The 55,495-nt window shown below is 62.0% G+C and carries 56 protein-coding genes and 3 tRNA genes (1 of these 59 running past the window's edge); 34 read left to right on the forward strand and 25 right to left on the reverse strand.

Annotated features, from left to right (window positions below; genetic code table 11):
- Positions 1-130 precede the first annotated feature (130 nt).
- Both M653_RS1000000136485 and M653_RS1000000136490 read right to left on the reverse strand, forming a co-directional pair.
- Positions 131-271 carry a DUF1127 domain-containing protein gene (locus M653_RS1000000136485; RefSeq protein WP_084637117.1) on the reverse strand — a complete coding sequence of 47 codons (141 nt, stop codon included), beginning with the start codon at positions 269-271 and terminating at the stop codon, positions 131-133.
- 48 nt (positions 272-319) lie between these two features.
- Positions 320-460 (reverse strand): DUF1127 domain-containing protein, encoded by a 141-nt coding sequence (locus M653_RS1000000136490; protein ID WP_084637119.1) that lies wholly within the window; start codon positions 458-460, stop codon positions 320-322.
- 233 nt (positions 461-693) lie between these two features.
- Between M653_RS1000000136490 and M653_RS0131350 the strand changes: the two genes are divergently transcribed.
- Positions 694-1,812 (forward strand): DUF2157 domain-containing protein, encoded by a 1,119-nt coding sequence (locus tag M653_RS0131350; protein ID WP_027146814.1) that lies wholly within the window; start codon positions 694-696, stop codon positions 1,810-1,812.
- Positions 1,809-2,393 carry a GDYXXLXY domain-containing protein gene (locus M653_RS0131355; RefSeq protein ID WP_027146815.1) on the forward strand — a complete coding sequence of 195 codons (585 nt, stop codon included), beginning with the start codon at positions 1,809-1,811 and terminating at the stop codon, positions 2,391-2,393. Before M653_RS0131350 ends, M653_RS0131355 begins: the two co-directional genes overlap by 4 nt.
- A 25-nt stretch (positions 2,394-2,418) precedes the next feature.
- On the opposite strand, the gene M653_RS0131360 is transcribed toward M653_RS0131355, so the two are convergent.
- A complete protein-coding gene (locus tag M653_RS0131360; protein WP_198028860.1) occupies positions 2,419-3,117 on the reverse strand; it encodes a class I SAM-dependent methyltransferase in 699 nt (232 codons plus the stop codon).
- Between the two features lie 148 nt (positions 3,118-3,265).
- A tRNA-Leu gene (locus M653_RS0131365) sits at positions 3,266-3,350 on the reverse strand.
- Positions 3,351-3,709: 359 nt separating this feature from the next.
- Here M653_RS0131365 and tig point away from each other — a divergent pair.
- Together tig and M653_RS0131375 are read left to right on the forward strand one after the other, a co-directional pair.
- Positions 3,710-5,185 carry a trigger factor gene (gene tig, locus M653_RS0131370; protein WP_027146817.1) on the forward strand — a complete coding sequence of 492 codons (1,476 nt, stop codon included), beginning with the start codon at positions 3,710-3,712 and terminating at the stop codon, positions 5,183-5,185.
- Positions 5,186-5,360: 175 nt separating this feature from the next.
- Positions 5,361-5,861, forward strand: a complete 501-nt coding sequence (locus M653_RS0131375; protein WP_245262420.1) for a hypothetical protein — start codon at positions 5,361-5,363, stop codon at positions 5,859-5,861.
- 155 nt (positions 5,862-6,016) lie between these two features.
- Here M653_RS0131375 and radC read toward each other — a convergent pair whose 3' ends face one another.
- Both radC and map read right to left on the reverse strand, forming a co-directional pair.
- Complete coding sequence (radC, locus tag M653_RS0131380; RefSeq protein WP_027146819.1) at positions 6,017-6,775, reverse strand: DNA repair protein RadC; 759 nt, start codon at positions 6,773-6,775, stop codon at positions 6,017-6,019.
- A 362-nt stretch (positions 6,776-7,137) separates the two neighbouring features.
- Positions 7,138-7,965 carry a type I methionyl aminopeptidase gene (gene map, locus M653_RS0131385; RefSeq protein ID WP_027146820.1) on the reverse strand — a complete coding sequence of 276 codons (828 nt, stop codon included), beginning with the start codon at positions 7,963-7,965 and terminating at the stop codon, positions 7,138-7,140.
- A 364-nt stretch (positions 7,966-8,329) separates the two neighbouring features.
- Between map and M653_RS0131395 the strand changes: the two genes are divergently transcribed.
- The 6 genes from M653_RS0131395 to M653_RS0131420 all read left to right on the forward strand — a co-directional run bounded on the left by M653_RS0131395 (position 8,330) and on the right by M653_RS0131420 (position 11,625).
- Entirely contained in the window at positions 8,330-8,626 is a 297-nt protein-coding gene (locus M653_RS0131395) for a DUF982 domain-containing protein (RefSeq protein ID WP_027146821.1), read from the forward strand.
- Between the two features lie 164 nt (positions 8,627-8,790).
- Positions 8,791-9,054 carry a DUF6074 family protein gene (locus M653_RS0131400; RefSeq protein WP_027146822.1) on the forward strand — a complete coding sequence of 88 codons (264 nt, stop codon included), beginning with the start codon at positions 8,791-8,793 and terminating at the stop codon, positions 9,052-9,054.
- A 196-nt stretch (positions 9,055-9,250) separates the two neighbouring features.
- Complete coding sequence (locus M653_RS0131405) at positions 9,251-10,489, forward strand: pilus assembly protein TadG-related protein (protein WP_027146823.1); 1,239 nt, start codon at positions 9,251-9,253, stop codon at positions 10,487-10,489.
- A complete protein-coding gene (locus M653_RS0131410; RefSeq protein WP_027146824.1) occupies positions 10,486-10,935 on the forward strand; it encodes a TadE/TadG family type IV pilus assembly protein in 450 nt (149 codons plus the stop codon). The genes M653_RS0131405 and M653_RS0131410 overlap by 4 nt, the downstream gene beginning before the upstream one ends.
- Positions 10,925-11,329, forward strand: a complete 405-nt coding sequence (locus M653_RS0131415) for a TadE/TadG family type IV pilus assembly protein (protein WP_027146825.1) — start codon at positions 10,925-10,927, stop codon at positions 11,327-11,329. The genes M653_RS0131410 and M653_RS0131415 overlap by 11 nt, the downstream gene beginning before the upstream one ends.
- Before the next feature lie 220 nt (positions 11,330-11,549).
- Positions 11,550-11,625, forward strand: a tRNA-Cys gene (locus M653_RS0131420).
- A gap of 102 nt (positions 11,626-11,727) precedes the next feature.
- On the opposite strand, the gene M653_RS0131425 is transcribed toward M653_RS0131420, so the two are convergent.
- The 4 genes from M653_RS0131425 to phaC form a co-directional block, all read right to left on the reverse strand.
- The gene (locus tag M653_RS0131425) at positions 11,728-12,867 is read right to left on the reverse strand and encodes a hypothetical protein (RefSeq protein ID WP_027146826.1); all 1,140 of its coding nucleotides are present in this window, start codon (positions 12,865-12,867) and stop codon (positions 11,728-11,730) included.
- 217 nt (positions 12,868-13,084) lie between these two features.
- Positions 13,085-13,159: transfer RNA gene (locus tag M653_RS0131430), tRNA-Glu, on the reverse strand.
- A 303-nt stretch (positions 13,160-13,462) separates the two neighbouring features.
- The gene (locus M653_RS0131440; protein ID WP_032936627.1) at positions 13,463-14,710 is read right to left on the reverse strand and encodes a YcbK family protein; all 1,248 of its coding nucleotides are present in this window, start codon (positions 14,708-14,710) and stop codon (positions 13,463-13,465) included.
- 215 nt (positions 14,711-14,925) lie between these two features.
- Positions 14,926-16,761 carry a class I poly(R)-hydroxyalkanoic acid synthase gene (gene phaC / locus M653_RS0131445; RefSeq protein WP_027146829.1) on the reverse strand — a complete coding sequence of 612 codons (1,836 nt, stop codon included), beginning with the start codon at positions 16,759-16,761 and terminating at the stop codon, positions 14,926-14,928.
- A 98-nt stretch (positions 16,762-16,859) separates the two neighbouring features.
- Here phaC and M653_RS01000000134210 point away from each other — a divergent pair, with 98 nt between their 5' ends.
- The 8 genes from M653_RS01000000134210 to recJ all read left to right on the forward strand — a co-directional run bounded on the left by M653_RS01000000134210 (position 16,860) and on the right by recJ (position 23,966).
- Positions 16,860-17,252: a hypothetical protein gene (locus M653_RS01000000134210; RefSeq protein ID WP_027146830.1), complete on the forward strand. Its 393-nt coding sequence runs from the start codon at positions 16,860-16,862 to the stop codon at positions 17,250-17,252.
- A 44-nt stretch (positions 17,253-17,296) separates the two neighbouring features.
- Positions 17,297-18,514, forward strand: coding sequence for an LL-diaminopimelate aminotransferase (locus tag M653_RS0131455; protein WP_015317568.1), 1,218 nt, complete (start codon positions 17,297-17,299; stop codon positions 18,512-18,514).
- Positions 18,515-18,551: 37 nt separating this feature from the next.
- Entirely contained in the window at positions 18,552-19,865 is a 1,314-nt protein-coding gene (locus M653_RS0131460; RefSeq protein WP_027146831.1) for a homoserine dehydrogenase, read from the forward strand.
- Positions 19,866-19,991: 126 nt separating this feature from the next.
- Positions 19,992-20,351: a hypothetical protein gene (locus M653_RS0131465; RefSeq protein ID WP_027146832.1), complete on the forward strand. Its 360-nt coding sequence runs from the start codon at positions 19,992-19,994 to the stop codon at positions 20,349-20,351.
- A 75-nt stretch (positions 20,352-20,426) separates the two neighbouring features.
- Positions 20,427-20,594, forward strand: a complete 168-nt coding sequence (locus tag M653_RS1000000136500; protein ID WP_084637105.1) for a Thivi_2564 family membrane protein — start codon at positions 20,427-20,429, stop codon at positions 20,592-20,594.
- 202 nt (positions 20,595-20,796) lie between these two features.
- A complete protein-coding gene (gene glpX, locus M653_RS0131475) occupies positions 20,797-21,780 on the forward strand; it encodes a class II fructose-bisphosphatase (protein WP_027146833.1) in 984 nt (327 codons plus the stop codon).
- Positions 21,781-21,852: 72 nt separating this feature from the next.
- A complete protein-coding gene (locus tag M653_RS0131480) occupies positions 21,853-22,077 on the forward strand; it encodes a DUF6434 domain-containing protein (protein ID WP_027146834.1) in 225 nt (74 codons plus the stop codon).
- 107 nt (positions 22,078-22,184) lie between these two features.
- The gene (gene recJ / locus M653_RS0131485) at positions 22,185-23,966 is read left to right on the forward strand and encodes a single-stranded-DNA-specific exonuclease RecJ (RefSeq protein WP_027146835.1); all 1,782 of its coding nucleotides are present in this window, start codon (positions 22,185-22,187) and stop codon (positions 23,964-23,966) included.
- A gap of 242 nt (positions 23,967-24,208) precedes the next feature.
- Here the strand turns inward: recJ and M653_RS0131490 are convergent, their stop codons facing one another.
- The 4 genes from M653_RS0131490 to folE all read right to left on the reverse strand — a co-directional run bounded on the left by M653_RS0131490 (position 24,209) and on the right by folE (position 27,210).
- Positions 24,209-24,877, reverse strand: a complete 669-nt coding sequence (locus M653_RS0131490) for a hypothetical protein (RefSeq protein WP_156938333.1) — start codon at positions 24,875-24,877, stop codon at positions 24,209-24,211.
- A gap of 139 nt (positions 24,878-25,016) precedes the next feature.
- Positions 25,017-25,988 carry a patatin family protein gene (locus M653_RS0131495; protein ID WP_027146837.1) on the reverse strand — a complete coding sequence of 324 codons (972 nt, stop codon included), beginning with the start codon at positions 25,986-25,988 and terminating at the stop codon, positions 25,017-25,019.
- An 83-nt stretch (positions 25,989-26,071) separates the two neighbouring features.
- Entirely contained in the window at positions 26,072-26,533 is a 462-nt protein-coding gene (gene hisI, locus M653_RS0131500) for a phosphoribosyl-AMP cyclohydrolase (RefSeq protein WP_027146838.1), read from the reverse strand.
- Positions 26,534-26,574: 41 nt separating this feature from the next.
- Positions 26,575-27,210, reverse strand: a complete 636-nt coding sequence (gene folE, locus M653_RS0131505; protein WP_027146839.1) for a GTP cyclohydrolase I FolE — start codon at positions 27,208-27,210, stop codon at positions 26,575-26,577.
- 240 nt (positions 27,211-27,450) lie between these two features.
- On the opposite strand from folE, the gene M653_RS0131510 reads away from it, so the two are divergent.
- Together M653_RS0131510 and M653_RS1000000138190 are read left to right on the forward strand one after the other, a co-directional pair.
- Entirely contained in the window at positions 27,451-27,897 is a 447-nt protein-coding gene (locus M653_RS0131510) for an iron-sulfur cluster assembly scaffold protein (RefSeq protein WP_015317578.1), read from the forward strand.
- 66 nt (positions 27,898-27,963) lie between these two features.
- Positions 27,964-28,098 carry a hypothetical protein gene (locus tag M653_RS1000000138190; protein ID WP_280940129.1) on the forward strand — a complete coding sequence of 45 codons (135 nt, stop codon included), beginning with the start codon at positions 27,964-27,966 and terminating at the stop codon, positions 28,096-28,098.
- 50 nt (positions 28,099-28,148) lie between these two features.
- Here M653_RS1000000138190 and panC read toward each other — a convergent pair whose 3' ends face one another.
- Positions 28,149-29,000: a pantoate--beta-alanine ligase gene (panC, locus tag M653_RS0131520; RefSeq protein WP_027146840.1), complete on the reverse strand. Its 852-nt coding sequence runs from the start codon at positions 28,998-29,000 to the stop codon at positions 28,149-28,151.
- Positions 28,997-29,839, reverse strand: a complete 843-nt coding sequence (gene panB, locus M653_RS0131525) for a 3-methyl-2-oxobutanoate hydroxymethyltransferase (RefSeq protein ID WP_027146841.1) — start codon at positions 29,837-29,839, stop codon at positions 28,997-28,999. The genes panC and panB overlap by 4 nt, the downstream gene beginning before the upstream one ends.
- Before the next feature lie 228 nt (positions 29,840-30,067).
- Here panB and M653_RS0131530 point away from each other — a divergent pair, with 228 nt between their 5' ends.
- The 3 genes from M653_RS0131530 to M653_RS0131540 all read left to right on the forward strand — a co-directional run bounded on the left by M653_RS0131530 (position 30,068) and on the right by M653_RS0131540 (position 31,662).
- A complete protein-coding gene (locus M653_RS0131530; protein ID WP_027146842.1) occupies positions 30,068-30,466 on the forward strand; it encodes an NADH:ubiquinone oxidoreductase subunit NDUFA12 in 399 nt (132 codons plus the stop codon).
- 131 nt (positions 30,467-30,597) lie between these two features.
- Complete coding sequence (locus tag M653_RS0131535) at positions 30,598-31,215, forward strand: DUF2155 domain-containing protein (protein ID WP_027146843.1); 618 nt, start codon at positions 30,598-30,600, stop codon at positions 31,213-31,215.
- Between the two features lie 63 nt (positions 31,216-31,278).
- A complete protein-coding gene (locus tag M653_RS0131540; RefSeq protein ID WP_027146844.1) occupies positions 31,279-31,662 on the forward strand; it encodes a hypothetical protein in 384 nt (127 codons plus the stop codon).
- A 10-nt stretch (positions 31,663-31,672) separates the two neighbouring features.
- Here M653_RS0131540 and aat read toward each other — a convergent pair whose 3' ends face one another.
- The 6 genes from aat to M653_RS0131570 all read right to left on the reverse strand — a co-directional run bounded on the left by aat (position 31,673) and on the right by M653_RS0131570 (position 37,035).
- Entirely contained in the window at positions 31,673-32,290 is a 618-nt protein-coding gene (gene aat, locus M653_RS0131545; RefSeq protein WP_027146845.1) for a leucyl/phenylalanyl-tRNA--protein transferase, read from the reverse strand.
- Between the two features lie 25 nt (positions 32,291-32,315).
- On the reverse strand, positions 32,316-33,659 hold the full coding sequence (gene accC, locus M653_RS0131550) for an acetyl-CoA carboxylase biotin carboxylase subunit (protein WP_015318039.1): 1,344 nt from the start codon (positions 33,657-33,659) through the stop codon (positions 32,316-32,318).
- 10 nt (positions 33,660-33,669) lie between these two features.
- Positions 33,670-34,131: an acetyl-CoA carboxylase biotin carboxyl carrier protein gene (gene accB / locus M653_RS0131555; RefSeq protein ID WP_027146846.1), complete on the reverse strand. Its 462-nt coding sequence runs from the start codon at positions 34,129-34,131 to the stop codon at positions 33,670-33,672.
- Between the two features lie 26 nt (positions 34,132-34,157).
- Entirely contained in the window at positions 34,158-34,592 is a 435-nt protein-coding gene (gene aroQ, locus M653_RS0131560; RefSeq protein WP_027146847.1) for a type II 3-dehydroquinate dehydratase, read from the reverse strand.
- A gap of 145 nt (positions 34,593-34,737) precedes the next feature.
- The gene (locus tag M653_RS0131565; RefSeq protein ID WP_027146848.1) at positions 34,738-35,577 is read right to left on the reverse strand and encodes a DsbA family protein; all 840 of its coding nucleotides are present in this window, start codon (positions 35,575-35,577) and stop codon (positions 34,738-34,740) included.
- Between the two features lie 63 nt (positions 35,578-35,640).
- Positions 35,641-37,035: a M48 family metalloprotease gene (locus M653_RS0131570; protein ID WP_027146849.1), complete on the reverse strand. Its 1,395-nt coding sequence runs from the start codon at positions 37,033-37,035 to the stop codon at positions 35,641-35,643.
- Between the two features lie 145 nt (positions 37,036-37,180).
- Here M653_RS0131570 and M653_RS0131575 point away from each other — a divergent pair, with 145 nt between their 5' ends.
- Positions 37,181-38,329 (forward strand): aminotransferase class I/II-fold pyridoxal phosphate-dependent enzyme, encoded by a 1,149-nt coding sequence (locus M653_RS0131575; protein WP_027146850.1) that lies wholly within the window; start codon positions 37,181-37,183, stop codon positions 38,327-38,329.
- Positions 38,330-38,333: 4 nt separating this feature from the next.
- Positions 38,334-39,260 (forward strand): glutaminase, encoded by a 927-nt coding sequence (locus M653_RS0131580; protein ID WP_027146851.1) that lies wholly within the window; start codon positions 38,334-38,336, stop codon positions 39,258-39,260.
- 96 nt (positions 39,261-39,356) lie between these two features.
- Here the strand turns inward: M653_RS0131580 and M653_RS0131585 are convergent, their stop codons facing one another.
- Complete coding sequence (locus tag M653_RS0131585) at positions 39,357-42,314, reverse strand: ribonuclease E/G (protein WP_027146852.1); 2,958 nt, start codon at positions 42,312-42,314, stop codon at positions 39,357-39,359.
- 653 nt (positions 42,315-42,967) lie between these two features.
- On the opposite strand from M653_RS0131585, the gene M653_RS0131595 reads away from it, so the two are divergent.
- The 7 genes from M653_RS0131595 (at position 42,968) to M653_RS0131635 (ending at position 51,255) form a co-directional block, all read left to right on the forward strand.
- Entirely contained in the window at positions 42,968-44,230 is a 1,263-nt protein-coding gene (locus M653_RS0131595; RefSeq protein WP_027146853.1) for an N-acetylmuramoyl-L-alanine amidase, read from the forward strand.
- Positions 44,231-44,443: 213 nt separating this feature from the next.
- Positions 44,444-46,888: a penicillin-binding protein 1A gene (locus tag M653_RS0131600; RefSeq protein WP_027146854.1), complete on the forward strand. Its 2,445-nt coding sequence runs from the start codon at positions 44,444-44,446 to the stop codon at positions 46,886-46,888.
- A gap of 124 nt (positions 46,889-47,012) precedes the next feature.
- Positions 47,013-48,144 (forward strand): peptide chain release factor 2 gene (gene prfB, locus M653_RS0131610; protein WP_140508819.1). Its coding sequence is split into 2 segments (ribosomal slippage): positions 47,013-47,078 and positions 47,080-48,144, totalling 1,131 coding nucleotides; the frame shifts between segments, so codons are not numbered across the junction.
- Positions 48,145-48,744: 600 nt separating this feature from the next.
- A complete protein-coding gene (locus M653_RS0131620; protein ID WP_027146856.1) occupies positions 48,745-49,122 on the forward strand; it encodes a hypothetical protein in 378 nt (125 codons plus the stop codon).
- 105 nt (positions 49,123-49,227) lie between these two features.
- Positions 49,228-49,596: a GFA family protein gene (locus tag M653_RS0131625; protein ID WP_027146857.1), complete on the forward strand. Its 369-nt coding sequence runs from the start codon at positions 49,228-49,230 to the stop codon at positions 49,594-49,596.
- Between the two features lie 152 nt (positions 49,597-49,748).
- On the forward strand, positions 49,749-50,399 hold the full coding sequence (locus M653_RS0131630; RefSeq protein WP_015318025.1) for an OmpA family protein: 651 nt from the start codon (positions 49,749-49,751) through the stop codon (positions 50,397-50,399).
- A gap of 250 nt (positions 50,400-50,649) precedes the next feature.
- Entirely contained in the window at positions 50,650-51,255 is a 606-nt protein-coding gene (locus tag M653_RS0131635) for a hypothetical protein (protein WP_027146858.1), read from the forward strand.
- A gap of 51 nt (positions 51,256-51,306) precedes the next feature.
- Here the strand turns inward: M653_RS0131635 and M653_RS0131640 are convergent, their stop codons facing one another.
- Both M653_RS0131640 and M653_RS01000000134215 read right to left on the reverse strand, forming a co-directional pair.
- Entirely contained in the window at positions 51,307-52,440 is a 1,134-nt protein-coding gene (locus M653_RS0131640; protein WP_051442895.1) for a DegT/DnrJ/EryC1/StrS family aminotransferase, read from the reverse strand.
- Complete coding sequence (locus M653_RS01000000134215; protein WP_245262416.1) at positions 52,437-54,110, reverse strand: radical SAM protein; 1,674 nt, start codon at positions 54,108-54,110, stop codon at positions 52,437-52,439. Before M653_RS01000000134215 ends, M653_RS0131640 begins: the two co-directional genes overlap by 4 nt.
- A gap of 108 nt (positions 54,111-54,218) precedes the next feature.
- On the opposite strand from M653_RS01000000134215, the gene M653_RS0131650 reads away from it, so the two are divergent.
- Positions 54,219-54,851 (forward strand): class I SAM-dependent methyltransferase, encoded by a 633-nt coding sequence (locus tag M653_RS0131650; RefSeq protein ID WP_027146861.1) that lies wholly within the window; start codon positions 54,219-54,221, stop codon positions 54,849-54,851.
- A 53-nt stretch (positions 54,852-54,904) separates the two neighbouring features.
- Positions 54,905-55,495, forward strand: the 5' portion of a protein-coding gene (locus M653_RS01000000134220; RefSeq protein ID WP_051442896.1) for an acetyltransferase. 78 nt of this gene lie beyond the right edge of the window; 591 of the gene's 669 nt are visible here — the first part of the coding sequence; the start codon lies at positions 54,905-54,907; its stop codon lies beyond the right edge, outside the window.

The raw sequence follows: 55,495 nt of genomic DNA on the forward strand, positions 1-55,495 counted from the left end.
GGGAAACAACGCCCGCCGCGGGAGGAGGTGCGGCGGGCGCCGTTTTGGTGGTCAACCCTTGGGAGGAGGATAAGGGCTGACCGTCTTCGCTTGGGTCGGGGAGGAGGTCGACCCCAGCGAAATTCCTTGGTTAGACCGCCTTGCGGGCGACGATCTTGATTTCGTCGCGGACGATACCGAGATCATGCAGCTGGCGGTTCGAAAGGCGACCCAGCTCGGTAACTGTCTCGCGATAAACGCGCCAGTTACGATAGTTGCGGATCAGGTTCATTGTCATGCTCTTCTCAAAACTGGCTCGGACCATTCGCGGTCCGAAGAATTAGACCGCCTTGCGAGCGACGTAAGGAATGTCGCTGCGGCTGATACCGAGATCGGTCAGTTCACGGGTGCTCAGGCGGCTCAGCTCGGAAACGGTGTCCCGGTAGCGGCGCCAGTTGCGGTAGTTGCGGATCAGGTTCATGGTAGTTCTCGTTTCGTCTTTCTCGCGGATCATTCCGTTTGTGTACGAACCATAAATAGGGGGACCCATATCGATTTAAAAGCGCTATGACTGCATGGCAGCAATGCAAATTGTGCAATGCAACATTAACGCGGCTTCACGGACCTGACACAAAGAAGCCGGAATCAGAAAGTGCCGTGGCGTCAAGGGTTTGGCTGCGTCGGCTAAAAAGACGACCGGGAGGGAGTGAGGACATGGCGGGGTACTCGACACGGGTCAGGGCCGACATCGAGCGATGGCGGCAGGCTGGACTGATCGACGCCTCGACGGCTGATGTGCTGAGGCGCGACGTCGACATCAACGCACGCCAGTCGCTCAGCTTCGGCTCGATACTGGCGATGATGGCAGCCCTGCTCTTTGGAGCGGCCGTCCTTATCTTCGTCGCCGCCAATTGGGAAACGATCCCGCGGCTGGCGCGGGTGGCCGCGCTTTTTGCCATCATCCTTGGCGGCTATGTCGGCGGCGCGGTGCTGAAGACGCGCGACCATGCGGCAATCGGCGAAGCCCTGTGGATCGTGGCAGCGGCCGCGTTCGGCGGCTCGATCGCGCTGATTGGCCAGATGTACCATTTGTCCGGCGACGAGGCTTCGGCGCTGGTCACCTGGGGCGCCGGCACGGCGCTGGCGGCGATCGCGCTGCGGTCGAACCCGCTGACCGTCGCGGCGGTCGGTATCGCCGACGCCTGGCTGTTCCTGAAAGGGTTCGACTATTACAGCCGTAGCGACTTTCCGCATGCCTTCGTCGTCATGGCGGTGGTGCTGTTTGCCGTCTCGTTCTGGACCCGCAGCCAGCCGGCGCGGCACCTAATCATCCTGTCGCTGCTCTTCTATCTCGTATTGCTGGCGATGGACCATGCGACGCTGCCGGTGGCGATCCCGCTGGTCATTGTCTCTGTGGTGCTTTTCGCTGTTGCCGTCTTTGCGCCGGAACCGGTCGACAGGATCGTGCGGCTTGGCGGCCGCTTGCCGCTGCACGCGTTGCTTGGCTTCCTCGCCGGCCTGGCCATCATCCAGTTCGAACTGGCCGACGAAAGTACCTACAATAGCGGTTTCGCCATCGCGTCGGTCGTCGCACTGGCCGGCATCGTCGCGGCAATCGTGCTGGCAGGGCACGAGAGCCGGGGACTGCGTTGGCTCGTCTATCTCGGCTTCGCCTTCGAACTCGCCATCATCTATGTCGTGACCTTGCAGTCGATGCTCGATACGGCCGGCTTCTTCCTGGCCGCCGCGGTGCTGCTCGGCGTGCTTGCGATCGTCATCATCCGCGTCGAAAAACGCATGAAGGATCCAGCCACCGGGGGAGCCACGGCATGATGACCGGAAAGAGGCTTGTCATCTCGGCACTGGTCCTGACGCTCGTCCAGATCGGATTCCTGAGCTGGATCATCGCCGGACGGGCGGCGATCCTGCGCAATGGCAAGGAGGTGCTGCTGAAGATCGAGCCCGTCGATCCGCGCGACCTCTTGCGCGGCGACTATATCATCCTCGGCTATGACATTTCGCGCATACCGGTGAAAATGATCGCCAACATTCCCGAGGGCAAATTCTCGAGCGACGACACACCGATCGTGGTCCGGCTGAAGAAGGGCGCCGATGGGTACTGGACACCGAGCATCGCCTGGTTCGGCAAGGCGCCGGGCCCGGCCAGCGCAGAGGAGGCCGACATTTCGGGCCATGTCGCCGCGGGTTGGGACCTTCGCGGCGAAGGCATGACGATCGCGGCGGATTACGGCATCGAACGGTTCTACCTGCCCGAAGGCGAAGGGCTGGCGATTCAGGGCGACATGCGGGTGCGCCCGTTCGGGATCAAGCTGGCGCTCGCTGCCGATGGCACGGCGCAGATCAAGGCGCTGGTGGATGGCGACAAGACGCTGTTCGAGGAGCCGCTTTATTGATGTCCATCGCGCCCATAATGTGATTTCAGAGAAGTTTTCGGCGAAGCAGTCGAAAGTCGACAATGCGGAGGAGTCTGATTTTGTCGGTCACGAATCTGTCGAATGCCGCGTCGAAATCATTCCCGATCGCTCGCCATTCGTCTCTCAATGCGCGAACGCGCCGTGCGCGCAGCCAGTTCTTTACCTTGGCGACGGCCCCCTTGGGTTTCAGGATGACGCCACAGCCGTAGTCGGCATCCACAGTGAAATAGTCGAGATCCGGATTGCCCAGAACGAAATCAATAAATGCCTTGTAGGTCACGCCGCACCACTCACCGAGGAAAAAGGAGGGATTGGCAGCGGTCCGGTTTGGGGGCAGGCAGTCATGCACCACCACGGCACCCCCGGGCGAGACCATGCGGAAGGCTTCCCGGATATCGCGCGCCGAGCACTCGTATGTGTGGTGCGGATCAACGAACACAATGTCGAATGTCTGCCCCTTTAGGCGCACGTCATTGAGACATGCCGCAATATCCTCGTCTGTGGAGGTGAAATCCACGGGGAGGCCATCGACTGGCGGCTCAGTTGCCCGATACACTAGGCGCATGCAGGGCTGAAAACCCAATTGTGATGCTTCTATATACCTGAAGCCCGTAGTGCTCGTGTTGATCTCCAGGTAACTTGTGAGCCCGAAGCGCACCGAGAGCAGCCCACAGATGTGGGCCTTGTTCCAGTATTCAAGCATGATCATTGTCCCGCCATTCCCGACAATGAGTTGACCTCATTATCGGCAATCTCTCAAGCGATCGATCGGTAGCACTTTTCACGGGCTTTCGGCCGCGGACGATGGCAACAGATCCGGGATGAGGCGGAGCCAAACGCTCATGTGGGGTTGGTGCGGATGAAGGGACTCGAACCCCCACGCCTTTCGGCACTGGAACCTAAATCCAGGGCGTCTACCAGTTCCGCCACATCCGCATGACCCGGCAATCCCATGTAGCCATCATTCTGTCAATGTCGGAGACAAGATGTCGGGTCAGGGCCGAAATGTTGGTTATTCGCCTAAACGCGAAGACTGTTGAAAATTAGGCTCGCCTGTGACAAAAGGCGTGTCAAATGTGACGGGACGCGACGATCCGCTTCTACAAGATGTGATAAGAAGTAGGAAAAACAAGAACTTATTCACATTTTGGAACGCAGTTTGGGAGAGTTTGAGCCGCATTTCCGGTCAAATCGCCAGGTTCCGTACCAAAGCCATTCCCGGCAAGAATTACCGGCAGGCTGTAAACGGCAGGGAGCCGTTTGGCAGCCTCATTGGTGAAAACAAAGGTTTTACGATGCAGGTCACCGAAACACTCAATTCCGGTCTCAAGCGCGAGATCAAGATCACCGTGCCGGCCGGTGACATGGAAGCCAAGCTGATGGCGCGGCTGTCGGACGCCCGCGACAAGGTTCGCATCAACGGCTTCCGTCCGGGCAAGGTGCCGGTGCAGCACCTGCGCAAGGTTTATGGCAAGTCGTTCATGGCCGAGGTGGTCAACGAGATCCTCAACGACTCGACCCGTTCGATCATCACCGGACGCGGCGAAAAGGCAGCCATGCAGCCCGAGGTCATCATGACCGAGGACGAGAAGGAAGCCGAGAAGATCCTGGCCGGCGGCGCCGACTTCGAATTCCGCCTCAACTATGAGGTCATTCCGGCGATCGAGATCAAGGATTTCTCCGACATCAAGGTAACGCGCCAGGTGTTCGACGTTCCGGATTCGGAGATCGACGACCAGGTCAAGCGCGTCGCTGAATCGGCCCGCAGCTACGAGCCGAAGACCGGTAAGGCCGCCGAGGGCGACCGCGTCTCGATCGACTATGTCGGCAAGATCGCCGGCGAGGCTTTCGCAGGCGGCGCCGGCAATGATCAGCCGCTGGTGCTGGGCTCCAAGGAGTTCATTCCGGGCTTCGAGGAGCAGCTGATCGGCACCAAGGCCGGCGACGAGAAGCAGGTCACCGTGACCTTCCCGGACAACTACCAGGCAGCGCATCTGGCCGGCAAGGAAGCGACCTTCGACGTCACGGTCAAAGAAGTGTCGAAGCCCGGCGAACTGGAAATCAACGACGAGACCGCCAAGAACCTTGGCCTGGAGTCGCTCGAGCGCCTGCGTGACATCGTGCGCGGCCAGATCGAGAACCAGTTCGGCTCGATGACGCGCCAGAAGGTCAAGCGCCAGTTGCTCGATCAGCTCGATGCGGCCTATTCGTTCGAAGCGCCGTCGAAGCTCGTCGAGGCGGAATTCAACAACATCTGGGCACAGGTCAACCGCGACCTGGAAGCCGCCGGCCGCACCTTCGCCGACGAAGAGACGACCGAGGAAGAGGCGCGCGCCGAATATATGCGCCTTGCCGAGCGCCGCGTGCGCCTCGGCCTCGTGTTGGCCGAGATCGGCGAGAAGGCCGGCGTCACCGTGTCGGACGAGGAACTGCAGCGCGGCCTGTTCGAGCAGGTTCGCCGCTTCCCGGCCAACCAGCAGCAGGAAGCCTTCGAGTTCTACCGCAGCAACCCCGAGGCGCTGAACGCGCTCAGGGCGCCGATGTTCGAGGAGAAGGTTGTCGACCACCTGCTCGAACAGATCTCGGTCACCGACGTCAAGGTCAGCAAGGAAGAGCTGATGGCCGACGACGAGGAGGCCGAAACCGCGACCAAGGCGAAGCCGGCCAAGAAGGCCGCCGCGAAGAAGGCTGACGACAAGAAAGCCGACGACGCGGAAGAGCCGAAGAAGAAAGCCGCACCGAAGAAAAAGGCGGCCAAGGACGCCGAATAGGGCGCACGTTCCGACGAATTCCGAAAGGCCGCCTCCGGGCGGCCTTTTTCGTTGCGAAACTGCAACATCGGATTCGTTCCTGATGGGCACCGGTGGCGACACGAAGCCTTGATCATTATCTGATTGGTTGGAAGACCAGAGGTAGTTGGTGATGTCGTTGGGGGTGTTCGTGGAAATGAGGCGCGCTGCCGCCACGGTGTTTTTCCTGGCCTTGGCTTGCGGCGCTGCCGGGGCCGGTACGGACAATTGGCGTTTCGACACCGGCAATGACGGCCTCGTCACCGCATCGGTCTATGCCACCAACAAGCTGATCACCGGGGGCGGTGCGCTGAGCTACAGCCCGGTGCTGACCATTGCCTGCCGTGCGGACGGCGAGCCGGCTTGGACCGAATGGCTGCAATTGAACGACGCGGTTTCCGCCAGCCGGAAAATCACCATGTCGGTCACCATCGACGGCGACAACAAATTCGATGAGAGCTGGTCCGTCGGCACACGCGGCAGGCTGCTGATGCGCGACGGCGCCGAGGCAATCAAGCGCCTCGTCCCGGCAAACCGCCTGCTGCTGTCGTGGCGCTTCGGGCTGCTGTCCGGACGCGGCCAGGCCGATTTCGACCTGGCCGGCTTCGGTGAGGCGGTCAGACAGATTGCCGGCAACTGCAAGACCGATCCGCCTTGATTGTGAAAAGGGGCAGCCTTTTGGGCTGTTGCTACCGGAAGATTGATCCGAAAAGTGCGCGATACCGGCATCGTTCTTCCAAGATTGAATGATTTCAAATTCCAGCCAAGGCATCATCCGGCGCTCTGGCGGCGCTGCCTCGCGGGATTCCGGACTCAGATCAGCAACAACCCCTTCATGCTGGAATAGCCCTTTCGCCCGATGATGATGTGGTCGTGCACGGAAATACCCAGCCGCTTGGCCGCTTCGATGATCTCCTTCGTCATCTCGATATCGGCGCGCGACGGTGTTGGGTCGCCCGAGGGGTGGTTGTGGACCAGGATGATCGCGGTGGCCGACAGTTCGAGCGCGCGCTTGACCACTTCCCTGGGATAGACCGGCGTGTGATCGACCGTGCCGGTCTGCTGCACTTCGTCGGCGATCAGCGCGTTCTTCTTGTCGAGGAACAGGATGCGGAACTGCTCGCGCGCCTCGAACGCCATGGCCGAGCGGCAATAGTCGAGAAGCTGTTGCCATGAGGCCAGGACTTCGCGGCCATGGACCTCGCCGCGCGCCATGCGCTGGGCGGTTGCCGCGACGACCTTCAGCTCGAGCGCCACGGTCGGGCCGATGCCCTTGACCTCCTGCAACAGGCCGACGGGCGCGCCGAGCACTTCGGCTAGGGTGCCGAAGCGGGCCAGCAGCGCCTTGGCGACCGGCTTGGTGTCGGTGCGCGGGATCAGGCGGAAGAGCAGGAGTTCCAGAAGCTCATAGTCGGGCAAGGCATCCGGACCGGCCGAGGCAAAGCGCTCGCGCAGACGATCGCGATGGCCGAGATAATGCGGTTTTTCATCGACTGCCGCCTTGGCTCTCGCCGGCCGCACCGGCACCTCGGAGAAGAAGCTCCGTTCGTCGTCGTCGCCTTGTGTCGCCATGTGCCGCCCATATCCAGCCCGCAGCTGAGCAATGATCGCCGATCCCCACGAAATACTAGGACGGCGGGCAGGGGCGGTCGAGGTCTTTTCGGCGGCAAGGAATGGATGGCCTCCGCCTTCCGCGCAATGTTGCGGCAATGGGAGTCGCGCAAGCTCGCCGTGTCGTCATCGATGACGCCCCATTCGGAGGCAACCAAGATGCCCAGGCTCATTCGTATCCTGCGCGATGGCAGGGTCAGCGATGGCCGTCCGCACAGTTGCCGGGAAATAATGCGCTGGTTACGAGACCAGGACGAGGGCGAAGACTGGCGGCCACGCAAACACTGGAAATAGGCCGCCATCCAAAACCTCGCGACGGCCTCCTAGACCGGCAAGCCGGGGCGGTCGAGCTTTTTGGGCGACAAAGTAAAAATCTCGCAGCCGGTGTCGGTCACGCCGATCGTGTGCTCGTATTGCGCCGACAGCGAGCGGTCGCGTGTCACCGCCGTCCAGCCGTCCGACAGGACCTTCACATGCGGCCGGCCGAGGTTGATCATCGGCTCGATGGTGAAGATCATGCCGGGGCGCATTTCCACGCCTTCATTGGCATTGCCGTAGTGCAGGATGTTGGGAGCGTCGTGGAACAGCTGACCGACGCCGTGGCCGCAGAAATCGCGCACCACCGAGCAGCGCTCGGCTTCGGCGTAGGTCTGGATGGCGGCGCCGATGACACCGGTGCGCGCGCCCGGCCTGACGGCGGCGATGCCGCGCATCAGGCATTCGTGGGTGACCTCGAGCAGGCGTTCGGCTGCCCGCTTGATCGTGCCGACCGGATACATGCGCGAGGAATCGCCGTGCCAGCCGTCGAGGATGTAGGTCACGTCGATGTTGACGATATCGCCATCCTTCAGCGGCTTGTTGTCGGGAATGCCGTGACAGACGACATGGTTGATCGAGGTGCAGGACGATTTCGTGTAGCCGCGATAGTTGAGCGTGGCCGGCAGTGCGCCGTGGTCCATGCCGAACTCGAAGACGAAACGGTCGATGGTGTCGGTGGTGACGCCGGGGCCGACCATCGGCACCAGCTCGTCCAGGCAGCGCGCGGTGAGGTCGCATGCCTTGCGCATGCCGGCAAAGCCTTCCTCGCCATAAAGGCGGATCTGGCCGGTGTTTCTGAGCGGTGCCGTGGCGGCGTCGAGATAGGTGACCATTTTGCCCATAGAAGGTGGCGCGCCGCAGGAGCGCGGGCGCGGAGATGTCACCAGATTTGGCACCTGAGGGCGAAAGGTTCAAGGACGAACTGCCTGATGCGGCCCCAACGGCCCGGATATTCGCTTGCCCCGCCGGTCAGGCGCACGGCCTTCGACGCGGAGACCGACCCGGCCAACCAGTAATCGCGCCGCCGGAAAGGCCTGCCGGGCCGCTCCATGCCGGCAGGCCTTCCTTTGCCATATGCAGCAAAAGTTTTCCGCAGTGACGACACATTTCCGTGGCACACCGCACAAAGCAACTTTTGACGATGAGCGGCGTTGCTTGGGCGATGCCGGTCGGGCGATGCCGGTCGGGAGATGTCGGATGGACAGATTGCAATTCGAGGTGCCGGTGCGCATCGCACCAGGCCCCGGCTTGCCCGTCGAGGAAATCTACAGCGTCGAGCAGGCGCTCGATTTTCTGCAGGACTGGCCGGCGCGCCGGCAGGGACCGGTGTATCAGAAAGCCTTCAATGCCTGTTTCGGTGCCACGGTCGATGTGGTCGAGACCGAAGACGCCTGCCGGGCGTTCATGGCGTTCTGCCGCGTTGCCGGACTGATGGCCGGCGACATGATGGCGCAGCGCAGGCGCGGCGGCGAGGCGAGAGCGCTGCAGGCCTGAGGGCTTCATCGAGTGGGGGGAACCAGTTCAGCTTGAGTGTGCATGACGATTCGCTTGCGCCGATGCATTGGCCGGCGCTGTTAAGCTTCCGTTTCCACCTTCGCGGTTAGCCATTGATTGTTCGGCAATGGTTGATTCGTTGCGTCAGTTTCATGGGTCGGAAGATGTCCTCAGAAAAAGTCCGTGCGTTCCCGATCGATCGTCAGCTGTTCTTGGTCAGGGAAGTTGCCGCCAAGCTCGGCAATCTGCATGGCGAGACCGCCACCTCGTTCTGGAAGACAAAGGCGGCGGAGTTGCTCGATCTCATTGTCGGGACGGGCAGGGACAGAACGGCAGCCGGTGATGAAGTGCGCAGGTTCTTCCTTGCCGTTCAAAGAGAATTATCGGCTGGTGCGACCGTGGAAGAGGTCCCGATCCTTACCGCCTGAAGTAAATCCTGCCCGCAAGCAGGCTGCACGCTTGGCGACGCCGGAAATGCGTCATTTGCCCTCCATGGCGTGCCGAGAAGGTCCGCGTGCCGAGGCCGGCTGTTGGAGCCAATGGCTGCTAGCCAATGGCCGCCTCGTAGAAAGTGAATCGAACTTTTTAGCCGTTCATTCATACATGCATGCTTTCTAATTGATCATGCTGTTCAACTGCTTCACCCGGATTCGGCTCGTGGCGGCCGGCATGCACCGCAGCAGAGCCGCGAACGTCGCCACCATCTTTGCCCTTACCCTGCCGATCGTTGTCGGTGCGGCGGGTTTTGGCGTTGAAACCTCCTATTGGTACTACAACAGCTTGAGATTGCAGGCCACGGCGGATGCCGCGGCCTATGCCGGCGCGCTGGAGAAGATCGCGGGTTCCGACACGCCGACGATCGTCGCGGCCGCGACCCAGTCGGCGACGGACAACGGCCTCGGGAACGGCACCATCGTCGTCAATACGCCGCCGACGTCAGGGCCGAACATTGCCAAAAAGGCCGTCGAGGTGGTCCTCGGCCAGAATCTCGACCGGATGTTCACCTTGATCTTCACTCAGAGCCAGGTTCCAGAACAGGCGAGGGCGGTGGCGCTCATCACCGACGCCTCCAAGGCTTGCCTCCGGGCGCTCAATCCGTCGGCACCGCAGTCGGTGCTCTTCTCCGGCAGCACCAGCATGACGCTCAACGGCTGCGTCATCATGACGAATTCGATCGCCAGCGACGCCATCAAGGTGCAGGGATCGGCGGCTCTCACGGCCGACTGCCTGATCTCGGCGGGCGGCGTCGTGCTGAATAATCCGGTGACCACGATCTGCAAGGCGCCGATTACCCAGGCCTTGCCCATACCCGATCCGTTCGCCAGCGTGCCAGCGCCCGCCGCCAGCAACCCATGCCAAAATGTCAACGGAGGCAAGTCGACCCAAACGATCCAGCCCGGGACCTATTGCAGTGGCATGAGCCTCAACGGCAATGTCACGCTTTCTCCCGGCGTTTATGTTGTCCAGGGCAATTTGAAAATCAACGCGGGCGCGGTCATCCAAGGCGACGGCGTGACCATCTTCATGGCGGGCAGCAGCACCGTCAGCATGAACGGGAACGCGACCGTGACGCTCAGCGCGCCGCAGTCGGGCACCTATTCCGGCATGCTGTTCTACGGTGACAGGACAGGCACGGCGGCGCAGAGTACCTTCAACGGTACGGCAACATCCTTGCTGACCGGCGCCATCTATTTCCCCAAGCAGCAGGTCAACTACCTCGGCAATTTCTCAGGCAACAATGGCTGCACGCAGGTTGTGGCCGACACTATCCAGTGGTCTGGCAATTCCACGATCAACCAGGACTGCTCGAGCCTGGGAATGAAGGACATCCCCGCGGCGGCGTCGGTCGCGATTGTCGAATGAAGCGCGTGGCCCATCGATTGATCCCAGCCATTCGCGAAGACGCGGGCGCTGCCGCGGTTGAGTTCGCGATGGTCCTGCCCATCCTTTGCGTGGTACTGCTAGGCATCGCCGACGGCTGGTCATACGTCACCAGTTCGCTGTCGATGCGTGCCGGCGTGAAGACGGCGGCGAACATGGTCTTGGCGGGCTCCGCCGACGATAGTGCGACGCGGGCCGCGGCACTGGCGAACTGGGAGAGGATGCCGGGCGACGGTCAGGTCACGCTGAGCCGGATCTACAAATGCGGGACGACCGTGGTCGACGCCTCGACCTTGTGCAGCGGGCCGAAGGCACCGTCGGTCTTTGTCCAGATCGACGCATCGGCGACGTGGACCCCGCCCTTCACCTTCGGCGTCTTTTCCGCCCCCAGCACGATCGGCCACCAGGAGCTGATCCGTGTTCGGTAATGCGGGAAGCTTCAGGGCCGATCGATCGGGCGGAGCTGCGCTCGAATTCGCGCTGATCGCACCGTTCCTTATCATGCTGCTGTTCGGAATCTTCGCCTTCGGCTGGTCGATGAATTCGGCCTCCAGCGTTCGCTACACGCTGGAGGCGTCCGCACGGTCCCTGCAGCTTAACAACACGCTGACCCAGGCCGACATCCAGGCGATCGCGACGCAGAAACTGCTTGCGCTGGGTCTGAAGAATGTGAACGTCACGATCGCCACCGACCCGGCGACCGGCGGCTTTCGCATGGCGCACCTGACCGCTGCCTATGCGTTCGTCATAGATTTCCCATATTTCAACGCCTACCCGATCAATTACACGACGACCGTTACCGTGCCGCTGGTCGGCGGTTAGCCACGTAGTCTGCCAGACCGCGAATCTGCTGGCCTCGAGCCCTGCGGCCGGGCTGTATGAGTTCCCCTCGTTGACGGGTATGCAATTCAAGTCTGGCAAAGGAGTCATGGGTCGGCGCTTTTCTGCCGCGTGACGGGCTCTTTTCCACAGTGGGCGTAGCCGAAATTCTATCCAAGACATCAAGGATCTTTAAACTTCTGCCCGTTACCAGAGCACGTATGGCCTCGTGGCGGAGCGGCTACGCTAGAGACTGCAAATCTCGGAAGCCTCGGTTCGATTCCGAGGCGAGGCCTCCAAAATTCCGAAGCTGATGGACTGGTGGATCGGGCGGGAGTGGATCCATCCCTGGTCCATTTCCGCATTACGCAAAGCGTTTCCGCTCGAGCGCAAAAAAAGTTCTAACGGAACAGATATTTCGACACTTCGGGGTTGCCGCGGCGCCACATCACATTGTCGAGGAAGTAATGGTGCACGTTGATGAAAATCAACACGATGAAGAAGAACAGCGACGATCCCAGGACTTCCCGGTCATAGGGGATAAGGGCCGTCAGCACGGTCGGCACCAGCCAGAAGCCCAGACCGCCGAGGAGAAGGCCAGCACTGATGAACTCCAGAAACCGCACCCTGTAAGCCGGACCAAGGATGGACAGGATTCTGGATGGCGGAACTTTCTCGGCATTGCGCCCGTCACGCTCGACATTGCTCTGGTAACGCCAGACCACCGCCAGGTACTGCAAGGAATGGAGCGCCGGCACCACAAGCAGCCAGAGCGGATTTGCCCTTACGATCAGAATCCAGAGATATAGGGACGCGATGTAGGCGATGACGCCGTTATACGGCAGGCTGCCGCCATTCCTGCTCCAACGATTGATCAGCATCACGGCAGTGGCGGCCGTGGAAGCGGCCGCGGCCGACAGCGCAATCGCGTTGAGCCATGCAGGGGTGGCAAACGTGTAATATTCCAGCCCCAGGTATTTTCCCTGCCTGACCGCCGTGTTCGTCTGAAGCCATGCGAACAGCCAAACGGCATAGCTGTTGATCAGCAGGATTTTCTTGTCCGGATCGGTGAAGAACCTGCGCTTCAGAACGGCATCCACCATCAACATACCGTAGCCTTGCTTGACGTAGTGCCAGCCCACGAAAAAGAACATCGCGTTGGTTGCGTTGCCCAGCAGCCGGGCGTTCGCCGTTATCGAGCCGTAGGCAAAAAATGCGCCCATGAGCAGGGGAACGACGATGCCGGCGACGATGTAGCGGATCTGGAGGTTCCTGTCGTAGCCGTCGCCGCGCAGCTTCCGCCCAAAATGGCGGTAGAAGAGTTGGTATGAGTGGGCGAAGTGCGGATAGTTGATCAGATAAGCCAGGAAAAGCATCGTCGCCGCCACGAGACCTTCGTATCTCAGTGGCACGAAGTACAGCGCCGGCAAGATCAGGAATGCGCCGCCGCCGAGCATCAGAAAGTCCGCGAGCGGACCAAAGAGATATCTTGGTGGCGTTGCCGCGGGAGCGCGTATATCCGCCGAAAGGTGAACTGCCATATGAGCGCTCCCTTCGTATTCCATTTAACCACTGGCCCGTCTGATCGACAAGACAGAGGAGCCGGGCGGCGCTGGACTAGCGCGAAAGGCATGGGGTATCGGCTGCAACGGATGCCGTAACCCGCAATGTTGTCGACGCGATGCCGCCCCTGCCAAATTGCATCGGCCAGGCGTTCGCTGCGTAGAATCGGAAGAGGGACTGGAGGTCCGGAAGATCTGGTACGCCCAAGGGGAATCGAACCCCTGTTACCGCCGTGAAAGGGCGGTGTCCTAACCGCTAGACGATGGGCGCGCTCAGACGAAGCGGCTTATACTGGCGTTGCGCGTAACCGGCAACCCGTTAGGTGCCGCCTTGGACAACTTTTTTCCAGCCTGCCAAATCAGCGATTTCGCGAGGGGTCGGCAGGGCTTGGCGATCAGCGGTGACGTTAGTCGCTTCGCCATCCACGGGCGGAGCAAGGAGCGTAGCGACGCGGCGCAGACCCGAGAATCCATCCGCGACTTCAACGCGACGGAGCTTCGCTCCCGCTTAGCCCAAGGGTGACCACATGGGAACGACTCTGGCCTGCTGAGGTTCCGGTCCGTCAAATCGCTGCTAGCCGTCGTCACCGCCGCTGCGCCGGCGGCAGCGCCAGTTCCAGTCGCGCTCGGGGCCGACATCGACATGGACCGATTCGGTGTGGCAGTAGGTGCCGACGCCGCCGCGGCCGGGCATGGTCCTGATGTAGCTCGCAAGCTCCCATTTGGAGACGCCGGGCACCTGGATGTCGGCGGCGGCGCAATACATGTGCAACGAATTCTTGGCGCCGTTGGCACGGCGGTTGCGGGCCGGGTCGCGATAGCCCGAGGTCACCATCATCTTGCGGCCGTAGTGGCCTTCGATCGTCTTCAGCACGCGCACCAGCGATGGCTTCAGGCAGGCGACGTCCACGCTCTCATTCTGCTTCAGCAGTCCGTTGGGCGCCAGGCGCGCCATGCCGGCCGCAGACGCAACCTGATAGCTGCCGCCCGAGCCTTCGTCCTCATTGAGGTCGACGTCGCTTTCGTCGTCGAGGCCGGATTTGCGTTTGATCTCGAACAGGGCTGTCTGGCGCACGCCAGGCAGGGCATCGCTACCCGTGATGTGACCGGCATCGTCCCCGGTCGAAGCCAACTGTATCGGCTTTGCCGTGGAATCGGCCGAGGCCAGTGTGATGATCGGCTTTGCTGCCGCCGGGGCAGGCTTGGCCTGCGCGGCAGGCTGTTCGCCCGATCGTGTGTTGACCAGCGGAGCGGGTGTTGCCGAAGCGGGGGTGGCGCCAAACATCGAGGCCAGGAAGCCTTTTTTCTTCGGCGCCTCAGCTTGCGGCGCCTCGCCAGCGGTCACATAAACCGGATTGTTCATTACCGGTGCCGCGGCCGGCTTCGGCGCCGTCGCGGCAGCATCGGCGGCGGCGATCTTCTGGGCGACCGCGTCGGTCTGCTGCGCCGTCTGTACCTGCTGCTGCAAGGACTGCGGCGTCTGACCCGCGATCGTTTCCGCGCTGGCTGGTATGGTGAGCGGGAAAGTGGCCCCAGGCTTGGCCATCGGTAGGTAGGCAACCTTTTCGGGGAGTGCCGTGTCGCTTTCGCTCATCACGGTCGTCTGCTCCGTCGCTACCTGCGACGACGAATCGGCGGCGAGGGGCTTGCCCGTGGAGGCGGCGTGGATGTCGGATGCGGAAGCATTGTAGCCGGGCATTCCGACCGACATTGCCGGATCGCCAGCCGACGTGCAGGAGGCCAGAAGCATCGAGCAGAACGCTGCCACGATGACGCGGCGTTCTCCCTTTGCGAGGCTCCATCCTGCTGATTTCAAAGTCAAATTCCCCCTCGATATCCGGTCGGTGTATCCTTGGCGCTGACTGGTATGTCTGCGTTAGGGTGCCCCTTGTCTCCGATCCGGAAACGAGACCTGTGTCAAATCAGCAAGCCTGTAAGTATTTTTGCAGCGATTGCCGAATTGCGGCTGCTTAGTGGTTGACGACACCATTTCGCCCGCTTTTGCGGGGGCGTCAACTCACCAGACATTACAGTCCGTTACACACGTACCTTGACATAGGTGCCGGGAGCATCGCCCAAGGTTTTCATATGCTTGCCGGGTTTGCGGGCAGCTACGCGGGTGTTGTCCTTGGCCTCTATCCAACTTTGCCAGTGCGGCCACCAGGACCCGGGATGGTCGGTTGCCCTTTCTACCCACTGGTCGAAGTCGCCTTTCGGCGGGCCGCCGGTCCAGTACTGATATTTGTTGGATGCGGGCGGATTGACGACGCCGGCGATATGCCCCGATCCCGCCATCACGTACTCGACCGGGCCGCCGAAATATTTCGAGCCGAGGAAGACGGACAGCGCCGGCGCGATGTGATCTTCCCGCGAGGCGAGATTGTAGACCGGGATGGTGACATCGCCGAGCGAGACCGTGTGGCCCGCAAGTTCCATCGTGCCGCGAGAGAGGTTGTTCTCGAGATAGCAGTTGCGCAGGTAGAACGAGTGGTTGGCCGCCGCCATGCGGGTCGAATCAGCGTTCCAGTAGAGCAGGTCGAAGGGCAGAGGATCCTTGCCGCGCATGTAGTTGTTGACGACATAGGGCCAGATCAGGTCGCCCGAGCGCAGCATGTTGAAGGCGGTGGCCATCTTTGTGCCGTCGAGGTAGCCCTTTTCGTTCATCGCCTTTTCCACCGCCGCGACCTGTTCCTCGTCGACGAACACTTTCAGGTCGCCGGCATGGGTGAAGTCGACCTGTGTGGTGAAGAAGGTCGCCGACTTGATGCGGTCGTCGCCTTCTCCAGCCATCAGCGCCAGTGCCGCCGCCAGCAGCGTGCCTCCGACGCAGTAACCTATGGCGTTGACGTCGCGCTCGCCGGTCGCCTTCTCGATCGTGTCGAGGCCGTATTGCAGGCCTTCCCGGATGTAGGCTTCCCAGTTCTTGGCGCCATGACGTTCGTCCGGATTGATCCAGGAGATGACGAAAACGGTGTGGCCTTGCTCGATGGCCCAGCGGATGAAGGATTTCTGCGGGTTGAGGTCGAGGATGTAGAACTTGTTGATCCAGGGCGGGCAGATCAGCAGCGGGCGTTTCAACACTGTCTCGGTTGCCGGATCATACTGGATAATCTCGGCGACGTCGCTGCGGCCGACCACCTTGCCGGGCGTCGTGGCGATGTTCCTGCCGATCTCGAAGGGCGAATAATCGGCCTGGCGCAATTTCAGGTCGCCCTTGCCGGCGGCGATGTCCTCGGCCAGCATCTTCATGCCGCGCACCAGGTTTTCGCCGTTGGAGGCGACGGTTTCGCGAAACAATTCCGGATTGGTCAGGATGAAATTGGATGGCGAGATAGCGTTGGATACCTGCTTGACGTAGAAGCTCGCCTTATGGCGGGTATGCTCGTCCAGGCCTTCGGCGTGCTCGACCAGTTCGGACGCCCAGCGCGAGGTGACGAGATAGGCCTGCTTGAGGAAATCGAAGAAGGCGTTGCGGCCCCATTCCGGATCCTGGAAGCGCTTGTCGCCGCGCTCCGGCTTGACGGCATCGTCGGCACCCTCGGCGTTCGGGCTGACGCGCTGGATGGCGTTCGCCCAAACCGTCATGTAGCCCGCGAACAGCCGCGTCTGCGCTTCGAGCGCACGCTGCGGATCGGCAAGCCAGTATTCGCTGAGCTTCGAGAAGGTCTTGACCATGTCGACGACCGGCTCGGCGACGTGGTCGCGCACCTCACCCTTTTCGCGCGGTTCGGCCCAGGCGGACGCCGCCTTGCCGGCCTGCTCGATCATCCGCGCCATGTTCAGCGCGAAGCGTTCCGGGTCCTTCACCAGATATTGCTCGACCGTCGAAGGTCCGCCATCTTCCGCTTTGCCCGAATCGGGTGTTTTGGACATGGTTCGCGGGGTTCCTCCGGAAGCGTTTTCTTGACATATTAACATGGGACATCCGACAGGGTCCAATCTCGCTCTACCCCGGCTGCCAAGGAAACAATATGACGATTAAGTTTGGCGAGACTGTTTTTTTCGGTGCCGGCCACTTTTGCCGCATCGGCGCGGCAATCATGCTTCTGGGGGTTGCTGGATGCTCGAGCACGAATACCGGCGGTCCGGTGCCGATGGCCACCGACGCGGGTCCGAAGGACACCGGTACCTTTCCGAACCTGAACATCCCGCCGCAAGTGGCGGCGAAACAATTCACCGAGACCGAGAAGAACGCCAAGCTCGCCCAACTGAAGGCCGACGAGAACGGGCAAGGCGCCAAGAGCGGCGGCGCGGCCGTCACCAACCAGGCGGCGCTGACCGATCTCGCCAAGAAACATGGCCCGCAGACGCTGAAGCAGATCGAAGGCAAATGCGACCCCGCCCTCGACCCTACCTGCAAATGAGTATATAGCGCGCGCCCAACGCTCCCTTGCTGTCTGGAACTGCCATGGAAGAATTTCACAAGGTCCGCCGGCTTCCGCCTTACGTGTTCGAGCAGGTCAACCGGCTTAAGGCCAGCGCCCGTTCGCGCGGTGCCGATATCGTCGACCTCGGCATGGGCAACCCGGACCTTCCGACGCCCAAGGCCATCGTCGACAAATTGTGCGAGGTGGTGCGCGATCCGCGGACGCACCGCTATTCCTCATCGCGCGGCATTCCCGGCCTGCGCCGCGCCCAGGCAAACTACTATGCCCGCCGCTTCGGCGTGAAGCTCAACCCCGACACCCAGGTGGTCGCCACGCTTGGCTCGAAGGAAGGTTTCGCCAACATGGCGCAGGCGATCACCGCGCCCGGCGACGTGATCCTGTGCCCCAACCCGACCTATCCGATCCACGCTTTCGGCTTCATCATGTCGGGCGGCGTCATCCGCTCGCTGCAGGTCGAGCCCGATGATGGCTTCATTCCCGCGCTCGAGCGCGGCGTCCGCCATTCGATCCCGAAGCCGCTGGCGCTGATCCTCAACTATCCGTCGAACCCGACGGCGCTGGTCGCCTCGCTCGATTTCTACAAGGACGTGGTGGCCTTCGCCAAGAAGAACGACATCATCATCCTGTCCGACCTTGCCTATTCCGAAATCTACTTCGACGGCAATCCGCCACCCTCGGTACTCCAGGTGCCGGGCGCCATCGATGTCTGCGTCGAGTTCACCTCGATGTCGAAAACCTTTTCCATGCCCGGCTGGCGCATGGGCTTCGCCGTCGGCAATGAACGGCTGATCTCGGCGCTGACCCGGGTCAAATCCTATCTCGATTACGGTGCCTTCACGCCGATCCAGGTGGCCGCCGCGCACGCGCTCAATGGCGACGGCGCCGACATCGCCGAAGTGCGTGATATCTATCACAAGCGCCGCGACGTGATGGTCGATGCGTTCGGCCGCGCCGGATGGACCATTCCGGCACCGGCGGCCTCGATGTTCGCCTGGGCGCCGATCCCGGAGCCGTTCCGACATCTGGGATCCCTCGAATTCTCCAAGCTGCTCATCGAGCATGCCGACGTTGCGGTGGCGCCCGGTGTCGGCTTCGGCGAGCATGGCGACGATTTCGTGCGCGTGGCGCTGGTCGAGAACGAGCACCGGATCCGCCAGGCGGCGCGCAACATCAAGCGCTTCCTGTCTGCCAGCGCCAAGCAGCCCAACAATGTGGTGCCGCTTTCCGCCCACCGCTAAATACAAATTCGATCTGATTTGAGGGGCGCCGCCTTCCATGGCTGAAGCACTGCGTGTTGGAATTGCCGGACTTGGCACGGTCGGTGCATCGGTGGCGCGCGTGTTGCGCGACAAGGCGGCGGAGTTGACCCGCCAATGCGGGCGCGACATCATCGTGTCGGCGGTTTCGGCACGCGACCGGAAACGCGACCGTGGCACCGATCTGAGCTCCGCGAACTGGTTCGACGATCCGGTGAAGATGGCACAGACCGCCGAGATCGACGTTTTCGTCGAGCTGATCGGCGGCGATGAGGGGCCGGCGCGTGCCTCTGTGAAGGCGGCGCTCGAAGCCGGCCGCCATGTCGTCACCGCCAACAAGGCGCTGCTTGCCAAGCATGGCGTGGCGCTTGCCGAAATCGCCGAGAAGAAGGGCGTGCTGCTCAACTACGAGGCCGCGGTGGCAGGTGGCATTCCCGTCATCAAGACGATGCGCGAAGCGATGGCCGGCAACTCGGTCAGCCGTGTGTTCGGCATTCTCAACGGCACCTGTAACTATATCCTGACGCGGATGGAGGCCGAGGGCGTCTCCTTCGACGTCGTGCTGAAGGACGCGCAACGGCTGGGTTATGCCGAAGCCGATCCGACCTTCGACATCGAGGGCCATGACACCGCGCACAAGCTGTCGATCCTGACCAGCCTTGCTTTCGGCACCAGGATTGCCGCCAACGACATCTACATGGAAGGCATTTCCAACATCACCCAGGCCGACATCCGTGCGGCAGGCGATCTTGGCTACCGGATCAAGCTGCTCGGCGTCGCCCAGCGTACCGAAAGCGGCATCGAGCAGCGCGTGCATCCGACCATGGTGCCGACGGCTTCCGTCATCGCGCAGGTGCATGGCGTCACCAATGCGGTGGCGATCGAGACCGACATTTTGGGCGAATTGCTGCTCTCCGGTCCCGGCGCCGGCGGCAACGCCACCGCCTCGGCGGTCATCGGCGACGTCGCCGACATCGCCAAGAGCCGGCCTGGCTTTCAGCATGGTCCTGTCTTCGGCCTGCCGGCGAAGGAGCTGAAACCGTATAAGAAGGCGCAGATGCGCAGCCATGCGGGCGGTTACTTCATCCGGCTGACCGTGCATGACCGCATTGGCGTGTTCGCAGCAATCGCCAAGCGCATGGCCGACAATGATATTTCGCTGGAATCGATCGTCCAGCACGCGGTCAGCGGTGAGGCGGCGGCGCAGAAGACGGTGATCCTCGTCACCCACGAGACCACCGAGGCCGCCGTGCGCAGGGCCGTCGACGGCATCACCAAGGACGGCCATCTGACCGACAAGCCGCAGGTCATCCGCATCGAGCGAGCAGGGTAGCAGCGGCCTCGTCGTCGCGGGCACAACCACCGGCGGCGCATTTCCGTTCTGTGAGGATCCCGCTGCCGCCCGGAACGAATTGGCGTCGGCACCGTTCTCTTGGTCAGCAACCAAGGGAGCCGCTTCATGGCTGATACCAACAAATCCGGCCCTCCTGACATCGAGGACATCCAGAAGACGCTGGAAAAGCAGATCGCCGACCTGCGCAAGGAGATCACCAAGATCAACAAGAGCATTTCGGCGCGCAGCGCGGAAATGCTCGAAGACGCCAGCGAACAGGCATCGGATTTCTACGATACAGCCGCTTCCCGCGCCTCGCGGACAGCGCAGCAGTTGCGCAGCCAGGCTCAGTCCGTTTCAGAAGCCGCGCGCGAAAATCCGGGCACGACGACCGCAGTGGTTGGCGTGATCGGCTTACTTGGCTTCCTGGCCGGCCTCGCGATCGGCCAGTCGATGAACGACACGCCGCGCCGCTGGTACCATTAGCCACAAGGGCGGCCAGCTTGGCCGGCCGCACCATCTCGCTACGTTTTTCAACACGGCCGTCTCGGGGAGGGTATCATGGCGTCGTCCATGCTGATCGGCATTCTCATTACATTCCTGGTCATTATCCTGGTTCTGTATCTCGTCCAGCGACTGCCGCTCGACGCCAGGATGAGACAGATCGTGCAGATCATCGTCATCATCATCGGCATTGTTTCGCTGCTCAAATACCTCGCGGTTTTCTAGGCTGCGAGGAACGGGAATTTCCCGTTTCGTATTGGCCCGGGTCGTCTCGAACCGGGTCGGCATTGTTTCAGGAATGCGGTTCAATCGATTGATATTGCTGTCCTTTCGATAAAGCTGCCGGCAGGTCTTGCCGTTGTCATGCTCGTTTGACAAAACAGGCGCGCCTCCGGCGGGAGGCGGCATCAAACGAGGATTTGCCGAAATGAATGTGGCCCAGAACATCGTCGCCGGCCTTGACCGGATACTCACCATGGAACTGGTGCGCGTCACCGAACGGGCCGCCGTCGCGGCGGCCCGGCTGCGCGGCCGCGGCGACGAAAAGGCCGCCGACCAGGTCGCCGTCGACGCCATGCGCGAGGAACTCAACCGCCTCGCCATCAAGGGCACGGTGGTGATCGGCGAGGGCGAGCGAGACGAGGCGCCGATGCTCTATATCGGCGAGGAGGTCGGGACCGGCAAAGGCCCGGCGGTCGATATCGCGCTTGATCCGCTCGAAGGGACGACAATCTGCGCCAAGAACCTGCCGAACGCGCTTGCCGTGATCGCGATCGCCGAAAAGGGCAGCCTGCTGTTCGCGCCCGACGTCTACATGGACAAGATCGCGGTCGGTCCGGGTTACGCCGAAGGCGTCATCGACATCGATGCCACGCCGGCCGAGAACATCGCCAGCCTCGCCCGGGCGAAGGGTGTCGCTGTGTCCGATATCACGGCCTGCATCCTCGACCGGCCGCGCCACGCCAAGCTGATCGACGCCGTGCGTGCCACCGGCGCCGCGATCCGGCTGATCGGTGACGGCGACGTCGCCGGCGTCATCCACACCACGGACCCGGAAGAAACCGGCATCGACGTCTATCTCGGCACCGGAGGCGCACCGGAAGGCGTTCTGGCCGCGGCCGCCCTGCGCTGCACCGGCGGCCAGATGCTAGGCCGGCTGATCCTCGACACGCCTGAGAAGGTCGCCCGCGCGGCAAAGATGGGCATTGCCGATCCGAAGCGGGTTTATCGGGCAGAGGACATGGCGCGCGGCGATGTGCTGTTCGCGGCCACCGGCGTCACCGACGGCAACATGCTGGCCGGCGTCAAGTTCGGCCGAACCTACATCACCACGCATACGATCGTGCTGCGCTCATCGTCGCGTACCGTGCGGGAGATCAAGGCCCGGCACCAGGATCTGGATAAGTTCTAGACCTGCTTGCGAAGCCGGGCCGCAGTTGTTAGCCATTGGCTGCATCTGAACCTGGCCGCGCAAGGACTAACGATGAAGGTGTTCGACTGGCACGCGGATCCGGTTTCGCGTGCCACTCCTGTCACGAAATCCTACCGCAACACCCAGAACGTGCGCCGCTTTCTTACCCGCGAATGCGGCGACACGTTCAGGTTCGATCGACCCTTCATGGCATCGCTCAAGGATGGTCGGGAAAAGACGATGGGAGATGCAGCCGACGAGTGGGTCCGGCGCCAGGCTGAAAAGCGGAAAGCGTAGTTTTTCTTGAATTCTTCTGCGACGCCTGCATGTCGTTATCCCAAAACCGCTGCACACTTTTGGGCGACATGCATTATCCTGCCGCCAACCATGAGTTGGCAAAGCGCATGATGGGCGACAGGCGCCTCTTCCTCGATGTCAGGCAGTCGGCGACCGGTCTCTCCTGGGAGCACCGGCTGACCGAACGGCAGGACATGATCGCGCTTGCCATCGCGCAGGGTCATGGCGTGCCCGACATCGTCGCGCGCGTTCTTGCCGGACGCGGCGTTGCCGTCGATGAGACCGAGCGGTTTCTCGACCCGACGATCCGTGACCTGTTGCCGAATCCGGCCTCGCTGACCGACATGGACAAGGCTGCCATCCGCATCGCCGCCGCCGTCGTTGCCCGGGAGAAAATAGCGATCTTCGGCGATTACGACGTCGATGGCGCGGCCTCGTCGGCCTTGCTGAAGCGGTTTCTCACGCATTTCTCGGTGCTGTCGGAAATCTATATCCCGGATCGTATTTTCGAGGGCTACGGTCCCAATCCCGACGCCATGCGCGAATTGGTTTCCCGCGGCGCGACGCTGATCGTCACTGTCGATTGCGGCACCAACAGCGCCGCCTCCGTCGAGGCCGCCAAGGAGGCGGGCGCCGATGTGGTGGTGCTGGACCACCACCAGGTTGGCGGCGCGCTGCCGGCGGCGCATGCCGTCGTCAATCCAAACCGCGACGACGACCTTTCCGGACAGGGTCATCTCTGTGCCGCCGGCGTGGTCTTTCTCGCTCTGGTGCAAACCGCGAAGGTGCTGCGCGCGATGACCGACGCCACGCCGCCGGATCTGCTTTCGCTGCTCGATCTCGTCGCGCTTGCCACCGTCTGCGACGTGGTGCCGCTCACGGGCGTCAATCGCGCCTTCGTCGTCAAGGGCCTGCAAGTGGCGCGGCAGCAGAAGAATGAAGGGATGGCTGCCCTTGCGCGGGTGTCACGCATCGGCGAGCCGATCAGCACCTTCCATCTCGCCTATCTGATCGGCCCGCGCATCAATGCGGGCGGGCGCATCGGCGATGCGGCGCTCGGCAGCCGGCTGCTTGCAACGGACGATCCGGTCGAGGCGCAGACCATCGCCGAGACGCTCGACCGGCTGAACCAGGAACGGCAGCTGATGGAGCAGGAGATGCTCGCCGCCGCGCGCGCCGAGGCCGATGCCGAGCTCGCGGGCGGCAGCGGTCCGGCAATCGTCGTCACCGCCAGCAACAACTGGCACCCCGGCATTGTCGGCCTGCTTGCCTCACGACTGAAGGATCACGCTCGGCGGCCGGCCTTCGCCATCGCCTTCAACGCCAACGGCACCGGCACCGGCTCGGGCCGTTCGGTGTCGGGTTTCGACCTTGGCCGGCTGGTGCGCGAAGCCGCCAATGCCGGGCTCATCGTCAAGGGCGGCGGCCATGGCATGGCTGCTGGCATCACCGTCGAGCGCGCAAGGCTGGGCGAGCTCAGGGCCTTCTTCGAGGAGCGGGCGGCCGCCGACGTTTTCCGGTTGCAGGATGAGGAAACCCTGTCCATCGATGGCGCGCTTGCCGCGGAAGGCGCGACGCTAGGCCTGCTCGACGCCCTGGAGAAGGCGGGCCCTTTCGGCGCCGGGCATATCGCGCCGGTTTTCGCTTTGCCGCGCCATCGGCTCGTCGATATCAGGCCGGTCGGCACCAATCATATTCGCGCCGACTTGCAGTCGGAGAGCGGCGGCCGCATCCAGGCGATCGCCTTTCGCGCCGTCGACACGGTGCTTGGCGAATTCCTGTTCAAGAACCGGGGCAAGACGATGCATGTCGCCGGCTCGCTGTCGGGCAATCACTGGAACGGCAACCGTACGGTGCAATTTCGCATTATCGATGCCGCACGGGCGTAGGCGCGCGGCGGAAACCGGGCAATTCAGCCGGCCGGCGCATAACGCAGCAACGCCAAGTTCTGCGTCATCCAGTCCGGCGACATAGCCGTGCAGCTACGTCAATACGGATAGACAATTTGGCCATTGGCGCTTCGCTCCATCTCTCGAACAAGCATAGCCAATTGCAGAATGCGACCTCGGAACGACCGGTCGACTCTCGTTTTCAAAATCCGGGTGGGGAGCGAACAGTCCGCGAAACTGGCCTATTGAACCAAGGTCGCAGAAGTGCCTGTGGAGCCTGTAAGGTTTCGAGCTAGACGCTCAAGGGTTAGCGCCCCCTCATTTAGAGGGTACGGCCCGGCAAGCATACCGTCAAAAACGAAATCGCCTAAACGGGTGTCTACTTGTATTTCGTTGCCAAGTCGCCGAATGATCTCGTCTCGAAGCGCTACAGCGTCAGGCAAAAGTTGTGTTTGCCACTCGTGACGGTGACGGTCCGACCGAGCGAGCAGTTCTTTTGTATGCGCCTCCCAGGTCTCCCGGTCGGACGTTCTCCGCGTCATGATTCCGGAGTCTTCAGATTTAAATCTGTTTTGCATCTCTCTCATCTGCAGTGCAACGTCCTCAACCCGGAGCCGCAACTCATGGTCCGTTAGGGCCGACAGATTGGATGTAGATGTCGATGGCGGGGGGAGTTCTCTAACCTGTTGCTGCTGGGTCAGTTCGTGGACCTGAACTTGCTCGACCAGCTTTTCAACTCGGCGAAAGCTAACCTCTGACTCCCCATGTTTTATATGAAGGTTTGGCAGCAGTCTGGATATCTCGGCGCGAAAAATGTACGCTGAAAACGCAATTGCTGCCGGCCATCCAAGTGAGGCCAATGCCTGAACAATGGCGGCAGCAAGTCCCCAACCGTTCGTGACTTCTGGCAAAGCTTTCTCCCCCAAATGCTTCGCCTACCAAACCACCGAAAACCATCATGGACAAGCTGACGCCCGTTAAACTTCCCGGTGAGATGCTGTGGGGCAAAAATAGCTCAAGAGCGTCAATGATTTCTCGAACGAATGCAGTCTAGGCGAGAACCGTCTGCAGCCGCGTCAGTTCGCCGATCTGCGCCATCGTGGCCTGATAGCCGAGCTGGATCGCCTCGTCGGCCCTGTGGAATTCGGTGAGGCCGATATGGCTGAGCTTGGGCTGCAGCGACATGTCGGGCGGATCGCCGGCAAGCCTCGCCCGTGAAATGCGGTCCTGGATGATGTTGAAGGCTTCCACCATCACGCCGGTGATGCCCAGGCGCGTCTGGTGCGATTGGTGCTGGGAATTGACCTGGCCGGGCCTTGGCGCATCCTTTTCGATAACCAGCTCGCCGGCACTGTGTTTGATCACGGCGGCGCGGCCGAACAGGTCGTAGTGGAGGTTGACCGCCACGACGAGCGGCTGCTCGTAGGCGCGGCAGACCGAAACGGGCACCGGATTGACCAGCGCTCCGTCGACCAGCACGCGGCCGTTGCAATCGACCGGCTCGAACACGCCCGGCAGCGCGTAGGACGCGCGCATGGCCGTGATCAGCGAGCCGCTCGACAGCCAGATCTCGTGGCCGGTGCGGATTTCCGACGCGACGCAGACAAATGGCTTGGGCAGATCGTCGAAGCGGATACCAGCCACGTGCTCGCGCAGGCGCGCGTCCAGCTTCATGCCGCCGAAGAGGCCGCTGCCGCGCAGGTTGAGATCGAGCAGGCCGAAGATGCGCCGCCTTGTGAGGCTCCGGGCGAACTCTTCCAGCTCATTCAGTTTGCCGGCGAGATAACAGCCGCCAACCAGGGCACCGATCGAGGTGCCGGCGATCATGGAAACCTCGATGCCGGCTTCATCGAGCGCCCGCAGCACGCCGATATGAGCCCAGCCTCTGGCGCAACCGCCGCCGAGCGCGAGCGAAATGCCGGTTTTCTTTGGAGATTTTGTCGCGGATGCGCCGCCGGCCGAGGACAGGCCGTTGGCCTCCCTGACATCTGGTCTGTTAGGCAATGACGCCCATTCGAGCATCATGATCTCCCTTGTCCCAGGCTACTATACGGATGGGCCGTATCGAAATGATGAATCTATGTGATCGGTGTGAGGCAGAAGGTTCAAGCTGATGGCTTTCGATAGGTGTTTTCCGCATCGAACAGCGGCTTGCTGCCGTCGTCGACAAGCGTCCCCTTGCCGTCGATCAGCCCCACCGTCCGATAAAAGCATGAACGCCGGCCAGTGTGACAAGTTGCGTCGTGGCCCAACACTTTGACGCGCAACCACATGGCGTCCTGGTCACAATCCGTGAGCATCTCGACGACACGCTGGAAATTGCCCGAGGTTTCGCCCTTCTTCCAGAGTGCGTTGCGCGAGCGCGACCAGTAATGGGCAATGCCGGTCTCCAGCGTCAGCGCCAGCGCCTGCGCATTCATATGCGCAACCATCAGCAGCATGCCGTCGGCGGCATCGGTTACGACGACGGTGACAAGACCAGCGGCATCGAAGCGCGGCGAGAACACCGTGCCTTCTTCCAGGATATTCTTGTCCGAGGGAGCTTTCGGAAATTCCAGTGCCGACATTGCCGGTCCATTTTCCTGTTGACCGTGACGTCGGCAGGGGCTTACGCCCTGCCGCCGCGCACCATGGTGACAAAACGAACCTGCTCTTCGGGCGTATCCTTGAAAACGCCGGTGAAGGTGGAGGTCAGCGTGGTTGAGCCCTGCTTGCGGATGCCGCGCATGGCCATGCACATGTGCTCGGCCTCGATCATCACCGCAACGCCGCGCGGGTTGAGCACGTCCTGGATGACACCGGCAATCTGCGCGGTCAACGCTTCCTGCGTCTGCAGCCGATGGGCGAAGATATCGACGACGCGCGCGATCTTGGACAGGCCGACGACCTTGCCGTCGGGCAGATAGCCGACATGCGCCTTGCCGATGATCGGCACCATGTGGTGCTCGCAATGCGAATGGAACTGGATGTCCTTGACGATCACGAGATCGTCGTAGCCGGCGACCTCCTCGAAAGTACGGCCAAGCTCCTCGGCTGGGCACATATCGTAGCCGCCGAACATTTCACGGAACGCCTTGGCCACCCGCTTGGGGGTATCGATCAAACCCTCGCGATCCGGGTTGTCGCCGGTCCAGCGCAGCAATGTGCGCACGGCGGCCTCGACTTCGGCCTCGCTCGGGCGGTCGGTGACCGGCTTTTCCATATAGGCCGACTGGGGCATGAGTTTCTTGATGACGGCATCCATAAAAGGCGTCTCCCGTAGTCCCTCTCTCAGGAGGAACGAGTTGAACGGACCACGACCTTTCGGTGTCGGAAACTCGCCCCGTTTCCAGCCCCGTAAGCGGCGTGAACTTCCCGGCAAGGACAGTGGCTCTCGCCGCCTTGTCGATACCGGACTGCCAGCATTATATATGGTCGTGCCGGGCGAATGAAAGACGCAACAACGGCAATCGCTGTTTGCTTGGCGGCGACGGATTGGAAAATAATGATCAACGACGTCTACAACGCGAAAATTCTCGGTTTTGCCGGAAACATCGCCCGCATCGGCCGGCTCGATCATCCCGACGCGACCGCGAAGGCGCATTCCAAGCTGTGCGGGTCGACCGTTACCGTCGACCTCAAGATGGAGGACGGCGTGGTCACCGACTTCGCCCACGACGTGAAAGCCTGCGCGCTCGGACAGGCATCGTCCTCGATCATGGCGCAACATGTCGTCGGCGCCAGTGCCGAGGAATTGCGCGCGGTGCGCGAGACCATGCTGAAGATGCTGAAGGAAAACGGCGCGCCACCCGAAGGACGCTTCGCCGACCTCGGCTATTTGGAGCCGGTGCGCGACTACAAGGCGCGCCATGCGTCGACCATGCTGACCTTCGACGCCGTGGTCGACGCCATCGGCCAGATCGAAAAGAAGCGCGCAGACGAAGCGGCCTGAGCGTGGGCTTTGACCTTACGGTTATTGCATAAGTGATCGGCCGTGCCCTGGCGGGACCCGCCCGCCGTGGCCGCCCATTATGATTTGTGGCGCGACATCGTCGTCACATTCAACCCGGCAGACGATCCGGCGGCGGGACATCCGCCTCTGGACGTCAACGACCTCGATAAACTTCTCGAAAAATACAAGAAGGCAAAGTAGCCGGATCCTGCCAGGCAGCGGCTCAGGCCGGAGCTTTCAGCGCGCGCCGATCAGGCGGTGGGAACTTCCACATTGTCGATCAGCCTGGTTTTTCCCAGCCAGGCGGCAGCGAGAACGCGGCCCGCTCGGTCGTGCCGCCATGGCGTAAGTGTCAGGCTTTCGCGGGCCTTGACGTAATCGACCTTCTGGAAGCCGGCCGCGATCAGGGCGCGGCTTGCGTTGGCGATCGTTTCCTCTTGACCGGCGCCCGCCGCCAGCGCCGCCGCCGCCTTGCGCAGGATAAGGTTGAGCTGGCGCGCGATCCGGAGTTCGGCTTCATCGAGATAGGCGTTGCGCGACGACATGGCGAGGCCATGCGCATCGCGTATGGTCGGCGCGCCGATGACTTCGACAGGCAGGTCGAGGTCGCGGCAAAGCTGCCTGACGACGCAAAGCTGCTGATAATCCTTTTCGCCAAAGATGGCGACGTCGGGTGCAGCCTGCAGGAGAAGCTTGGCCACCACGGTGGCGACGCCGTCGAAAAAGCTGGGGCGAAAGTCCGTTTCGAGCCCGGCTGACGGGCCGCCGACCGAGATTCTCGTGGCAAAACCGGCGGGATACATCTCCCTGACATCAGGCGTGAAGGCAAGATCTGCCTTGGCCGTCGCCAGCATGTCGAGGTCGCGCGCCAACTGGCGCGGGTACTTGTCGAGATCCTCGCTCGGCGCGAACTGCGTCGGATTGACGAAGATCGACACCACGCAGCGATCCGCTCTTTCGAGCGCGATCTTGATCAGCGAAAGATGCCCTTCATGCAGTGCGCCCATGGTCGGCACCAAGGCGATGCGCAGCCCATCGCGCCGCCAGTCGCTAATTCGCGCGCGAAGTGCGGCAACGCTGTCGACCATGTCGGGCCGGCTCATGATTCATCCCCGCCATTTGTTCTCGAGAAGACGTGGGTGGGGCCGGGGAAATCGCGGTCCCGCACCTCCGATGCATAGCGCTCGGCGGCATGCTCGATCACACTGCGCAGGTCGGCATATTGCTTGACGAATTTAGGCACGCGATCGACTGTTAGCCCGACCATGTCGTCGATGACCAGGATCTGGCCGTCGCACTCGCCGCTGGCGCCGATGCCAATCGTTGGAATGGCGATGCGGCGGGTGATGTCCGCGGCGACCGTCTCTATCGTTCCTTCGATGACCAGGGAAAACGCACCGGCCTTCTCGACCGCGCTCGCGTCGGCGATCAGGGCGGCCACATTCTCGTCCGTGCGACCCTTGATCTTGTAGCCGCCATCCTTTTCCACCGATTGCGGCTGGAGGCCGATATGGCCCATGACCGGGATATCGGCGGCCACGATCGCCGCGATCTGAGCGGCCATGTCGACGCCCCCCTCGAGTTTCACCGCCTGGCAGCCGCTCTCGCCGACGATGCGCCGCGCCGAGGCCACGGCCTGCGCGGCTGAATCCTCATAAGTGCCGGCCGGCATGTCGACGACGACGCAGGCCTTGGCCGAGCCCCGCATCACGGCTTGGCCGTGCGCGATCATCATCTCCAGCGAGGCGCCCAGCGTCGTCTCATGGCCATGCAGGACCATGGCGACGCTGTCGCCGACCAGGAGCAGGTCGACATAGGGATCGAGCAGGCGGGCGATCGGGTAGGTGTAGGCGGTGAGGCAGACGATCGGCGTGCCGCCCTTGCGACGGCGAATCAGGTCGGCGCCGATGCGGATATCGGTGGTCGGCAATTGCGTGGCCAATCGTCGCCTCCTTCTACCCCCGGCCGGATAGGATTTCCATATGGGCGCGCAGAGCTTTAGAAAGAGCGGCAAGGCTTGGCAAGCGCGCATCCGGCCACCCCTTGGGATCACAGGCTTGTGTCGGGCCCTGGCGCGCCATTTGCGCGCTCCCCGTGGCAAAACCCTTGCCTTCCCGAAGGCCTGACGCCATAAGCAGGAAACGGGCGCCGCCAGCGCGAGGGTTCTGAGATGAAGACTTTCCTGACGCAGTTTTTCACCTGGTGGAACAGCCAGACGCTGGGAACGCGCCTGCACACCTGGCGGTACGGCAAGGAAGTCGGCCAGGACGAGGCCGGCAATGTCTATTACGAAGGCGGCATCGATTCGGAAGGCCGCACGCGTCGCTGGGTCATCTACCGCAACTATTCAGAAGCCTCGGCCATCCCGCCTGGCTGGCACGGCTGGATTCACCATCGGGTCGATGTCGCTCCCCCTAGCGATGACTACAGGCCGCGCGACTGGCAAAAGCCGCATTTACCCAATCTGACCGGCACGCCAGCGGCCTATCGTCCGAAGGGCTCGCTGCTGACCAATCAACATCGCCCGCAGGTCACCGGCGATTACGACGCATGGACGCCGGGGTCGTAACGGCGCGGGTTGTAAGGTGCAGGCCGGTCCTTTATCGCCACAATTGGTGTTTAGCTGCTTGCTGATCAGAAAACGGCGACTAGCCTTGGCGATCGACGGAATCACCTGGGCGCAACCACCGGTACCCCTGCATGAGCTTTTTCAACCGGATATCGACAGGCGGCCTGACGCTAGCCGCCAGCCTCGTCGTCAGCACCGTCGCCTTTTCGGCTTCGCCCGCACCTGCACCCGCCGCTCCGGCGCCGACGGCGCCCGCGGGATCGGATCGCATCACCAACCCGGTCGCCGAGTTCGCTGGCATCGACAAGATCACCGGCCGCATCATTACTTTTGATGTCTATATCGACGAGACTGTGCAGTTCGGCGCCCTGCAGGTTACGCCACGCGTCTGCTATTCCCGGCCGGAGAACGAAGAGCCGAAGACCGACTCCTTCGTCGAGGTGGACGAGATCACGCTCGACCGCAAGATCCGCCGCATCTTCACTGGCTGGATGTTCGCCGAAAGCCCGGGTCTCAATGCCGTCGAACATGCCGTCTATGACGTCTGGTTGAAGGCGTGCAAGCAGAAGTCGGATGTGCCGGCGCCCGATGCTGGCAAGAGTGGTGCGACCAAGGCCGACGGGGCGAAAACCGACGCTTCGAAGCCAGTCGCAACCCAGTCTGCCTCGGCCAAGCCAAAGCCTACGGTCAGTCCGGACGCGGCACAGCCCGACGACGCCGCGGAACCGGATACGACGGACAACAACTGATCTCTTGGAACCGCCATGGCTGGCGCGCGTTGGACCATCACCACACGCGTGGAGGACACGCCAATGTCGGACAGCAAGCGGATCATGGCCAACAAGGCCGAGTTGCTGGAACTCGAAAAAGGGTTCTGGACCGGTGACGCTGCCTATTATGCTGCCAATGTCGACACCGAATGCCTTGTGGCGTTTCCGCAGATGGCACAGGCGATGGACAATGCCGATCTGGCCAAGACCGCAACCAAACCCAACCGCTGGCGCGACCTCGACATCGAGCTCAAGGGAATAATCGAACCCGGTAGCGATATCGTCATGCTGACTTACGAAGCGCGCGCTACGAGGGAAAATGGCGAGCCCTATGCAGCGCTGGTCAGCACCGGCTACGTCCATCGCGCCAACGGCTGGAAGATGATGTTCCATGCGCAGACGCCGCTCGCGGCCACCGCCAAATAGGCCTTGATCCCTACGGAAAAAAGACCGCTTCACCTTTCAGCGCGTCGGCCAGCATCTTTTCGTATTTGCCGCGCGGCACGTCGACGGCGCCGAAGCGCTTGAGGTGTTCGGTGGTGAACTGCGTATCGAGCAGCGCGAAGCCCCGAGCCTTCAGGCGCTCGACGAGATGCACCAGGCAGGTCTTCGACGCGTCCGTCTCCTTGGAAAACATGCTTTCGCCGAAAAACACCCGCCCCAGCGAGACTCCATAGAGCCCGCCGACCAGACGCCCCTCGCGCCAGGCTTCGACCGAATGGCAGTGCCCCATACGGTGCAACTGCACGTAGGCCTCGCGGATCGGCGCATTGATCCAGGTCGAGCGGCGCTCTTCGCGCTTCTCGGCACAACCGTCGATCGTCGCCTCGAAATCGAAATCGAAACGAATTTCGAATGCGTGCTTGCGGATCGTCTTCTTCAGGCTTCTGGGTGTGTGAAAACCTGTGAGCGGGATGATGCCGCGCGTCTCCGGCCGCACCCAGAAGACCTCCGGATCACCAGCACTCTCGGCCATCGGAAAGACGCCCGAGGCGTATGCCTTGAGCAGAAGGTCGGTGGGAATGCGATAGCCTGGCGCGTAGGGTCGGGTCATCGCGTCATCATAGCGCTAAGTTGGGCTATTCGCCCTTGGCCAGATATTTTTCCAGCCAATGGATGTCGTAGTCGCCATTGGCAATGTCGGCATTACCGACGAGATCGCGAAACAGCGGCAATGTCGTTTTGATCCCGTCGACGACGAATTCATCGAGCGCCCGCCGCAGCCGCATCATGCATTCGACGCGGTTGCGTCCATGCACGATCAGCTTGCCGATCAGGCTGTCATAGTAGGGCGGGATCTTGTAGCCGGAATAGACACCGGAATCGACGCGGATGCCGAGGCCGCCGGGCGTGTGGAAATGGGTGATCGTGCCGGGTGAGGGGGTGAAGGTGCGCGGATCCTCGGCGTTGATACGGCATTCGATGGCGTGGCCGTTGAACTTGATGTCTTCCTGCTTGACCGAAAGGCCGCCGCCGGAAGCGACGCGGATCTGTTCGTGGACCAGATCGATGCCGGTGATCGCTTCCGTCACCGGATGCTCGACCTGGAGGCGCGTATTCATCTCGATGAAATAGAACTCGCCATTCTCGTACAGGAACTCGATGGTGCCGGCGCCCGAATAGCCGAGATCGGCAATCGCCTTGGCGCAGATGCCGCCGATGCGCGACCGTTCCTCGGCGTTGAGCGCCGGCGAATTGGCCTCTTCCCAGACTTTCTGGTGGCGCCGTTGCAACGAACAGTCGCGCTCGCCGAAATGCACGCCGCCGCCGAAGCCGTCGCCGAACACCTGCACCTCGATGTGGCGCGGCTTCTCCAGATATTTCTCGATGTAGACCGCGTCGTCGCCGAAGGCCGCGCCGGCTTCCGAGCGCGCCGTCTGCAGGGCGATTTCGAGGTCTGCCTCGGTATGCGCCACCTTCATGCCGCGTCCCCCGCCGCCGGCCGACGCCTTGATGATGACGGGATAGCCGATCTCGGCGGCGATGCGCCTGGCTTCCTTTTCTTCGGTCACCGCGCCATCGGAGCCGGGCACCACCGGAATGCCGAGGCGCTTTGCCGTGCGCTTGGCCTCGATCTTGTCGCCCATGATGCGGATATGGTCGCCGGACGGGCCGATGAAGGTGATGTTGTGCGCCGCCAGGATGTCGGCGAACTTGGCGTTCTCCGACAGGAAGCCGTAGCCCGGATGCACGGCGTCGGCGCCGGTGATCTCGCACGCCGCGACGATCTGGTGGATGTTGAGATAGCTGTCGCGCGACGGCGGCGGACCGATGCACACGCTTTCGTCGGCGAGCCTGACATGCATGGCGTCAGCGTCGGCGGTCGAATGCACCACCACGGTCTGTATGCCGAGTTCCTTGCAGGCGCGCAGCACCCGGAGCGCGATTTCGCCGCGATTGGCGATGAGGATCTTCTGGAACATCAGGTCCGCTCTATTCGATCACGACGAGCGGCATGCCGTATTCGACCGGCGTCGCGTCCTCGAACAGGATCGCCGTGACAGTGCCGGCGCGCGGCGAGGGGATCTGGTTCATTGTCTTCATCGCCTCGATGATCAGCAGCGTCTGGCCTTCCTTGACCTTCTGGCCGATCTCGATGAACGGCTTTGCGTCAGGAGACGGCGCCAGGTAGGCGGTGCCGACCATGGGCGAAGGGACGGCGTTCTTCGACACGTCGACAGTCGCCGGGGCAGCCGCCGTTGCAGATTGGGCGGCCGCTGCCGGGGCATAGGCCGGTTGCGGTGCGGCGATCGCATGGACGGTGGGCGCCTGCCGTGACACCCGAACCTTCAGGTCGCCGAGTTCAACCTCGATCTCGGTCAGGTTGGTGTCGTTCAGTATGCCCGCCAGATCGCGGATCAGTTGCTGGTCAACACCGGTCTTCTTTATCGACATTTTCGAGCCTTCTGTTTGTTGGCCGGTCATAGGCGTGCGGCCAGCGCTTGCAGCGCCAGCGTGTAGCCGAGCGGCCCAAAGCCACAGATCATGCCGACAGCGACCGGCGCGACCATGGAGACGTGGCGGAACGGTTCCCGCGCGTGGATGTTGGAAAGGTGAACTTCGGCGACCGGCAGCGGCGCGATCGAGCGGATGGCGTCGTGGATGGCAATCGAGGTATGGCTATAGGCGCCTGGGTTGATGACGATGCCGGCGGCTTTGTCGCCGGCTTCCTGGATCCAGTCGACAAGATCCCCTTCATGGTTCGACTGGCGGAAATCGATCTCGATCCCAAGCGATTTGCCTGCCTGCTTGCAGTCGTCCGCGATGGCCGCGAGCGTCTTGCCGCCATAGATGCCCGGCTCGCGCTTGCCGAGCGCGTTGAGATTGGGACCGTTCAGGACGAAAACCGTTTTCAAAAAAGCCGACCTTTTCCGGCGCCGGCGTCAAGCCGGCGCGCTGGGCCTCTATACCGGGCATAGTCGCCCGCGGAAAGAGCGCAAGTGCGTTCTTTCACTGTCCACAACAGCCCGAAATGCGCCCGTGAAGAAAACCGCTCGCCGGTCAAAGCGCGGCTTTCGCCGCCTTGATCTTTTCGGCGAGCACTTCCTGCCCGAGCGCCCCGAATACGACCTCGTTGCCGACGACGTAGGAAGGGGTTCCGGTGATCTGCAGCTTGTTGGCAAGATCGTAGGTCTTGGAGAAGGCTTCGGGGATCGACGCGTCCTTCATCTTCTCGCGCAGCGTCGCCTCGTCGGCGCCGAGCGATAGCGCGATCTTGATCGCTGTTGCCTCGGTGGCGCGCCCCTGGCCGCCGAGCAGCGCATTGTGGAACTCGCCGTACTTCTCCGGCATCATCAGGTGGAACGCCATCGAAACGACGCTGGCCTTCTGCGAATCCGGGCCGAGGATCGGGAATTCCTTGAGCACGAAACGCAGATCCGGATCGGACTTGGTCAGGGCTCGCATGTCTTCGATGGCGCGTTTGCAGAAGCCGCAATTGTAGTCGTAGAACTCCACGATCGTGGCCTTGCCGTTCGGGTTGCCGACGACGCCGTCGAAGGTGGAGTTGAAGATCTGGTCCTTGGCGTTCTTAATGACGCCGAGCGCCGCGAGCCGCTGTTCCTCCTTCTGCTTGGCCTCGAGTGCGTCTTGCACTTCGAGCAGCACTTCCGGATTCTTCAGGAGATAGTCGCGGATGATTCCCTCGACCTCGGTGCGGTCGATTTTGGTATCGGCCCCGGCCGTCTGGACAGGCTGTGCCGTCTGGACAGGCTGTGCCGTCTGGACAGGCTGCGCCGTTCCGGCCTTCGCAATTTGCGGACTGCCGGCCACGAAACCGAAAGCCAGCATGGCAAGGGCGACCGCAACCCCCGTGGTGCCCAGCAGCAGTGCCTTTTTCATCGTTCTCGTTCCTTCTGCCTGTTTTCCGGTCTGTCGCAGCACGCGGCCGGAGGGTTCATGAGATTACTGGCTCTTGCCTGATGATTTGTAGTTTATGATGTCCTGGGCGCGTATCCAGCGCGGCTCTCCGCGCTTCATCTGCTGTTGCGCCCGCATGGCGAAGATCTTCGCATCCTTGTAGTCGCCGGAATAGAAATGGCCTTCGGCGGTGGCAAGCTCGGCGCCCGGTATGTCTCCCAGCTCGCCGTAAGCCTGTGCCAGATAACGATAGCCGGTGGAATTTTCCTTGTCGCGCCCCAGGCCATTGTTGATCTGCACGACAGCTTTCTTGAGCGAGTCGGGCGTGCCGACCGCCATCAGCGCCTGGCCAAGCGAGACAGGCAGCAGGCCCGACCGTGCCGGATCGAGGCTGACCGCCTTGGCGTAGGCGTCGGCCGCATCCTTGGGCTTGTTCGCTTTCATCAATATATCGCCGCGCAGCTCCTGGAAGTAGGCATTCTTGGGCTGCGCCTTGATCAGGGCGTTGGTCTTGGCGAGCGCCGAGGCGAGATTGCCGTAGAGATAGGTCGACTGGGCATCGCCATAGAGCGCCGCCATGCTGCCCCGCATCTTTTGCATCAGCCGCGCCGCGGCGGCCTGGCCTTCCATGTAGACGGCAATCTTCACCCGCATCATGTCGTGGCGCTGCTGCAGCGTCGGCGGGTCGAGCTTGTCGACATTGGGGCTTTGCTTGACCAGCACTTCGAGGTTGGCGATGCGGTCCTGCGGCATGGGATGGCTGATCCGGTAGGGATCGACCTGCGCGCCCGACAGCGACAGCGCTGTCTGGAAGCGGTGGAAGGTCTTCAGCATGCCCATGCCGGACTGGCCGGTGGCGTTGAGATAGGTGATGGCCGAGCGGTCGGCCGTGATTTCCTCGGTGCGCTGATAGGCGAGGATGCTGCGCTGCGCCATCTCGCCGCCGCCAGCCGCCACGCCCATGCCGGCGCCGGTAAGGCCGCGGGTGTTGGTGGTCGCACCGGCAACCATGGCGCCGGCACCGAGCAAGGTGGCGATGATGGCCATGGTCTTGGCGCGTTCGAGCTGTTCGCGCAGTTTCTGCTGGTGGCCGCCGGCGATATGGCCTGCTTCGTGCGCGATGACGCCGATGATTTCGTTCGGCGTCTCAGCCGTCATCAGCGCGCCGGTGTTGATGAACAGCCGGCGCCCGGTGACGAAGGCGTTGAAGCTGGAATCGTTGACCAGCACGATGTCGATGCCGTCATTCGCGAGCCCGGCCGCCTTGAAGATCGGCCGTGCATAATCGCGCACCAGAGCTTCGATCTCGGCGTCGCGTACGACTGGCACGCCCTGGGCGAAGGCGGTCACCGAACCGGCCACCGCAACTGCGGCGGCAAGCGAAGCCGTGGCGAGGACACGCGCCACCTTTGCAATTGTCGATCTGGGTCGGCTCAACATAATGTGTCCACTGGTAGACGAGCGGGCCAAAGATGAAAAGTCGGCGCCTGAAAACTTCCTCAACTTGTGATCCTCACATCAATCGGGCATTTGTGCGGCGCATGCGTCAGGACCTGGCGCGCTCAATCCTCGGGACAGGGTAAAAATGGTCGTTTCGCTCTCCCATCGCGGCAATGTCGAGCCGTTCCATGCCATGGATGTACTGGCCGAAGCGAACCGGCTGAAGGCCCTAGGCATACCGGTGATTTCCATGGCGGTTGGCCAGCCATCCGATCCAGCGCCTGTACGGGTTCGCGCCGCCGCGGCCAAGGCGCTGGAGGATGGACGCATAGGCTATACCGACACCTTGGGTCTGGCCTCGCTGCGCAAGGCGATCGCCGGGCACTGCGCGGATCATTATGGCCTCGATGTCGACCCCGGCCGGATCGCGGTGACCACCGGATCGTCGGCGGCCTTCAATCTTGCCTTCCTGGCGATGTTCGATCCAGGCGATCGGGTCGCCATCGCCGCTCCCGGCTACCCCGCCTATCGCAACATCATGGCAGCCCTCGGCATCGACGTGGTCGAAATCGAGCTCGGTGACGCGGCTTATCTGCATGCCGGCCATCTGGAGGCCGCGCATCGCGAGAAGCCGCTAAAGGGCGTGCTGTTTGCAAGTCCGGCCAATCCGACCGGCGCGGTCATACCAGCCGACGAGCTGGCGATCCTGGTCAGCACGGCGGAGTCGCTCGGCATCGCCGTCATTTCCGATGAGATCTACCATCGGCTGGCCTATAGCGCCCCCGACACCACGGCTCTCGCCTTTAGCAACAGCGTGACTGTGATCAACTCTTTCTCGAAATACTACTGCATGACCGGCTGGCGCATTGGCTGGATGGTGTTGCCGGACGAACTCGTGCGCCCCGTCGAACGCATCGGCCAGAGCCTCTACATCTCGCCGCCGGAGCTGTCACAGATCGCGGCGATCGAGGCCTTTGCCGCAACCGAGGAATTGGAGGCGGTAAAACGGCGCTATGCCTGGAATCGCAAGCTCTTGATGAAGCGTCTCCCGGAGCTGGGTTTTCCCCTGGCGGCACCCATGGATGGCGCCTTCTATGCCTTTTGCGATGTCACCCGGCACAGCAATGACAGCATGGCCTTTGCCCGCAAGATGCTGGCGGAGGCGCATGTGGCGGCGACGCCCGGCCGCGACTTCGACACTCGGGCGGGGCACCGCACGATGCGGTTTTCCTATGCCGGCAGCCACGACGACATGGTCGAGGCGATGGCGCGCATCGAACGCTGGTTGAGGTAACGCCATGCCGCTCGAACAGGCGCTGGCGGAAGTCGCGGCGGAAATGGCTGAACGCACCGATCGCGGCGATGTCGCGACCTATATTCCCCAATTGGGCAAAGTCGATCCGAAGAAATTCGGCATCGCGGCCGTCACCAATGACGGCCGCACGCTGGTGGCCGGCGATGCCGACCAGGCTTTTTCGATCCAGAGCATCTCGAAGGTGTTCACCCTGACGCTGGCGCTCGGCAATGTCGGCGACGCACTGTGGAAGCGGGTGGGGCGCGAGCCCTCCGGCAACCCGTTCAACTCGATTGTCCAGCTCGAGCATGAGAACGGCATTCCGCGCAACCCGTTCATCAATGCCGGCGCCATCGTCATTTCCGACATCCTGCTTGCAGGCCACCAGCCGCGCGAGGCGATCGGCGAGATCCTGCGCTTCATCCAGTTCCTCTGCGACGACGAGACAATCATCATCGACCGCGAGGTCGCGGCTTCCGAACGCGCCACCGGCTACCGCAACTTTGCGCTCGCCAATTATATGAAATCCTTCGGCAATCTCCATCATGCGCCGGAACTGGCGCTGGGTGTCTATTTCCACCATTGCGCCATCGCCATGAGCTGCCGACAGTTGGCGATGGCCGGCCGCTTCCTCGCCAATGGCGGCAAGAACCCGGCAACCGGACATTCCGTGGTGTCGGCGGAGCGGGCGCGGCGCATCTGCGCCATGATGCTGACCTGCGGCCACTATGACGGCTCCGGCGATTTCGCCTTCCGCGTCGGTATTCCCGGCAAGAGCGGCGTCGGCGGTGGCATATTGGGTATTGTGCCGGGTGTCGCTTCGCTCGCGGTCTGGTCGCCCGGCCTCAACGCCAACGGCAATTCCAAGCTGGGTTCGCTCGCGCTGGAAAAGCTCGCCAGGATGATGAACTGGTCGATCTTCGCGCCATAGGGATCACGACTCTGCCGGATATGAAAATCCCGCGCCGTTCGTTTCGATCGGCGCGGGATTGTTTTTGTTAGAAATCAATTCAAGCACTTGAAAAGCTTAGAAAAAGCCCTTCCGCTGCCACCAGCCGGCACGCTTGGGCTTTTCTTCGGTCTTGGCTTCCGGCTCATCGGCGACGGTCGAGGAAACCACCGGTGCGACAGGCGTATCGGCGGCTGCCGCCTTGCGGCGTGATGGCCGGGCTTTCGGTGTCTCTCCGGCGACCGCCGCCTCGTCAGATGCCGTGGCTGGCGTTTCGGCGGGTGCCTGCATGGCCACTTCCGCAGTCGGCTCCCCGGCGACGGCCTCGGCTGCCGCCTTCTTCGGCTTGGCTGCGCGGCGTGGCTTCTTGGGCTTCTCGGTGCTTGGCACCTCGTCGCTGACTGGAGCCGCCGGTTCTTCGACGGCAGCGGCAGCCACCGGCTCGATCGCCACAGGCTCGCTTAGGGAAGCGTCAACCTCGGCAGGCTCGGTCGCTTCGCCTGCCGCCGCCTCGGTCTCGCCTTCACCGTCTTCGCGACGATTGCGCTTGCCGCCGCGCTTGCCACGCCGGCGCTTCTTGCCCTGGCCATCGTCGGATGCTTCCGCCGTTTCGACGGTCTCGCTTGCGGCGACCGCAGCCTCGTCGTCAGCCTCGGCCTCGTCATGGTCCGCCGCGCCTTCCGACGCGGTGAAGCCGTCATCCGACGTGGAGAGGGACGCGCCGTCCGTCGGGGCGCCATGCTCGCGTTCGCGATCCTTGCCGCCGCGCCGCCTGCGACGCTTGCGGCGCTTGCGGTCGCGGCCTTCGCCTTCCTCGCCGGATCTGGGCTGCTGATGCTGCGACGGCTGGGCGTGCCGTGGTTGCTCGGCCTGTACCGGTGCTTCGTCATCTTCCTCGACAACGACAATCTTGTCCTCGGGCTCTTCCGGCTCGACATAGGCCGGCAGGCTGCGCGCCTCGACGAAGCCTTCCGGCTTTTCGGCCAGCGCGCCGCGGAAGATCGCGTAGTGCTGGGCACCGACCGCATCGTCGGCCTCGATGGTGACGGTCAGGCCGAAGCGGCTTTCCAGTTCCACCAGCGTGCCGCGCTTGTGGTTAAGCACGTAGAGCGCGGTCGCGGCCGGCGTGCGCACCGTGATGTGGCTGCGCGAATCCTTGAGCAGGAACTCCTCGATCGCCCGTACCACCATCAGCGCCACTGACGAATCGGAGCGCACATGGCCGGTGCCGCCGCAGTGCGGGCACGGCTTCATGGTCGATTCCAGCACGCTGGCGCGGATGCGCTGACGCGACATCTCCATCAGGCCGAAATGCGAGATGCGGCCGACCTGGATGCGGGCGCGGTCGTTCTTGAGGTGATCCTTCAGCCGCTTTTCGACGGAGCGGTTGTTGCGGTTCTCCTCCATATCGATGAAGTCGATGACGATCAGGCCGGCAAGATCGCGCAGCCGGAGCTGGCGGGCGACTTCCTCGGCCGCTTCCAGATTGGTGTGGAGCGCGGTGTCCTCGATCGAGTGCTCCTTGGTGGAGCGTCCCGAATTGACGTCGATGGCGACCAGCGCTTCGGTCTGGTTGATGATGATGTACCCGCCGCTCTTCAGCGTCACTTGCGGCTGCAGCATGCGGTCGAGCTGCGCTTCGATACCGTTGCGCACGAAGATCGGCGTCGTGTCGCGGAACGGCTGAACCACCTTGGCGTGGCTCGGCATCAGCATGCGCATGAAGTCCTTGGCTTCGCGATAGCCCTCTTCGCCGGAAACCAGGATCTCGTCGATATCCTTGTTGTAGAGATCGCGCACCGAGCGCTTGATCAGGCTGCCTTCCTCATAGACGAGGGCAGGGGCCGTGGACTGGAGCGTGAGACTGCGCACGTTCTCCCACAGCCGCATCAGATATTCATAGTCGCGCTTGATCTCGGCCTTGGTGCGGCTCTCGCCGGCGGTGCGCAGGATGACGCCCATGCCTTGCGGCACTTCGAGATCGGCAACGACTTCCTTGAGGCGCTTGCGGTCGACCGCGCTGGTGATCTTGCGCGAAATTCCGCCGCCGCGCGCTGTGTTCGGCATCAACACCGAATAGCGGCCGGCAAGCGACAGGTAGGTGGTGAGCGCCGCGCCCTTGTTGCCACGCTCCTCCTTGACGACCTGCACCAGCAGGATCTGCCGGCGCTTGATCACTTCCTGGATCTTGTACTGGCGGCGCACCGGCTTGCGGCGGTTGCGCACTTCCTCGAGCGCGTCCTCGGCGCCGACCGATTCGATCTCATGATCGTCTGGATGGGACGAGGATACTTCCTCGAGCATCCCGCGATCATTGTCGGAGGAAGTGGCTTCGCTGCCCTGTTCCGATTGCGGGACGGGCTCGGAAATCACATCGCCTTCGACGGAGGCGGCGATCGACTTGGGGCCGCCCTCGCTGGCCTCGCTTTCATCCTGTTCGGAAGAACCCCCGTCATGTTCGGGTGCACCGTCATGTTCGGATGCGCCGGCGTCTTCCGAATAATCGGACGCGTATTCGGCGGTCCCGGAAACGTCGGACATGTCCTCGGTTATGGCATCCGGGCCATTGTCGTTGTTTTCGTCTGTTTCGCCGGCGGCTTCGTTTGCCTCGCCGGAATCGGCCGTGCCGGCATCGCGTCTGTTTTCACCACGGTCGCGGGTCTTGCCGCCGCGCCGGCGACCGCGCCGTCCACGATCCCGGCTCTGGCGATCGTCGCCTTCGCCGTCCTCGTTCTCCTCGTCCTCGGCCTCCTGCGCTTCCGCGCGCAGCAGTGCCTGACGGTCGGCGACCGGAATCTGGTAGTAATCGGGGTGTATTTCACTGAAGGCGAGAAAACCGTGACGGTTGCCGCCATATTCGACAAAGGCTGCCTGAAGGGAGGGTTCGACGCGCGTTACGCGGGCGAGATAAATGTTTCCTTTGAGCTGCTTCTTGTCCTGGGATTCAAAGTCGAATTCTTCGATACGGTTACCGCGTACGACGACTACGCGTGTTTCCTCCGGGTGGGAGGCGTCTATCAGCATTTTGTTGGGCATTATTTCGTTTCCCCCCGGCAGCCGTCAGCCGCAGCTGGCGGGGCAAAGCCCGCTGCTGTGTGTCTGGATGAGAGTGGGTGCCGGATAATTGAACGTCCGCCGGACGCTGCCTGCGTGTCATGGCGGTGCCGCCCGCAGCCATATTGGCGCGGTTTGATGCGGACCTTTCCATGATTGCGCTTGAAGCCATCGTCACCAGCAGAACCTTTTGAACCAAAGCCCGGAAACCGGACCAGCTTGTTTGCTCATACAGAGCCGGCGCGGGAACAAACCCGGCCGTTTTCCTCACGCAGGCGATTCCCCCGCCACGGGAGCACACCTGCGAAATTCGTCGCAATCACCTGAAGCCTTTTCGCGTGAAGCGAAAGGAGCCGCCTTTCATCTGACCCTGTAGCAGGAAGCTGCGGAGGAGGGCGGTTCCAGGATTGCAGTGATCCACCATCGCTTTTATGATTTGGCGGGTTGGAAGGCAACCCCGATTTCCGATGCCGGCAAAAAGCAGTTCCGTAGCGTAAGCCTGGTTCCGATCCTTGCGTGAAAAGGCTTGGTTAACCTTCTCTGGATACCAATCGTTAATCGAGTTCGCGGCCTAACCGGCACTTTGACCAAACGAGCCGGCGCCTGGCGCCAAAACGGGAGCGACTAGAAGAGAGATGGGACTGGCGGACTTCACAGACAAGGGATGTCGTGTTGGCGGCCAGATTCTCCGAGCCTTCTGTCTCGTGCTGCTGGTGGTGTTTTCGTCCGCCTTCTCCACGATTGCCGGTGCCGCCGACGCGCCGCTTGTGGCGAAGGGCTACAAAATGGCCGGCGATGCCACCAAGATGCGCATCGTCATGGATTTCGATCGCGAGCCTGACATCAAATGGTTCCTGCTGCGTGGGCCCAACCGCCTTGTCATCAATCTTGCGAACACCCGATTTGCCATAGATGCCAAGGATTTGAAGCCGCGTGGGCTGGTCAAGGGCGTGCGGCTCGGCGAACTCGGCGAGGGCGTTTCGCGACTGATACTGACAGGCAAGGGGCCGTTCGCCGTCGACAAGCTCGATGTGCTCAAGAACGAGGACGGAACCGGCTACCGCATCGCCATCGACATGTCGGCGGCCTCCGAACGTGAGTTTGACGCCGCCCTTGCCAATCAGGCGCTGACCACCGGTTCCACGGTTTCGACCGATAAAGGCGGCCGGGTCGGCACGGGACCTGTCTCCAATCCCGGCCACAGGTTCACCGTCGTCATCGACCCCGGCCATGGCGGCGTGGACGGCGGCGCCGAAGGCCTGAACGGCACCATCGAGAAGAACGTCACGCTGGCCTTTGCCACCGAGCTGCGCGACAAGCTCGCGGCCGTCGGCAAATACGATGTCTTCATGACCCGTGATACCGATGAATATCTGCGCCTGGACGACCGCGTCCGCATTGCCCGCCAGCATGAGGCCGATCTGCTTATTTCGATCCATGCCGACACGATCAGTGTCAAGGGCATCCGCGGCGCCACTGTCTATACGGTCTCCGACAAGGCTTCCGACCCGCAAGCACAGGCGCTTGCCGACCGTGAAAACCTGTCGGACCAGTTCGCCGGCATGGTCATCAAGGACGACAACAAGGAAGTGACCGACATCCTGATCGACCTGATCCGCCGCGAGACGCACAATTTCTCGATGAGTTTTGCCCACACCTTGGTCGGTCAGCTCTCGACCAGCGTCGGCCTTATCAACAATCCGCAGCGTTCGGCCGGATTCAAGGTGCTGAAGGCCCCGGACGTGCCGTCCGTGCTGGTCGAGCTCGGCTATCTCTCCAACGCCAAGGACGAGGCGCAACTGCTCGACACCGAGTGGCGCGGCAAGGCAGCGCAAAGCATCACCAACGCCGTCGCGTTGTTCGCCTCCGCCCGTGCCGGGGCTGGAACCGGAGGTTGACAATGCCGGCAGCGCCTGCAACCAGAGGCGGCGTTGCGGGATGACAACACCCGCTGCTTTTATTTCCGGCTTGCAGCCGCGAAACGCGGCCCTGCCGTATTTTGTCCACATGGTGGCGACATGGGTTTTCGATTACGGGTTGGGACCGGCTCGAAAGCTTGCGTGGAAGGCGGCTTCGTTTAGGAAATTCCCGAACCAAGGACTGGAGCGGGTATGATTCGTCTCATTGGCTATTTCTTCGGCATCGGCACGACGCTGGCCCTCCTGGCCGCGGCGGGCGTTGCCCTTTACATCGGCCATGTGGCAAAGGATCTGCCTGACTACGAAGTGCTGGCCAAGTACGAGCCTCCGGTGACCACCCGTATCCACGCCTCGGATGGCGCGCTGATGGCGGAGTATGCACGGGAACGGCGCCTTTACTTGCCGATCCAGGCCATCCCGGATCGCGTCAAGGCGGCCTTCCTGTCCGCGGAGGACAAGAACTTCTACAGCCACCCTGGTGTCGACATAACGGGGTTGGCCAGAGCGGTGATGACTTACGTTTCGGGTGGCCCCATGCAGGGTGGCTCGACGATCACCCAACAGGTTGCCAAGAACTTCCTGCTGACCAACGAACGCTCCCTGGAACGCAAGGTCAAGGAAGCCATCCTTTCGTTCCGCATCGAGCAGGCCTATTCCAAGGATCGCATCCTCGAGCTCTATCTCAATGAGATTTTCTTCGGCTTCAACGCCTATGGCGTTGCCGGTGCCGCACTGACCTACTTCGATAAATCGGTGAACGAACTGACCGTGGCCGAGGCCGCTTATCTGGCATCGCTCCCGAAAGGTCCGGCCAACTACAATCCCTTCAAGCACGCCGACCGGGCAATTGAACGGCGAAACTGGGTGATCGGCCAGATGGTCGAAAACGGTTACGTGACCCCTGAAGAGGGCGCGAAGGCGAAGGCCGAGCCGCTTGGCGTTGCTCCGCGCCGCACCGGCTCCTACCTTTTCGCCGGCGAGTATTTCACGGAAGAGGTTCGTCGGCAGATCATCGCCCGCTACGGCGAGAACGCCCTCTATGAGGGCGGGCTGTCGATTCGCACCACGCTTGACCCGAAGGTCCAGCTCATTGCCCGCAAGGCGATGCAGAATGGATTGATGAAATACGATACTTTGCGCGGCTATCGCGGGCCGGTGAAGACGATCGACGTCTCCGGCGACTGGGGTGTGCCATTGGGCGCCGTCAAGGGGCTGGAAGACGTTCCCGAGTGGTCGCTGGCCGTCGTGCTGGACAGTTCGGCGTCCGGGCTGTCGATCGGCCTGCAGCCTGCACGTCAGGCGTCGGGCGATATCGTGAAGGAACGCGTCGAAGGCACCGTCAGCAAGGAAGACATGGGCTTTGCCATGCGCCATGTGGTCGACGGCAAGACGGTCAAGGCCAGGTCGCCGGCCGACGTGCTGAAGCCAGGCGACGTCATCTTCGTCCAGAAGAACGACGGTTCCGACAATGCCTACAGCTTGCGTCAGGTTCCCGAGGTGGCAGGCGGCCTGATCGCGATGGATCCGCACACCGGCCGCGTGCTGGCCATGGTCGGCGGTTTCTCTTATTCGCAGTCGGAATTCAACCGCGCCACCCAGGCGATGCGCCAGCCAGGGTCGTCGTTCAAGCCGATCGTCTATTCGGCCGCGCTCGACAATGGCTATACCCCGGCCTCGGTGATCATGGATGGTCCGATCACCATCCAGAGCGGCAACACAACCTGGACGCCGAAGAACTATGACGGCACGGTCGCCGGCCCGGCAACGCTGCGTTCCGGCATCGAGAAGTCGCGCAACCTGATGACGGTGCGGCTTGCCAATGACATGGGCATGAAGCTGGTCGTCGAATATGCCGAGCGCTTCGGCGTCTATGATCATCTGGCGCCATACCTGCCGATGGCGCTGGGTTCGGGCGAGACGACCGTCATGCGCATGGTTTCGGCCTATTCGATCATGGCCAATGGCGGCAAGTCGATCAAACCGACGCTGATCGACCGCATCCAGGACCGCTACGGCAAGACGGTGTTCAAGCAGGATGAGCGTGGCTGCGAAGGCTGCAACGCGCCCGAATGGAAAAACCAGCCGGAGCCGGAACTGGTCGACAATTCCGAGCAGGTGCTCGATCCGATGACCGCCTACCAGATCACCTCGATGATGGAAGGTGTCGTCCAGCGCGGCACCGGCGCCACCATCGGCGAGCTTGGCCGCCACATCGCCGGCAAGACCGGCACCACCAACGACGAGAAGGACGCCTGGTTCATCGGCTATACGCCGAACCTCGTGGTTGGTCTCTACATGGGCTACGACACGCCGCGCGGCCTTGGCCATGGCGCCACCGGTGGCGGCCTTGCCGCCCCGATCTTCAAGGATTTCATGCGCGTGGCGCTGGACGGCACGCCCAATGTCGACTTCAAGGTGCCTGACGGCATGAATCTGATCGCCATCAACCGCAAGACCGGCATGCGCGCCTCCTCGGGCGATCCCGGCACCATCATCGAGGCCTTTAAGCCGGGCACCGGCCCCGCCGACAGCTACTGGGTGATCGGCATGGGCGCCGATGGCTCCAACGCTTCCGGCGGCGCACTGTCGCCGCAGGCCAACCAGGCCATCCAGGACGGCGGCGGCGGCCTTTACTGACGAATTCAAATGTCCGAATGGGCCAGCCTGAAGGCTGGCCCATTTCGCTTTACACATGGCGGCACCGTCCCTATGTATCGCGCCGACCGAAGCGTCATTCAGCAACAGGACAAAATATCAGGCCATGCGCGCGGAAACGCAGAATATTGTCGATGAGATCAGGCAGGCGATTACCCTGCTGAGGAGGCATCTTTGACTGGGATCAGGCCATAAAGCGGCTTGAATACCTGAACGTGCGGGCCGAGGACGCAAGCCTCTGGAACGAACCGCTGGAAGCGCAGAAGCTGATGCGCGAACGCCAGGGCCTCGAGGAAGGCATCGCGGCGGTCAAGGGCCTGACCCAGGCGCTGGAAGACAATATCGGCCTGATCGAGCTTGGCGAGGAAGAGGGCGACGAAGGCGTTATCGCCGAGGCCGAGGCCGCGATCCGCTCGATGCAGGGCGAGGCAAAGGCCCGCCAGGTCGAGACGTTGCTCTCGGGCGAGGCCGACGCCAACGACACCTATCTCGAAATCCATGCCGGCGCCGGCGGTACCGAAAGCCAGGACTGGGCCTCGATGCTGTTGCGCATGTACACGCGCTGGGCCGAGCGCCGCCGCTTCAAGGTCGAGGTGCTGGAAGTGCATGACGGCGAAGAGGCCGGCATCAAGTCCGCCACCTTGCTGATCAAGGGTCACAATGCCTATGGCTGGATGAAGACCGAATCCGGCGTCCACCGCCTGGTGCGCATCTCACCCTATGACAGCAATGCGCGCCGTCATACGTCCTTCTCCAGCGTCTGGGTCTATCCCGTCGTCGACGACAGGATAGAGATCGACGTCTCCGAATCCGACGTGCGCATCGATACCTATCGTTCGTCCGGCTCGGGCGGCCAGCACGTCAACACCACCGATTCGGCCGTGCGCATCACCCATATCGCCACCGGCATCGCGGTCGCCTGCCAGGCCGAACGCTCGCAGCACAAGAACAAGGCCAAGGCTTGGGAAATGCTGCGCTCGCGGCTCTACGAGGAAGAGCTTAAGAAGCGCGAAGCGGTCGCCAACGCGACCGAGGCGTCGAAGAGCGATATCGGCTGGGGCCACCAGATCCGTTCCTACGTGCTGCAGCCCTATCAGTTGGTGAAGGATCTGCGCACCGGCGTCGAAAGCACCAACCCGTCTAGCGTGCTCGATGGCGACCTCGACGACTTCATGGAAGCCTCGCTGTCGCAACGCATCGAGGGCGGCGCGGGCGAAGTGGTAGCCGACCTGGATTAGGTTGCTCATGCGGGCAATGACGGCGAGCTCGTCGCAAAAGCAGACGTATCGCCGTGCGGCGAGCGGTTGATCACACGCTTTAGCCGGTGCCAGCAACAAGCGCGCCGGCCATCGCAAGGTTTCTGATCGGCGTATTGCTCTCGTGCGGGATGGGGTCTTTTCCTGTCCCCACAATGGGCGCGTCGCATGTTTGCCGTTCATCCGACCACCCACATCTTGGTGGACTGCAGGGCGGCTGGTTCTCCATCGCGGACGATCTGCGGCAATGGCATCGGCAATCAAGAGCATGTGATTGCGCGCATCTGACGATCGGCCGGCTGGAACCACTCCGGATCAATCCCGTTGTTTGCATGCCCCGCCTGCCGGGAACAAACCTGGCCTGAATCTCGTCAGCGGTAGCAGTATGTCATGCGCGTGCGCCCATATCCGGGCGCTGCGGCTTCTTGCGTCGACCAAGGAATCAGCCCAGCATCCAAACGCTGGGGGACAAAAAGCATTTATGGCCGGACGCGGCATATCTGCGACTGACGATCCGGCCACTGGGAAGACACGTTCCGGGAACGGGCAGGCGAAATGCTTGACGCTCGAAAGGAACGTCCTATGTCCGCTGCCACGCCCAGATCGGCCCGAGCCGTTCAACCGGTCGGCCGACTCATGTTTTCCCTGTTCGCCGTCGGCGTGATCGCGATGTTCGCGCCAGCTGCCTTTGCTCATGACGCCAAGCCCACGGCGGCAAAGCCGCAGGGTTGGAGCTATCCATTCGCCTGCTGCGCCAACTATGACTGTCGTGCCACGCATACCGGCGAGGTGCTGGAGAAACCCGAGGGGTACGTGATCGCCGGCACCGGCGAGGTGGTTCCCATGACGGACAAGCGCATCAAGGACAGCCCTGACGGCGAGTTTCACTGGTGCGCTCATCAGGCCGGTCTTGACGCCGGCAAGACGATATGCCTGTTCGTGCCGCCGCGCTCTTTTTGATGCTGCGCCGGCGGCCAACGCCATTCGGCAGACGCGTCTGCTGACGGACGGTTGTCAGGATCGCTTCTTTATGGTGCCTTGCCGCTTGGGCGAGAGGTGATGTTCATGGCCATCAAGGGAAGCTGCCACTGCAAGGCGACGATATTCGAGGTGTCGGAGGCGCCGCGGACGGTGACACAATGCACCTGTTCGTTCTGCTCGAAACGCGGCTCGCTCTGGGCCTATTACACCCCGTCCCAGTTCAAGCTCATCACGCCGCTGAAGAACGTTTCCTTCTACCAATGGGGCTCGAAGACCGTAAAGCATGGTTTTTGCGCAACCTGCGGCTGCGGCACCTTCACCGAAACGCCGGACTGGTCGACCGGCGAGCCGGATTTCGACAATCCGAAGATCAGCGTCAACTCGCGGCTGTTCGATGACTTCGACCTCGACAAGGTCGAAGTGGTGGTCATTGACGGCAAGAATCTCTGGTAGCCCGCCAAGGTGCTTCGATGCGCAACGGACCCGGGGGAAAAGCCGCGACGGCCACTTTTCCCGTTCCGTTTTTCGCCGCATTTCATGGTACAAGTCGCGACAAGGGCTGATTTGGCGCCAGCGTAAGGCGTGACTTGGAGAGGGACCATCCTATGAAGAAGACCGTGCTCGTCGTTATGGCGACGGCTCTGCTCGTGACCGCGTGCACCACCACCGATCCGTATACGGGCGACCAGAAGATTTCCAACACGGCCGCGGGGGCGGGTCTTGGCGCCCTGGCAGGCGCCAGCCTTGGTCTGCTTGCCGGCGGAAATGACCGCCGCAATGCGCTGATCGGCGCCGGCATCGGCGCGCTGGCAGGGGGCGCCATCGGCGCCACCATGGACCAGAACGAGGCTGAATTGCGCCGGCAGCTCGAGGGCACCGGCGTCAGTGTCACCCGTAGCGGCGACCAGATCATCCTCAACATGCCGTCCGACATCACCTTCAACACCGACCAGGACGCGGTGAAGCCCGGCTTCTACCAGGTGCTGAATTCGGTGGCGCTGGTGCTGAAGAAGTTCAAGCAGACCACGGTCGACGTTTTCGGCCATACCGATTCGACCGGTGGCGACCAGCACAATTTCGATCTGTCGCAGCGCCGTGCGCTGGCGGTCGCGAATTATCTGTCCGGCCAGGGCGTCGATCAGCGCCGCTTCGCCGTCACCGGATTTGGCAAGACGCGGCCCGTCGCCTCCAATGCCACAGCCGAGGGCCGGGCCCAGAACCGACGCGTCGAGATCCAGCTGTCGCCGCTCACCTGAGCAGAATCGCGTCTCATGCGAAAAACGGCCCCCATCGGGGCCGTTTTTTTATCCAGGCGTATTTTGGCGCCCGGTTCATGACGGCAGCCAAATAAAATTAGCAATATCTAATAAGTGCTTTTCCGCAGCCGTGGAAAGGATTAGCATCGACGCTGTTCCAGAGGGGATGGGGCGGTTTAATCGGCCGCGCAATCAATATCTTTGCCGCCTCGGTCTTGCACGGCCAGATCATGAAATCTGGGAGGAATGCATGACAAGAACAGCCAGTCTTGGGCGCTGCGGCGTCCTCGCTTTGACAAGCGTTGTAGGTGCATGGTTAGGCCTCGCCACGGCTCATGCCGAGGACGCCAACAAGGCCGACATCGACGCGTTGAAGAAATCGCTCGCCAAATATCAGGACTACACCGCCGCCGTCCGCGATCTCTACCTGTCGACGGTCGGCTGCGTCTATTACAGCGGAGAAAAGATACCCGGCTCCATGGATTATCCGAAGGGCGCCATGGGCATCCATTTCGTCAACGTTCCAAGTGTCGGCCAGAAACTAGATCCGATGCATCCCAATGTATTGATCTACGAACCAACGAAAAAAGGCCTGCATTTGGTTGGGGTGGAGTGGCTGGTGCCGCTGACCCCGGACGTCAAGGAGCCACCAAAGCTGTTTGGTCAAACCTTCATGGGCCCGATGGAGGGGCACTACCCGCTGATCCCGAAGGAGTTCGTCCACTACGATCTTCATGCCTGGCTCGATGACAATCCGAACGGCATGTTCAGTCCGACGAATCCGAAGGTGAAATGCGACAAGGCCGAGTTTCCGATGCTGGAAAAACCGACCAAGATGATGCCCGGACCGATGTAACCGAGCAACTGGGTCAGGGCGGTCGCCGTTTCACGGAAACGCCGAACCGCTCTAACTCTTTGTTTTGGCAGCTGCTTCTGCGACGATTCCGCAGATACGGAAGATCGTTTCATCGGCAAGATCGGTCGAGCAGGGTAGTCCCAGTTGCGTCGCCACCAGCATGTCCGTGACCGGCAGAGGCATCCTGGGAAGATGTTCGAAGGCTACGTGCCGGTGCAGACCGCCGCCCCACCACCGGCGCACGCCAATCCCTGCTTTCGACAGCGCTTTGATTTCACCGTCCATCAAACCAGGCGGCAGGCCAATAGTGACGGTGGAGGAGATCCATTTTTCACCGAAGCCTTCAGGCAAACTCAACTCGGAAATCGACCCCAGCGCGCGGCGATAGCCTGTAGCAACGCGTTTATAGGCGGCACGCGTATGCGGCCAAGCTTCGAGCGCGGCCAGGCCGACGGCCGAGCCATATTCGCTGAGCTTCCCGTTCAATGCGGGCGAGGTAGCCTCGCGAGAATTTGCGAAGCCAAAATTGGCCGCCTTCCCAATCTCCTCGATCAGGGAGCCGTCGTTGGACGCGACGAAGCAACCTTCGCCGATACCAAGTGTCTTGGTGGCATGCAGGCTGACGACTGCCGGAACCCGCGATGCTCTCAACGTGTCGAAGGCTGCGGCCGCGTCGATTACCACGGAAAGACCGGTGTCGTTCTTGAACCGATCCCAGTTTCCGGGTCCCATCGGGCAGCCGAATGGCATCACCGGCATGACTGCTCCGACCTTGCCGGGTGCTTGGCGGATGAGTTCCGCGGCGGCCTCGGGCAACAATTGCTGGGTGCTCAGGTCTACATCGACAAGCCAGGGCACGAGCCCTGCAACAACCGCCGCGTGCGCGCTGGCGGCGAAGGTCCAGGACGGCATCATGCAGAGACTGCCCCTCGCCGGCTTCTGTGCCATCAATGCCAGAGCTAAGCCCAGCGTTGCATTTGCTAGGCATACCACATGGTTCGCACTTACGTGAACCTTGAGAACTTCCTGGAATCGCTGATTCAGCGGACCGTTGTTGCTGTACCAGCGGTTTGCGTCGATCTCACGCAGATAGGGCAGAATATCGTCCGCCATCGGCAGGCGCGGGCGCGCGACCGGGATATCAGGCGGCGGGTCGGGATCGGCATCCCACAATTGACTCGTCATGAAGCCCTGCTGTCGGCAGTCCTGGGCAGGTAGAGATCTTCATTGACCGGCAATGGTCGCAAGGTTTCGGGCCGGCTGCTGCCGATCTGGAATCGGATACTGGTTTGCGAGATGGTGTAAAAATGCCAATGATCGGCGCAAAGCAGCACGAAACTGGCGAATGGTATCGCCTCGCGACCGCAGAGACGGCGGTTGCGGCGCCAATGCCTGACATAGGCGCTGCCGAGCGATATAGCGTGTTGTTTGACGATAAGAGTTCCAGCCAAGCGCGCGGCCATCAGAAAAGCCCCGGTCAGTTCCGCAAGCCGCCCCATGCCAGAGCGTTTTCTCCCGATCTGGGCCGCCTGAGATGCCCGGCTGCGACGGAAGCCCGGCGATCCAGCATAGCCATCGACCAAGCGATCGAAATAGGCTTCAGGCTCATACAAACGCCGTACCAATCTGTCGTAACCTGTCTTGAGGACGTCGCGGGTCATGTTCTTGGGATGGAAGCTGACATGAGGGTCGCTGAGATCCAGTCGGCCTTCAGTCCTCAGCCGCTCGTAAAGCGGCGTCGTCGGAATCGGGCACAGGATCGCAACCGACACTGGCGCGATGCCGCTTTGCTGAATAAACTCGAACTGCTCGTTGAAGATCGCTTCATCATCGGCGTCGAAACCGACAATGAAGCCGGCGTGAATGACCAGCCCCTTGTTGCGGATGCGTTGCAATTTCTCGATCATGGAGTCGCCGCGGACGTTCTGAACCTTCCTGGCTTCGGCCAATGATGACGTGCGAGGCGATTCGATTCCGACGAAGACCTGCCGGAAATTGGCCAGCCGCATCAGATCGAGCATTTCCTCGTCATCGCTCAGATTGATGCTGGCCTCGGTGGAGAAGACGAGCGGGTAGTTGTTCGCCTGCTGCCAATCGATCAGAACGCGCAGCAGTTCCTTGGCCTTGGCCTTGTTGCCGATAAAATTATCGTCGACTAGGAAGCAGGTGCTGAACCCGGCTTTCACGATTGCTTCGAACTCGAGGACCATTTGCGCCGGCGTCTTAAGGCGTGGGCGGCGACCGAAAATGGTGATGATGTCGCAGAATTCGCACAGGAAGGGGCAGCCCCGCGAAAACTGCAGCGATGCGACCATGTAGCGTCCAGCTTTCAGCAGATCGTATCGCGGCGTCGGTACTGTCTCCATGTTCGTTTTGGCGTCTTGCTCGTAACGCCGGTGGACTGCCTCGCCCCGGGCGAAAGCCGTCAGGAAGCGCGGCCACGTCTCTTCGGCCTCACCGACGAAGCGCACGTCACAGTGATCGACAAACTCCGATTCCGATACAGAGACGTAGGGGCCGCCGACCACTGTGGTAACCGGAAGATCTCGGAGCCGGTCAAGGATTGCGAACATGCGGTCGCGCTGCACGATCATGCCGGTCACGCCAACGATGTCGAAATCTGTGAGGTGTTCGAAATCGATATCCTCGACATTCTCGTCGACCAGAACGATTTCGCAGTGGTCGGGAGCAAGGGCCGCCAGTGCCGGCAGAGACCCCGTCACGATCCAGCTACGCTTGCCGCCGGGCAGAATGGAAAGGACTTCATCGCGAGTCCATACGGAAGGATGGAAACGTGGATTGATCAGACAAACGCGAAGCTGGCGTGGCGAAGGCGAGGCCGGACTGTGCATCATGTTTGAGCCGATCTGGACCGAGATGAGGAAACCAAAGTATCACGCCGGTAACAGCGTGGTATACAAAGCCATGCCGAACGTATACGCCGATTTCATGAGATATTACAATTGACTGATACTGGTCCATTTGACGCGTTGGTGGGTCACTACGAGTCGTGTCTCGCGCGCCACGGAGACACCCCTCAAGGAGTCGACTGGCCCGATGCCGAGGGCGCAGCGACGCGTTACCGCATTATGGCAGAGGTTGTGCGGGAGAGCGATCAGGTCGATCTGCTCGACTTTGGCTGCGGTGCCGGCCATTTCCTCGACTATCTGCGCCACTACAATCGCAAGGTACGATACCGGGGACTTGATCTGTCGGCGCGGTTCATCGACCTGTGCCGTCGCAAATATCCCGGCGTGGCGTTTGATCGAATCGACGTGATGGCGACCGGCGCGGCTGTGCCCGAGGCCGATTACATCATCATGAACGGTGTTTTCACGGAGCGCTGCGGCGTCGCCTACGAGACGATGTTCGATGCCATGACCGAGGTGCTGGTAAAGGTATTTCCCCATGCACGCAAAGGCATCGCCTTCAACCTCATGTCGAAACACGTCGACTGGGAACGCGATGACCTTTTTCACGTGCCCTACGATCGGATTGGCCGATTTGTCGTCGATCAATTGTCGCGCCACCACCTCATTCGTGCCGATTACGGTCTCTTCGAATACACTGTTTACGTTTATAAGGCCGGCACATAGCCGGACACCCAAGGTGGTGGCGACCGGGCTGGGAACAAGGGCGTAGGGGCGGCATGGCGGACGTGGTCATTTTTGGGGCAGGGCAGCTCGCCGAAGTTGCCAAAGCCTACCTCGACAAATTCGGCGATGATCGTGTTGTCGGCTTCACGGTCGACGAGAGCTTTCTGACGCAGCCCGAGTTCCAGGGCCTTCCCGTGGTCGCATGGGAAAGGCTCGAGGAGCGTTTCCTGCCTGGCAGCGTCAAGCTCCTCGGGCCTCTCAGCTATCAGAATCTAAACGAGTTCCGCCGGGATCGGCATTGGGAAGGCAGAGCGCGCGGATATGGCTTTGCGCGCTTCATTCACCCCTCGACGCACAATATGGCGGAGACGGTTGGCGATAACTGCTTCATTCTGGAAAACTGCACGCTGCAACCTTTTGTCCGCCTCGGCGAGGGCATCATCATCTGGAGTGGCAGCCATGTGGGGCATCACGCCGTCATCGAGGACTTCTGCTTCCTGTCATCGCAAGTGGGACTGGCGAGCGGTGTCCATATCGGCGCATGCAGTCTGATCGGCGGGCAGGTCGGCGTCGACAACGGCATTATGATCGGTGCGGGAAGCTATATTGAGTCGCGTTGCATGATCCGGCGCGACGTGCCGCCA

Origin of the sequence: Mesorhizobium sp. WSM3626, from assembly GCF_000513935.1 — a bacterium.
Classification (GTDB): Bacteria; Pseudomonadota; Alphaproteobacteria; order Rhizobiales; family Rhizobiaceae; genus Mesorhizobium; species Mesorhizobium salmacidum.

What these genes read in the sequence shown, in the direction of transcription:
- M653_RS1000000136500 (WP_084637105.1), top strand. Translation starts at nt 20,427, where the DNA reads ATGGCGTCGTCCATGCTGATCGGCATTCTCATTACATTCCTGGTCATT.
- M653_RS1000000136485 (WP_084637117.1), bottom strand. Translation starts at nt 271, where the DNA reads ATGAACCTGATCCGCAACTATCGTAACTGGCGCGTTTATCGCGAGACA.
- M653_RS0131405 (WP_027146823.1), top strand. Translation starts at nt 9,251, where the DNA reads ATGCTGTTCAACTGCTTCACCCGGATTCGGCTCGTGGCGGCCGGCATG.
- folE (WP_027146839.1), bottom strand. Translation starts at nt 27,210, where the DNA reads ATGGATGCCGTCATCAAGAAACTCATGCCCCAGTCGGCCTATATGGAA.
- M653_RS0131395 (WP_027146821.1), top strand. Translation starts at nt 8,330, where the DNA reads ATGGACAGATTGCAATTCGAGGTGCCGGTGCGCATCGCACCAGGCCCC.
- M653_RS0131465 (WP_027146832.1), top strand. Translation starts at nt 19,992, where the DNA reads ATGGCTGATACCAACAAATCCGGCCCTCCTGACATCGAGGACATCCAG.
- M653_RS0131455 (WP_015317568.1), top strand. Translation starts at nt 17,297, where the DNA reads ATGGAAGAATTTCACAAGGTCCGCCGGCTTCCGCCTTACGTGTTCGAG.
- M653_RS01000000134215 (WP_245262416.1), bottom strand. Translation starts at nt 54,110, where the DNA reads ATGATGCACAGTCCGGCCTCGCCTTCGCCACGCCAGCTTCGCGTTTGT.
- aat (WP_027146845.1), bottom strand. Translation starts at nt 32,290, where the DNA reads ATGACCCGACCCTACGCGCCAGGCTATCGCATTCCCACCGACCTTCTG.
- hisI (WP_027146838.1), bottom strand. Translation starts at nt 26,533, where the DNA reads ATGTCGGCACTGGAATTTCCGAAAGCTCCCTCGGACAAGAATATCCTG.
- M653_RS1000000136490 (WP_084637119.1), bottom strand. Translation starts at nt 460, where the DNA reads ATGAACCTGATCCGCAACTACCGCAACTGGCGCCGCTACCGGGACACC.
- M653_RS0131425 (WP_027146826.1), bottom strand. Translation starts at nt 12,867, where the DNA reads ATGGCAGTTCACCTTTCGGCGGATATACGCGCTCCCGCGGCAACGCCA.
- M653_RS0131460 (WP_027146831.1), top strand. Translation starts at nt 18,552, where the DNA reads ATGGCTGAAGCACTGCGTGTTGGAATTGCCGGACTTGGCACGGTCGGT.
- M653_RS0131585 (WP_027146852.1), bottom strand. Translation starts at nt 42,314, where the DNA reads ATGCCCAACAAAATGCTGATAGACGCCTCCCACCCGGAGGAAACACGC.
- M653_RS0131575 (WP_027146850.1), top strand. Translation starts at nt 37,181, where the DNA reads ATGGTCGTTTCGCTCTCCCATCGCGGCAATGTCGAGCCGTTCCATGCC.
- M653_RS0131635 (WP_027146858.1), top strand. Translation starts at nt 50,650, where the DNA reads ATGACAAGAACAGCCAGTCTTGGGCGCTGCGGCGTCCTCGCTTTGACA.
- M653_RS0131375 (WP_245262420.1), top strand. Translation starts at nt 5,361, where the DNA reads ATGAGGCGCGCTGCCGCCACGGTGTTTTTCCTGGCCTTGGCTTGCGGC.
- M653_RS0131640 (WP_051442895.1), bottom strand. Translation starts at nt 52,440, where the DNA reads ATGACGAGTCAATTGTGGGATGCCGATCCCGACCCGCCGCCTGATATC.
- M653_RS0131595 (WP_027146853.1), top strand. Translation starts at nt 42,968, where the DNA reads ATGGGACTGGCGGACTTCACAGACAAGGGATGTCGTGTTGGCGGCCAG.
- accB (WP_027146846.1), bottom strand. Translation starts at nt 34,131, where the DNA reads ATGTCGATAAAGAAGACCGGTGTTGACCAGCAACTGATCCGCGATCTG.
- M653_RS0131530 (WP_027146842.1), top strand. Translation starts at nt 30,068, where the DNA reads ATGAAGACTTTCCTGACGCAGTTTTTCACCTGGTGGAACAGCCAGACG.
- tig (WP_027146817.1), top strand. Translation starts at nt 3,710, where the DNA reads ATGCAGGTCACCGAAACACTCAATTCCGGTCTCAAGCGCGAGATCAAG.
- M653_RS0131580 (WP_027146851.1), top strand. Translation starts at nt 38,334, where the DNA reads ATGCCGCTCGAACAGGCGCTGGCGGAAGTCGCGGCGGAAATGGCTGAA.
- M653_RS0131630 (WP_015318025.1), top strand. Translation starts at nt 49,749, where the DNA reads ATGAAGAAGACCGTGCTCGTCGTTATGGCGACGGCTCTGCTCGTGACC.
- M653_RS0131510 (WP_015317578.1), top strand. Translation starts at nt 27,451, where the DNA reads ATGATCAACGACGTCTACAACGCGAAAATTCTCGGTTTTGCCGGAAAC.
- M653_RS0131350 (WP_027146814.1), top strand. Translation starts at nt 694, where the DNA reads ATGGCGGGGTACTCGACACGGGTCAGGGCCGACATCGAGCGATGGCGG.
- panC (WP_027146840.1), bottom strand. Translation starts at nt 29,000, where the DNA reads ATGAGCCGGCCCGACATGGTCGACAGCGTTGCCGCACTTCGCGCGCGA.
- glpX (WP_027146833.1), top strand. Translation starts at nt 20,797, where the DNA reads ATGAATGTGGCCCAGAACATCGTCGCCGGCCTTGACCGGATACTCACC.
- M653_RS0131620 (WP_027146856.1), top strand. Translation starts at nt 48,745, where the DNA reads ATGTCCGCTGCCACGCCCAGATCGGCCCGAGCCGTTCAACCGGTCGGC.
- map (WP_027146820.1), bottom strand. Translation starts at nt 7,965, where the DNA reads ATGGTCACCTATCTCGACGCCGCCACGGCACCGCTCAGAAACACCGGC.
- M653_RS0131480 (WP_027146834.1), top strand. Translation starts at nt 21,853, where the DNA reads ATGAAGGTGTTCGACTGGCACGCGGATCCGGTTTCGCGTGCCACTCCT.
- M653_RS0131410 (WP_027146824.1), top strand. Translation starts at nt 10,486, where the DNA reads ATGAAGCGCGTGGCCCATCGATTGATCCCAGCCATTCGCGAAGACGCG.
- M653_RS0131535 (WP_027146843.1), top strand. Translation starts at nt 30,598, where the DNA reads ATGAGCTTTTTCAACCGGATATCGACAGGCGGCCTGACGCTAGCCGCC.
- radC (WP_027146819.1), bottom strand. Translation starts at nt 6,775, where the DNA reads ATGGCGACACAAGGCGACGACGACGAACGGAGCTTCTTCTCCGAGGTG.
- M653_RS0131600 (WP_027146854.1), top strand. Translation starts at nt 44,444, where the DNA reads ATGATTCGTCTCATTGGCTATTTCTTCGGCATCGGCACGACGCTGGCC.
- accC (WP_015318039.1), bottom strand. Translation starts at nt 33,659, where the DNA reads ATGTTCCAGAAGATCCTCATCGCCAATCGCGGCGAAATCGCGCTCCGG.
- recJ (WP_027146835.1), top strand. Translation starts at nt 22,185, where the DNA reads ATGATGGGCGACAGGCGCCTCTTCCTCGATGTCAGGCAGTCGGCGACC.
- M653_RS0131400 (WP_027146822.1), top strand. Translation starts at nt 8,791, where the DNA reads ATGTCCTCAGAAAAAGTCCGTGCGTTCCCGATCGATCGTCAGCTGTTC.
- M653_RS0131565 (WP_027146848.1), bottom strand. Translation starts at nt 35,577, where the DNA reads ATGAAAAAGGCACTGCTGCTGGGCACCACGGGGGTTGCGGTCGCCCTT.
- M653_RS0131540 (WP_027146844.1), top strand. Translation starts at nt 31,279, where the DNA reads ATGTCGGACAGCAAGCGGATCATGGCCAACAAGGCCGAGTTGCTGGAA.
- M653_RS0131360 (WP_198028860.1), bottom strand. Translation starts at nt 3,117, where the DNA reads ATGCTTGAATACTGGAACAAGGCCCACATCTGTGGGCTGCTCTCGGTG.
- M653_RS0131355 (WP_027146815.1), top strand. Translation starts at nt 1,809, where the DNA reads ATGATGACCGGAAAGAGGCTTGTCATCTCGGCACTGGTCCTGACGCTC.
- phaC (WP_027146829.1), bottom strand. Translation starts at nt 16,761, where the DNA reads ATGTCCAAAACACCCGATTCGGGCAAAGCGGAAGATGGCGGACCTTCG.
- M653_RS01000000134210 (WP_027146830.1), top strand. Translation starts at nt 16,860, where the DNA reads ATGACGATTAAGTTTGGCGAGACTGTTTTTTTCGGTGCCGGCCACTTT.
- M653_RS0131570 (WP_027146849.1), bottom strand. Translation starts at nt 37,035, where the DNA reads ATGTTGAGCCGACCCAGATCGACAATTGCAAAGGTGGCGCGTGTCCTC.
- M653_RS0131495 (WP_027146837.1), bottom strand. Translation starts at nt 25,988, where the DNA reads ATGCTCGAATGGGCGTCATTGCCTAACAGACCAGATGTCAGGGAGGCC.
- M653_RS0131625 (WP_027146857.1), top strand. Translation starts at nt 49,228, where the DNA reads ATGGCCATCAAGGGAAGCTGCCACTGCAAGGCGACGATATTCGAGGTG.